Here is a 57,435-nt window from a genome sequence, read left to right as displayed (position 1 = left end):
ATTGAGTTCGAAGTCCATTGCGGCGCCTCACAATCCGAGGATCGAAGAGGCGATGATGGTGCGCTGCACCTCGCTCGATCCGCTGTAGATGGATACCTTTCGGTAGTTCAGGTAGGTCGGGGCGGCGTGCTGCGCCCAGGACGGCGAATCGATGTCGGCCGCACCGAACGGCAGCGAATCCGGGCCCGCGACGTCCATCAGGATCTCGGTGGAGGCCTGCTGCAGCTCCGAGCCGCGGAGCTTGAGCAACGACGACGCCGGGTTGGGCTTGCCGTCCGCCGAGCCTGCGACCACCCGCAGCTGGGTCAGCTCGAGCGCCAGCAGCTCGTTCTCCAGCTCCGCGAGGCGCGCCGCGAACAGCGGGTCCTGCAGCAGCGTGCCATCGCCGACCTTGGTCTGGGCCGCCAGTTCCTTGGCCTGTGCCAGGCGCACCTTGGAGGTGCCGACCCGGGTGACGCCGGTGCGCTCGTTGCCGAGCAGGAACTTCGCGTATCCCCAGCCCGCGTTCTCCTCACCCACGAGGTTCTCGGCCGGGACACGGACGTCCTCGAACCACACCTCGTTGACCTCGTAGCTGCCGTCGATCAGCTTGATCGGGCGGACGGTGACGCCGGGGGTCTTCATGTCGATGAGCAGGAACGAGATGCCCGCCTGCCGCTTCGGGGCGTTCGGGTCGGTCCGGACCAGGCAGAAGATCCAGTCCGCGTGCTGCGCCAGCGTGGTCCAGGTCTTCTGGCCGTTGACGATGTAGTCGTCGCCGTCGCGGACGGCGCGGGTCTTGAGCGAGGCCAGGTCGGAGCCCGCCTCCGGCTCGGAGAAGCCCTGGCACCACCAGATGTCGAGGTTCGCGGTCGCGGGCAGGAACCGTTCCTTCTGCTCCTGCGAACCGAAGGCCGCGATGACCGGCCCGACCATGTCGGCGTTGAACGCCAGCGGGTCCGGCACGGAGGCCAGCTGCATCTCGTCCAGCCACAGGTGACGCTGCACCGGCGTCCAGTCGCGGCCGCCCCACTCGACCGGCCAGTTCGGCACGGCGAGCCCGTTGGCGTTGAGGATCGCCTGGGTGGTCTTGAAATCCTCGGCGGTCAGCTCACCGCCGCGCGCGGCGCGCTCACGGATATCGGCCGGGACCTGGGTGGTGAAGAACGTGCGCATCTCGTCGCGAAAGGCGAGTTCCTCGTCGGTGAGTTTCAGGTTCATTGTGTGCTTTCTGTGTCAGATCGCCGAACCCCGGCCGGTCGAACCGGACGGGGCGAGCCGAGAGCGCGCACCGCAGAACTAAGCGCACGCTCATTTCCTAAGCGCATGCTTATACTTGTCCCGTTGGCGGGTGTTGTCAAGGTGCAGAACGTGAAGGGGAGGCGAAGGGTGAGCGAATCGGTGGCGGCGGAGACACCCGGCGTGGTGAGCAGCTCCAAGGCCGCCGCGCGGATCCGGGCCGCGGCCGTGGAGGCGTTCGCCGAGAACGGCTATGGGGGGACCACCACCCGCGACATCGCCGCTCGCCTCGGCCTGAGCCCCGCCGCGATGTACCCGCACTACAAGTCCAAGGAAGAGCTGCTCTACGCGATCAGCTACGAGGGCCACCAGCGGTGCGTCGAGCTGCTCACCGACGCCGATCCCGTCGACTCGCCGCCCACCGAGAGGCTGCGCGCGGTCGTCGGCGCCTTCACCCGCTGGCATGCGACCCACCACGCCCGCGGACGGGTGGTGCAGTACGAGCTGACCGCGCTCTCACCCGAGCACTACCGCACGATCATCGGGCTCCGCCGCGACGTGAACCGGATCGTCAAGCGGATCGTCAAGGCGGGCGCCGCGGACGGCTCGTTCGTCGTGCCGGACGTCGAGGGTGTGACCCTCGCGATCACCTCGCTCTGCGTCGACGTGTGCCGATGGTTCCCCGGTGGCGGCTTCACCGAACCGGATCGGGTCGCGGAGCTGTATTCCGAACTGGCCCTTCGCCTCGTCGCGGCCACCGCCTGACCGTCAGTCCCGCCCGCGGCCCGGTTCCGCGCGCGACGTGAGCGCCAGGATGTCCCGGTACAGGACGCTCTGATAGGTCCCCATCAGCTCCTCGACCCCGCCGAACTGGTCGCCGACGTGGTGGGTGTTCTCCGCCGAGAGCTCCCGGTTGCCCGAGCGCGCGATGAGGTCGTCGATCCTCGAATCGAGGCTCATCGTCCGCTGCACCGCGGCGACCGCCTGGAGCTGTTCCTCCGCCTGGGAGAGCAGGTCTCCGATGCGGGCCAGCGCCGCGACCCGGTCGACCAGCTGATGCCACACCGGCGCCAGCGCCGTCTGCCGCGCCGTGATCTGGGTGCGGGCACCCTCGCCCCGCGTGGACCGCATGGCCGCGCCGAGCTCGGCGGTGATCCCCCGCAGCGCCACCGTGTCGGCCGCGATCTGGATCAGCTCGTCCGCCAGGTCCAGCTGGGCACGCTGGATGAGGAAGTGCTCCGAATGCCAGGCCGAGGACCCGTCGATCCGGTCGTACAGCGTGCCCGCCAGGTAGAGCAGGGTGTCGTAGCGGTCCGCGAACCGCTCACCCTCGGGCGCGGCGCCCTGGGCGAGGGCCTCGGCGGCCCGGCGACCGACGCCTGCCAGCGGGGTGCTCTCGGTGAGCGCGGCCACCCGCTCCGCGGCGGCGCCGAGGGTCGCGTTCCGCACCTGGTCGACGGGGCGATCGCCCGAGGTGACGGGCACCGGGGTCCGCTGCAGCGCGGCGAACAACGCCTCCCGCTGGTCGGGTTCGAGGTGCACCCCGTCGCGGCGCTCCCGCCGGATCGCGCGTACCCCGCTCGCGTAATGCGTGCCGGACAGCACCATGGCCGACCGCAGGTGATCGAGCCGCTTGGCGACCTCGGCCGCCCGGAAGGTGAACACCGCCTGCACGGGCCCCGGCCGCAGCTCCGCCGCCCGACCCGCGAGCCGGGCCTGCTCGTCGGTGAGCCGCCGGAGCGCACCGAAGCCCCCGATCGACGGGATGGTCCGACCCGTCCGCCGCCGTTCGGCCAAGATCTCGCGCGTGGTGACGTCGACGTGTCCGGCCGCGATCAGCACGGCCGCCTCGTCGGACAGCACCGGCAGCCGGGCCTCGACCCACGCCCCCTCGCTCCACCGTCGCACCTGCAGCGAGATCCGCTCGCGGCGCTGTGCCGCGGTCTCGTAATCGCCCGGGACCTGCGGGTCATCCGACATCGAGCCTCCTCGAGTTCCAGGACTCCACTGTCCCAGAAATCCGGGGAACGCGCCGCGACCCGGTCCGCACAGCCCCAGGTGACGGCGCCTTTCGGCGACCGACCGTTGCGAGCACACTGAAACGGGATCTGAATGTGACTGCGGGTGCCTATTGACTGCGGTGTGACTCTGGTCTCATACTCTGACTGATCGATTAGTCAGTAAGGAGACTCCGTGGATCTGAAGGAAGCCGTCCGGCAGAACATTGGGCGAGCCGAGCAGTCCGCCGTCGACCTCAGCCACCGCATCCACGCCCACCCCGAGGTCGGCTTCGAGGAGTACCGCGCCGCCCAGTGGGTGGGTGACGCCCTCAGCGAGGCGGGCTTCGCCGTCAACACCGGCGTCGCCGACCTGCCGACCGCGTTGCTCGCCACCGCCGGCGACGGGCCTCTCGTGGTCGGGATCTGCGCCGAGTACGACGCCCTGCCCGGCCTCGGGCACGCGTGCGGACACAACGTCATCGCCGGATCGGCCGTGGCCGCCGCTCGGGCGCTCGCCCCGCTGGCCTCCGACCTCGGCATCACGGTGAAGGTGTTCGGCACCCCCGCCGAGGAGAACGGCGGCGGCAAGATCCTCATGCTCGACGCCGGTGTCTTCGACGGCACGCACGCCGCGATGATGGTGCACCCCGCAACCTTCGAGCAGGCATACACCAGTGTCCTCGCGAACGGCGACCTGCTCGTCGACTTCACCGGCAAGAACGCCCACGCCTCGGCCGCCCCCTACGAGGGGGTCAATGCCGGCGACGCGGTCACCCTCGCCCAGGTGGCGATCGGGCTGCTGCGCCAACAGCTTCATCCCGGTGATCAGATCCACGGAATCGTCACCAACGGCGGCGAGGCACCGAACATCATCCCGGCGAAAGCCGGTGCGCACTACTATATTCGGGCATCCGACCTCGAATCACTCAAGGTGCTCGAGCAGCGCGTCCAGCGATGCTTCGAGGCGGCGGCATTGGCGACCGGCTGTGAGATGACGAGCGCCCCCACCGGGCCCGACTACTCCGAGTTCCGCAACAACACCGCGCTCGCCGACCTCTACGAGACGAACGCCCGGCAGCTCGGCCGCAGGTTCGCCCCGGTCGGGGAGACGTCATCCGCACTCGGATCGACCGACATGGGAAACGTCTCCCGCGCGATCCCCGCCATCCATCCGACCCTCGCCCTTGACTGCGGCACCTCGGTCAACCACCAGCCCGAGTTCGCGGCCCACTGTGCGGGCGCCTCCGCGGACCGCGCGCTCATCGACGGCGCCACCGCGATGGCCTGGACCATCGTCGACCTCGCCACCGACCCCACCCTCCGTGCCCGATTCATCGCGGGCAACTAACCCCTACCCATCAGGCGGTGCACATGCGTAAGTACTGGATAGTCGGCTCCATCCCCTTCATCTTGATATTCCTGGTGACCTGGATACCCCAGATCAACGGCCCGCACGTGTGGCTCGGCGCCCCCGCCATCTTCATCTGGGTCACCCTGGTCAGCAGCATCCTCGTGTCCGGCGTCCTCACCTACTTCGAGCGCACCCGCACCGATCTCGACGCGGAAGGCAACGAAGCGTGAACGTCACCCTGGCAATCGGCGTCCTCGGCATGCTGGTCATCGCCGCCATCGGCTTCTATGGGCGGCGACAGCCCGTCAAGGACATGGACGAATGGGCGGTCGCCGGCCGCAAGTTCGGCGTGATGACCACCTGGGTCCTGCAGGCAGGCGAGACCTTCACGACGTTCACATTCCTCGGCACCGTCGGGCTGGTCGTCTCCCTCGGCGCCTCCGCCTTCTACTGCATTCCGTACATCCCACTCGCCTACCTGGTGATGTACTGGATTGCCCCAAAGCTGTGGCGCCGGGCGAAGGCGGCCGGGTATGTCACCCAATCCGACTTCCTCCGCGGCAGCTACAACAGCCCCACGCTCGGCTTCCTCTCCGCGGTCTTCGGCATCATCTTCCTGCTGCCCTACCTGCAGCTGCAGATCACCGGACTGGGCCTGATCGTCCGCGCCGCGACAGGTGGTGCCGCCGACGGCACGATCAGCAGCATCGTCGCGTTCGTACTCGTGATCGCGTTCGTGCTGTGGTCCGGACTGCACGGCGTGGCGCGGACGTCGTACTTCAAGGACGTGCTGATGATCCTGGTGATGCTGGTGATCAGCATCGCGATCCCGATGCACTTCAACGGCGGGCTCGACTTCGGACTGAGCACCATCGCCCGTGAGATGCCCGAGATGCTGTACGTCCAGACCGGCACCTACGGCATCTGGTGGTTCATCACGAGCATGGCGATCAGCATGATCGGGGTGATGTTCTACGCGCTGCCCCACAACTGGCCGGCCGTACTGGCCAGCCGCAGCGAGAAGGCGGTCCGCCAGAACCTGATCTACCTGCCGATCTACAGCGCCCTGGCCAGCATCCCGATGCTGCTCGGCTATACGGCGATCGTCGCATTCGGCACCGACCAGGACGGCGACTCCGCGATGCTCAAGATGGCGTCCGAGGCCCTGCCGCCGTGGGCCATGGGTGTCGTGCTCACCGCCGCCGCGGCAACCGCCATGGTGCCCTCCGCTGCCTTGCTCATCGCCATCGCGCCGCTCGCCGTCAACAACGTGTTCCAGGTCAAGGACGAGAAGCGCAAGTTCGTCGTGAACCAGGCGGTGGTGGTGGTCTTCGGGCTTGCAGCACTGGTCCTCGCACTGTCGATGCCGAACCTGCTCGGCAACATGCTGCTGCTGACCTTCAGCGGGTCGACGCAGGTGGTCCCCGCGATTGCGGGAGCACTGCTGCTCAAACGACGACTCGACAAGGCCTCGGTCATCGCCGGCCTGTGCGCCGGTGTGTTCACGGTCATCCTGCTCACCTTCGCGCCGTTCGACGGGCCCGACATCAACACCGGCATCAGCGGCCTGATCGTCAACATCGCGGTGATCGCCGTGATCGAACTCGTCATCCGGGTGCGGCGGTCCGTAGCAACACCGCATGACCCGATCGAGATCGCGTCGGAGGCCGCTGCGAGGGCTTGATCGCTCACGAAACCCCAAGTACGCGTGCGCTATCGCCGCATACACCCGGAGCCGTCACCGTGCATTCGCTCGAACGAGAGCAGCGCGGTGGCGGCTCGGCGCATTCGCACGACGGTGCAGTAGCTTGACAGTGTGGCAAAGCAGACAAAACAGCGTAAAGAGACCAAGGATCGGCGCAACGAGATCCTCTCCACCACGCTGGACCTGGTAACCGAGAACGGTATCGATCGACTGCGTGCCGCCGACATCGCGGAGGCGCTCGGCGTCAGCACCGCGCTGATCTTCTACCACTTCAAGACCCTCGAGAACGTCATCGTCAGCGCCTTCGAACTGGCCGCCGAGAACGACCTGGCCAACCTCGACACGGTGCTCGAGAGCACCGATGGCACGATCGAGGACCGCCTGCGTGCAGTCCTGAACGAATACGGACCGACCGGCCGCGCCGTGGGCTGGAGACTGTGGATCGAGACCTGGTCGGCGTGCCTGCGCGAGCCCGCGCTGCGCGATGTCACCCATCGCCTCGACATGCGCTGGCGCGAGGTGGTCACCGACCTGATCCGCGCGGGCGTCGACAACGGCGAGTTCCGCACGGACGACCCGCAGGGCACCACCTGGCGGCTGACCGCCATGCTCGACGGGCTCGCGGTCCAACTCGTCGCACTGGACGGCGCGGTGTCGAAGGACGACGTCGCCACCTGGATGGACCGGGCGATCCGCTCCGAGCTACAGCTCTGACGCGCTGCCGCCGGGGCTCCCCCGGCGGCTCCTCCACCGGTGATCGCCCTGCGGCGCCGGAAAATTCAAACGCCATCCCCTTGACGTGGCACGCATCACTCTCGCATACTGACTGAGCAATCAGTTAGTAGATGACAGAGAGCGTAGGAGCCCCCATGTCCTTGACCCTTCCGAACGCGATCGGATCGACCGACGCCACCCGCACCGACGACCCGTTCTTCGAGGCGACCTGGCGCGACACCGAAAGCGACGCAACGGGATACCTGGTCATCGACCGCCTCGTCCGCGGCATCTCCAGCGGCGGCCTCCGGATGCGCGCCGGCTGCACGCTCAACGAGGTCAGGGGGCTGGCCCGAGGGATGACCCTCAAGGAGGCCATCCATTTCGAGGCAGGCGCCCGATACGTCCCCCTGGGCGGCGCCAAGGGCGGCATCGACTTCGACCCGTACCACGCCGACGCCGACGGGGTGCTGAGGCGCTACCTCCAGGCCATGGCGCCGCTCATCGAGCAGCGCTGGACCATGGGCGAGGACTTCGGTGTCCGCCAGGACGCGGTGGACGCGGCCCTGAGCGACATCGGGCTCGAGAGCTCGGTGCAGGCCGCACACCGCGTCATCGACGACCGGGCCGAGTCCGCGACCCGGATGAAGACGGCGTTCACCGCGATCGTCGACGGGGTCAAGCTCGACGAGCTCGTCGGCGGATACGGTGTCGCCGAGGCGGCCCTCGCCGCTATGGACCGAAAGGGCATGGACCCGAGGCAGACCCGGGCCGTGGTGCAGGGCTTCGGATCGATGGGCGGGGCCACCGCCCGTTACCTCGCCCAGGCCGGTGTGCGCATCGTCGGCATCGCCGACGTGCACGGCGTCGTCGCCAACCCGGACGGTCTCGACGTGGAGACGCTGCTCCTGTCCCGCGACGCGACCGGCGGGGTCGACCGCAGCCGGCTCGCGGCCGGCGACGTGCAGCTGCCGTCCGCAGAGTGGCTGTCCGTCGAGGCCGAGGTGCTGATCCCGGCGGCGACGTCGTACTGCATCGACGACTCCAACCAGGACCAGGTCCGGGCCGCACTCGTCGTCGAGGCCGCCAACATGCCGATCACCCCCAGCGCCGAGGAGGCGCTGGTCGCCCGGGGTGTCGTGGTGTCGCCGGACTTCCTCGCCAACTCCGCGACCAACGCCTGGTGGTGGTGGGTGTTCTTCGGTGACATCGACGGCAGCGCGGAGCAGTCCTTCGACAAGATCCGCACCCGCATGTGGACGTTGAGCGGCCAGATGTTCGACCACGCCGACGAGCACGGTGTCAGCACGCGTGCCGCCGCGTTCGCTCTGGCCTCGGACAAGCTCGCCGATCTGTCCGCGCAGTTCCCGACCTACTGACGCCCCGGCCCCACCACGACCAGGAGTTCTTGACATGGCACCCATCCCTGCGCCGACGACCGACACCGACCTACGGGTCTTCACCGACCCCTCCTCGGTGGCGGTGGTCGGCGCCACCGCCGACCCAGCGAAGTGGGGCTACTGGCTGGCGACAGGCGCGCTGTCCGGACGCCACCGCCGTCGCGTCTACCTGGTGAACCGGTCCGGGGCCGAGATCCACGGCGAGTCCAGTCACGCCGGACTGCATGAGCTGCCGGACGCTCCCGAACTGGTCGCGTTGTGCGTGCCGCCGCACCACGTCGGCGCGGTGGTGGACGAGGCGCTCGCGCTCGGTGCCCGCGGATTCCTCGGCATCACCGCGGGCGTCCCCGACGAGCGCGCCATCGCGGAACGCATCCGGGCGGCCGGGGCCCGGCTGGTGGGGATGAACAGCCTCGGCATCTACGACAGCACCACGGAGCTGCGTCTGGCCTGGGGGCAGTTCACCCCCGGACCGATCGCGGTGATCTCGCAGAGCGGCCAGGTCGGCTCGGAGATCGCGTTGCTGGCGGCGCGCGCCGAACTGGGTGTCTCCCGGTTCATCTCGATCGGGAACCAGACGGACCTGGGCGCCGCCGAGTTGCTCGACGAGCTGGTCGGCGACGATTCGACCCGCGTGGTCGCGCTCTACCTCGAGTCGTTCGCCGGCGGCCCGGACATCGTGGATGCGCTCAGCCGACTCCGACAGGCCGGAAAGCACACGATCGTGCTCACCGTCGGCGCGAGCGAGGCCAGCTCCCGGTTGGCCCGATCGCACACCGGATCGCTCACCTCGAGCATGGACGTCGTCGATGCCGCGCTGCGCGTCGCGGGCGCGGTCCGGGTCGCCACCCCTACCGAGCTCGTGGACCTCGCTCGCCTGCTGCTCGCGACCGGCCTGCCCGGCGGCCGCCGGGTGGCCGTCGTGGGTGACAGCGGAGGACAGACCGGCATCGCGGCCGACGTCGTCGCCAAGGCCGGGCTCCGGGTCCCGGAATTCTCGGCGGGACTGAAATCCGCTCTGGAAAAGCAACTCCCGAGCGGCGCCGCCTGCAGCAACCCCGTCGACCTGGCCGGTGCCGGTGAGCGGGACCTGGGCTCGTACTCGAGCGTGGTCTCGCTCCTGTTGGAGTCGGACGAGGTGGACTCCGTCGTCCTGACCGGATATTTCGGCACCTATGGGGCGGACACCCCGTCCCTTTCCGGTCGCGAGATCGAGGTCGCCCGGTCGATGGGCGACTCGGTCTCCGCGAACGGCAAGCCGCTGATCGCGCACACCATGGTCGAGGGCAACCCGACCACGGAAGCCTTGCACGCCAACGCGATCCCCACCTACAGTGCGATCGACTCCGCAGTCCGGTCCCTCTCGCACGCGAGCCGGCTGCAGTCGGCCGGACGCGAGTGCCGTCCGTCGGCTCCCAGGACCGAGCTGATCGGCGCTGGGTACCTCCCAGCCCAGAAGCTGTTGTCCGAAGCTGGGATCCGGTTCCCGCGCAGCCTCACCGTGCACAACCGGACCGAGCTCACGGCGGCGGTCGAGCGGCTGACCGCACCCTACGTACTCAAGGCGAGCTGGCTCGAGCACAAGAGCGAGGTCGGCGGCGTACGCGTCGGCATCGCCGACCACGCCGAACTCGTCGCGGCCTTCGACACGATGTACGCCGCCCTCGGCGTCGGCGACTACGTGGTCGAGGAACTCGACACCCGCCCGGACACCGTGGAGATCCTGCTCGGCGCCCGCCGCGACCCCGATCTCGGTGCGGTGATCGTCGTCGGGGCCGGTGGCACCGAGGCCGAGGTGTACCGGGACGTGGCGGTGGAACTGGCGCCGATCGACCAGGCCACCGCTCTCCAGATGATCGAGCGACTGACCTGTCTGCCGCTGCTGCGCGGATGGCGGGGCAAGCCGGGCGTCGACATCGACGGCCTGGCTGCCGCGGCCGCGGCAGTCTCCGAACTGGCGGCGGCACACCCGCACGTCGACGAGATCGAGGTCAACCCGCTGCGGGTCGGCCCCGACGGCATCCTCGCCGTCGACGCGCTCGTCATCGAACAGCACCCCTGACCAATCCCCTCGTACCCAAGGAACGACTCATGACTGCACCAGACATCAGGGCCGAGTTCGCCGACCGCGTAGCGGTCGTGACCGGCGGCGGATCCGGGATCGGCCGGGCGATCGCGACCCGATGGGCCGCCGCCGGCGGCACCGTCGCCGTGCTCGGTCGACGCGAGGAGGCGTTGGCCGAGACGGTCGCGCTGGCCGAACGGGCCGGCGGCACGGGCATCGCGGTGTCCTGCGATGTCCGTGACCCCTCTGCGGTCGACACCGCGATCGACTCGGTGGTCGAGCGGACCGGACGCCTCGACGCACTGGTCAACAACGCCGCCGGGAACTTCGTCGTGCCCGGCGAGAACCTCTCCCCGAACGGCTGGAAGGCCGTCATCGACATCGTGCTCAACGGCACCTTCTACTGCACCAGGGCGGCGTCACGGCACATGCTCGCGGCCGGGTCCGGCTCGATCCTCAATGTGATCGCCACCTACGCGTGGCACGGCCATCCCGGCACCGTGCACAGCGCGGCCGCCAAGGCGGGTGTGGTCGCGATGACCCGCACCCTCGCGGTGGAGTGGGCCGCGCGCGGAGTGCGACTGAACTGCATCGCACCGGGGCCCACCGAGACGGAGGGCGCAGGCGCCGCGCTGTGGCCGACCGCCCAGGCGCGTACCCAGGTGCTCTCGAGCGTGCCCGCAGGCCGCTTCACCACGCCGGAGGAGGTCTCCGAGTCGGCGGCCTACCTGCTCTCCGACCGCGCCTCCTACGTCACCGGTGACGTCCACGTCGTCGACGGCGGCCAGTGGCTGGGCAAGGCAATCTACACCGATCCGACCAAGGGGGCATGACCATGAACAACACAGTCCGCACCGGCGGCCAGGCGCTCGTCGACGCCCTGTCCGCGCACGAGGTCACGGCAGTCTTCGGCATCCCGGGGACGCACAACCTCCCGATCTACGCGGCGCTTGCCGATTCCGGCATCACGCATGTCTCCCCGCGTCACGAGCAGGGCGGGGGCTACGCGGCCGACGGTTTCGCCCGCGTCAGCGGCAGGCCCGGGGTGTGCATCACCACCACCGGACCCGCCATTCTCAACGCGGCGGCCGCTGCGGCACAGGCCTATTCGGATTCGGTGCCGGTCCTCTTCATCGCTCCGGGGCTGCCGCTCGCACATCCGAGCAACGGCAACGGATACCTCCACGAGGTCAAGAGTCAGTTCCGCGCGATGGACTCCGTCGTCGGCCACGCCCAGCGCGTCACCAGTGTCGCGGAGATCCCGCTCGCGGTGGCGCAGTGCTTTGCCGCGATGACCTCGGGAAGGCCGCGCCCGGCCTACCTCGAGATCCCGCTCGACCTGCTCGACGCCTCGGACGAGGTGAGCCCGGTCGCGCCCATCTCCCGGTCGGTGTCGATTCCCGACTCCGCTGCCCTCGGCGCCGCGCACGAGTTGCTCTCGGGCGCCCGGAGCCCGCTGTTGATCGCGGGTGGCGGAGCCGCCGGCGCAGCGGCGGAACTGCGCGAACTGGCCGAGGCCCTCGGCGCCCCGGTCGTCACGAGCGCCAACGGCAAGGGAGTGCTGTCGGAGGACCATCCGCTCTCGCTCGGCGCTGGCCTCCAACATCCCTCCGTCGCCGGGGTGGTCGCCGACAGCGATGTGGTGATCGCGGTGGGAACCGAACTCGCCCCATCGGATTGGTGGTGGGGTCCGATCGCAGCTGACACGACCCTCATCCGGATCGACATCGACCCGACCTCCATCTCGACCAACGCCCGCCCCGCGGTCGCGCTCGTCGGTGACGCCGCGGAGACCCTCGCCAGCCTCCTCCAGGCCCTGCCAGGGCCGAAGGCCGACGGGAGCGCCCGCGCACAGCATTGGCGGGACCGGATCCGCGACGATGCCCGCCGGGAAGGCGCTCGTTACGTGCGCCTGTGCGAGGTGCTCGACGACGTCCTCGACGACAGCGCCGTACTGGCCGCGGACAGCGCGATGGCCTGCTACTACGGCGCGCTGTCGAACCTCCCCCTGCACCGCCCCCGGTCGTTCCTGTACCCCACCGGGCTGGGCACGCTGGGATACGGACTGCCCGCCGCCATCGGGGCGAAGGTCGCGGCGCCGGACCGCCAGGTCGTGGCGATGCTCGGCGACGGCGGTGTCATGTTCACGATCGCCGAATTGGCGGCCGCTGCCGAGGCGAAGCTGGCGATCCCCGTCGTCATCGTCGACAACGGCGGCTACGGCGAGATCCGCAACGAGATGGCGGACCGCAACGAGGCGGTGCACGCCGTCGACCTCGGCGCTCCCGACTTCCCGGCGCTCGCCCGAGCCCTCGGCTGCCACGGAGTGGCGCTCGAGTCCACCGACCAGGTAGGCGCGGCGGTGGCCGCTGCCCTGGCCGCCGACCGGCCGACCCTGATCCATGTGCGCGAGGACGAGGTGCCGCTGTGACGAACTGGATGCGCAATACCGTCCTGATCGACGGCACCTGGCAGGAGCGTGCGAGCACCTCTGCGGTGTACAACCCCGCTACCGAGGAGGTCGTCGGCAGCGCGGCGTCCGCATCGGTCGAGGACGTCGATGCCGCGGTGCGATCCGCGCGACGGGCCGGCATCGACTGGGGCCGAACGGATCACGCGACCCGCGCGGACATGCTGGACGAAGTGCATGCCCGGCTGCTCGCCGACCGCCGCCTGCTCGTCGACGCCATCGTCGCCGAGGTGGGCGCCCCGGTGGCGGTGGCCGAGGAAGCGCACGTCGACCTGGCAATCGAGCTCATCGCCTCGTTCGCGCGGATCGCCCGCGACGAACCGATGCACACCACCATCGGCAATTCGACGGTGCTGCGCCGGCCAGCGGGCGTGGTCGGCTGCATCACCCCGTGGAACTACCCGCTCTACCAGCTCGCGGCGAAGGTCGGCGCGGCGCTGGCAGCCGGATGCACCACTGTGGTCAAGCCCGCCGAACTGACCCCACTGTCGACCTACCTGTTCTGCGACGCATTGCTCGCAGCGGGCCTGCCGCCCGGCGTGGTCAACCTCGTGCCCGGGCAGGGTTCGGTGGTCGGCTCGGCCCTCGTCGCGCACCCGGGCGTCGACGTCGTCTCCTTCACCGGATCCACCACGGTCGGCCGCGAGGTCGGGCGGGTGTCGGGCGAACAGCTCAAGCGCGCGTGTCTGGAACTCGGTGGCAAGTCGGCCAGCGTCGTCCTCGACGACGCCGATCTCACCGCCGCCGTCACCGGCTCAGTGGAGGCGGCAATGCTCAACAGCGGGCAGACCTGCAGCGCATGGACCAGGCTGCTGGTTCCGCGCACGCGGTACACCGAGGCCGTCGAGCTCGCGGCCGCGCACGCCGATGCGATGGTCGTCGGCGACCCGCTCGACCCGGCAACCACGCTCGGTCCGGTGATCTCCGGCCGGCAGCGCGCGTCGATCGCCGCGGCTGTCGACGGTGCGGTGGCACGGGGCGCGCGGCTGGCGGCGGGTGGCACCGACGCCATCGCCGAACGCGGGCATTTCCTGAAGCCCACCGTCCTGGCGGACGTAGACCGGCACGACCCGGTCGCACGAGACGAGATCTTCGGCCCGGTCCTGGTCGTGCTCCCGCACGACGGGGACGAGGACGCGATCGCGGCCGCGAACGACAGCGAGTACGGCCTCGCGGGCGCCGTCTGGTCTGCCGACCGAGAACGCGCCCTGTCGGTCGCGGGTCGCATGGACACGGGCCAGGTCGACGTCAACGGCGCGGCCTTCAACCCACTCGCACCCTTCGGCGGGTGGAAGAACTCGGGGCTGGGCCGCGAGCTCGGCCGCGTCGGCATCGAGGAGTTCACCGAGATGACCTCAGTCCAAATGTGATCGGGCCGACCCGATTTCCCTCCCCTAACCCCCGGTACCCATACCCAGAAAGGCCCACCATGACCGCTACCCAGTTCGAAGCCTGGCCGCTCACCACCGAGCAGCGCGAGATCGTCAAGCTCTGCCGTGACTTCGCTGAGAAGGAGATCCGCCCGCGCGGCCGTGAGGTCGACGAGGCCGACGTGGTCACGCCCGTCGACATCTTCGCCAAGGCCGCCCAGGTCGGCATCACCGACTTCATGATCGCCGAGGAGTTCGGCGGCGGCGGCATGACCGATGTGTTCACCCAGTGCCTGGTGCAGGAGGAGCTCTGCTGGGGCGACCCGGGCATCGGAAACCTGGTGTGCTCCAACGGCTTCTTCTCCGACCCGCTGATGGCCCTCGGCACCCCCGAGCAGAAGGAGAAGTGGCTGCGGCCGCTCACCGGCACCGCTCCCCTGATGACCGCGCTCGCGACCACCGAACCCGGCTCCGGCTCGGACGCCGCGTCGATCATCACCACCGCCACCCGCGTGGACGGCGGCTACCGGATCAACGGTCAGAAGGCATGGATCTCCAATGCCGGCGCCGCAGACCAGTACGTGGTGTTCGCCAAGACCGATCGCAACGAACGTTCCAAAGGCGTCACCGCGTTCATGCTGACCAAGGACACACCCGGCCTCACCTGGGGTGAGCCGATGAAGAAGATGGGACAGCGTGCGATCGTCTGCCGCGAGCTGTTCTTCGACGACGTGTTCGTCCCCGAGGAGAACCGGCTCGGCGACGAGGGACAGGGCTTCTACGGCCTGATGGAGACCTTCGACATCTCGCGGATCGTGCTCGGTGCGGCCGCCGTGGGAGCGGCGCGGGCCGCCTACGAGTACGCGCTCGACTACGCCCGTACCCGCAAGCAGTTCGGCAAGCCGATCATCGAGCACCAGGCCGTGGCGTTCCGCCTGGCGGACATGGCAACCCGGATCGAGGCGTCCCGGCTGCTGGTCCACCACGCCGCGCGGTCGATCGACGCGGGCGTGAACACGACCGGGCTGGCCGCCATGGCCAAGTTGACGGCCTCCGAGACCGCGATGTTCGTGACCCACGCCGCCGTCCAGACCCTCGGCGGCTGGGGCTACTCGCGCGAGTACCCGGTGGAGCAGTGGATGCGCGACGTCAAGCTGGAGGAGATCGAGGAGGGCACCTCGGACATCATGCGGCTGGTCATCTCCCGGAACCTCTGATGACCCGAGGCCCAGGCACCGGCGGGCCGGCGCGTTCCGGCGAGCGACACTTCGCCGGTGCCTGGGCGGGCGGGATCGCGTCCGCGGCCGCCTACGGGGTGACCCCGGTGGCGGCGGTGCTCGCGTACGGCGACGGGGTGTCCCCGTCGGTGATGGTGACGCTGCGCAGCCTGTGCGGCGGCGCGCTCATCCTGCTGGTTGCCGGTCTCACCGGCCGACTTCGGGGGCTTCCGCTCCCCGCGACCCTCGGCTTGACACTGCTGTGCGGACCGATCTTCGGTCTGCAGATTCTCGCGTACTTCGCCGCGGTCCGGTCCACGGGCGCCCAGGTGGCGGTCGTGCTGGTGCACATCTACCCCGTGTTGGTCCTGCTCCTGGTCTGGCTGATTCACCGCCGGCGTATCGGCGCACCGGTCCTCGCCCTGTGTGCCGCGATGACGGTTGGGATCGCCCTCGTCGCCGGATCAGGTGCGAGCGCAGTCACCGCAACCGGCGCGATGATGTCCATGCTCAGCGCCGCCGGCTACGCGGTGTACCTCGTGCTCGGAGAGGGTTGGGTGCGCCAGGTCGGCGCCGTCACGGCCGCCGGGCTGGTGACGGTCGGCACCACCGTGACGATCGGCGTCGGCGCGATCGCCACCGATCAGGACTTCGGGCTCACCGCGGACGGTTGGCGATCGGTCATCCTGCAGGGGTTCTTCCTCGTTCCGGTCGGTCTCGGCGGCGCCTTCTATGCGGTGCGGCGGCTCGGATCCGTCCCCATGAGTCTGATCGGACTCCTCGAACCTGTGGTCGGGGTGTTGGTCGCCGCAATCGTGCTCTCCGAACGGCTCGGCCCAGCTCAATGGCTCGGCGTGGCCGTGATCCTCACCTCCTGTTCGCTCCTGCCATTTGCCACCCGCAGGAGGCGGACGGCCGAGCAGCCCGCCCCGACACCGAACCGGAACACAGCGACCCCGACGGCCGTGGATTCCTGAGCGGACCGGTCCCGACATGGGACACTGCAGGGGTGAGACGACGCGGCGGTCAGGCCAAACACTCGACCCGATCACGGGTGCCACGCGCGGCGGCCCTCGTCACGCTTGGCCTGCTCTGGCCGGTACCCGTCGCCGCGGCACAGGCACCGCCGAGCCAGCCCGCCGCCTGCGTGCCGTTCGGGACCGCGCAGCTGCCGCCGGGAGTCCCGTCCGGCGGTGGCAGGCTCGGATTGACGAACCTGCCGGTGTTCACCGGACAGTCCGCCCCGGCCAGCGTCGAACTACGCACGCCGACCACGCAGTTCAACCGGTTCTCCGATTTCGCACTGGTCGGGCACGACCTGCTCACCCGTCCCCGAACGGCAGGCGGCGCCAACGCCGAACCGTGGCGCTACGTCCCGATGCCCGAGTGCCTGCGGGGCCGCCTGATCGGGATCTCCGTGGACGACGACGAGTTGGCCGCCGTCGACGACAACGGCTGGATCTACACGATGGACAACGCCTCGCAGGACCCGATCCTCTGGAACTGGACGTCCGCGTGGGGCTCGCCACTGTGGTTCGCTCCGGGACAACAACTTCCGGGCGAGAACGGGAACGGCTGGGCACTGAGCGTCTCCTCCCCGTGGGACAACCAGACCTTCACGGACATCGCGGGGCGAATCCACTACGTGGGGCTGGGGAAGATGACGATGCTGCCCGCACTGACCGGCGACGGCAGCCGCATCACCTTCGCGGACCCGTGGCTGCCGAACGACGACAGCTACGAGATCGGCGGGCCGGTCGGAGGCCGGTTCCAGTCGATCTCGCTGTCCGCGGCCGGGTCGACGACCTTCGTGATGAACCGGTACGGCGACATGTACACCCGCAGTTTCGATTTCGACTCGTCGGGCTCGGACTCGGTCTTCTTCCGGTACAGCTGGGACAGCCAGGTCGGTAAGCCAACCGCCCCCAACATCTTCGCCGAGCTGCTCGATCGCAGCACCGCCGCCATCCAACTGCCCGCGCCCGACTGGGTCCATCAGCCCAAGGTCCCCGGCGAGATCACCTCGGCGATCAGCGTCAATTCGACCGGACCGGGCCCGGGCCAGCGCGAACTGCGGGTCGAGGGCCGCCGCGACGGCGCCACCGGGTTCTGGCACAAGGCCCCGACCGCGCCCGAATGGGAATTCACCCGCACTGACGCGGCGCGCCTTGGCGTCCCTGTGGACAACCCGTCGGCGGACCGGTCGAAGGACACCCTGGCCCCGCCCGCACCCTGGCACCTGTCCGGGAACCTGCCCGCGCGCGACGGCAGCATCGACGGGCAGACCCTGATCGACATCGGCCTCCCGTACTCGGTGGTCGACCCACGGCTGCTCGACGCGGTCGGATCGCACGCCGCGCCATCGGGTTACCGCATCTCGGTGTCGCACTTCGACCCGGCGGCCACCAGCAGGGCGGCGACGGTGACCGCGCCGGACGGCGCCGAGATCCCGGTGATCCTGCACACCGCGGACGGACTGCGCCTCGGCCCCCGCGCCCCCGGGCTCGACGGGGAGCCGCGCCATCTCGTCGGCGCCGTCGAGGTCCCCCGCGAGGCCTTCGACACGCGCGGCGACGATCCCGCGCTCGACAGCTTCGTCAGGGACTGGATGCGGGGCAAGCAGATCGCCGCCATCACCCTCAGCGCCACCGACCACGATCTGGTGGTGAGGTAGCCCCGTCAATCCATCGAATGACAACCGAGGGAAATCAGGTGCCGCGATGCACAAGTCCACCGTTCGATCCATCGCACTGACCGCGGGCGCCATCGCGGCCCTCGCGGCATGCGCGGACCCGATCTCCGGAGTCGCGCAGGATGATCCGCCGTCGCAGGAACAGGTCGCCGCGTTGTTCGACACCTGGAACGAGACCCTGGCGACCGGCGACCCCGAGGCCGTCGCGGACCTGTACGCCCCGGACGCAGTGCTCCTCCCGACGGTGTCCAATACGGTGCGCACCGACCGCGCGGGCATCGTCGACTACTTCACCGGCTTCCTGCCAAGCAAGCCGAGCGCGGTGATCGAGCAGTCGGTCGTCAACGTGCTCGACGCGGACAACGCGATCGACACCGGTGTCTACCGATTCACCATGAACAAGCCCGAGGGCACGGAGATCGTCGATGCCCGCTACACGTTCGTATACGAGAAGAGGGACGGCGAATGGCTGATCGTGAACCACCACTCCTCCGAGATGCCGGAATCATGAACCGCCCGAACACGCCCCACACCCGTCTCGCCGCGCTCTGTGGCGTGCTGACGGTGGGCGGGGTGCTCGCGCTGACCGGCTGCGGCGACGGCGGCGACGGCCTCGCGACCACCTCGGGGTCGGTCACCGCGGCGCCGGTGGACTCCCCCACCTCCGAGTCGGGCGCCACGCTCATGTCGACCACCCCGAACACTGCCTGGAGCACCGACTCCCAGCGGGCCGACGCGTCCGACGACGCGCACCTGACGGTCACCGGTCTGCGCGTCGGCGGCCACGACGGCTACGACCGCGTGGTCTACGAACTGGGCGGTACCGGCGTTCCCGGCTGGTCGGTCCGCTACGCCGACCTCGCCGTGCAGGAGGGCAGCGGGGAGGTGATCCCGATGGCAGGCAACGCGATCCTCGAGGTCCTCATCACCGGCAGCGGCTACCCGTTCGAGACGGGCGTCGCCGAGTACGACGGACCGAACCCGTTGCCGGGCGAGGGTTCCGAATTGGTCACCGAGACCCGGATCTCCGGGGTGTTCGAGGGGACCACCCAGTCGTTCATCGGTCTCGAGTCCGGCGGGCATCCGTTCACGGTCTCCACCCTGAGCGACCCGACCCGGCTGGTCGTCGACATCGAGCACTGATGTCGACGACCAGCCCGGCGGCACAGGCGATCACACCCCGGCGATCGCCTCCAGCGGCTTGGTGCGCGCGGCCCGCGCGGCGGGCCACAGTGCGGCCAGCACGCCTACCACCGCGGAGCCGAGCAGCATGGCGACCACCTGCCCCCACGGCACCGCGATCACGTCGAGGCCCTCATCCGCCAGCGTGCTGACGAAGCCCCAGCCGAACGCGACTCCGAGCAGCACACCGACCGCCGCACCGAAGACCGCGATGAGCACCGACTCGAGGTAGATGGTGCGGCGGACCTGCGGCCGTTGCATGCCGACGGCCCTGAGCATTCCGATCTCGCGGCGCCGCTCCACCACCGACAAAGCGAGGGTGTTGATGATGCCGAGGATCGCGATGACGATGGCCAACGCGAGCAGCCCGTAGAGCACCGCCAGCAGGGTGTCGATCTGCTTGCCCTGACTGCCCTTGAACTCCTCCCGGTCCTTGACCTGCACGACCAGGAACTTGTCCGTCGCCGCCGCCAGATCGCCGCGCATCGCCGCCAGGTCGGCGCCGGGCTGGGCCTCGATCAGCACCGCCCAGACCGCCCTGACTGCGGCCGGGGTCACCTGCTCGTACACCGATTCGGGCACCATCCATTTGCCGAGGAGCTGGGAGTCGGCGTAGATGCCGGTGACATTGGTGGTCACCTGCTCGCCGTCGCGGTCGGTCAGGACGACCGGCGTACCGATCCGCCATCCCTTCTCTGTTGCGGTCGTCCGGGAGACCAGCATGTTGGTGCCTGCCAGCTCGGCCGACCCCTCCTCGAGGGTGTAGTCGAGGACACCGTCGAGCTGTCCGCTGAGGGCGGTGCCGAACTGTTCCTCGTCGTCGATCTTGACCGCAACGCCGTGCAGTTCGACCGCATCCGCCACGCCTGGCACCTCCTCGACCGCGGCCGCCGCGCCGAGGGGAACACCCATCGAATCCGGGCCCGCGAGGATGTAGTCGGCGCGAACACCGTTGTCCACCAGGGAGTTCACGCTCTCCTTCGCGGAAGCCCCGAACACCCCGATCACCGACACCAGCATCAGCCCGAGGGTCAACGCGAACGCGGTCGCCGCGGTGCGGCGGGGGTTGCGCACGGCATTGGTGCGGGCCAGCCGGCCCACAGGACCGAACGGCTTGGCGAACACCGCGCCCAGCGCACCCACCACCGGGCGCGAGAGCGCGGGCGCCGCGAGCAGGACCGCGACGATCAAAGCGGCCGCACCGAGGCCGACCGTCGTGGCCGCCCCGCCGCCGGTGCCGCGCGAGCCGACCAGCAGCAGTGCGCCGCCGACCACGGCGGCGATCGCGCCGACCAGCGTCCGCACCCGCAGCGAGTCACCGGTGGAGGAGAACTCCTCCCGCATCGCCGCCACCGGCGGCACCTTGGCCGCCCGGCGCGCGGGCGCGTAGGCACTGACCACCGTGACGAGCACGCCGACGAGGAGCGCGACGATGACGGTGCGCGGCTCCAGCTGCAACGGCCCGGACGGCAACCCGACATCGAAGCCGTTGAGCATCGCGCGCAGCCCGTAGGCGAGGCCGACGCCCGCGGCGATGCCGAGCGCGCTGCCGAGCAGGCCGACGATGAGCGCCTCGAGCACCACCGAACGCCCCACCTGCTTGCGGCTGGCGCCGATCGCCCGCAGCAGCGCGAGCTCGCGCAGCCGCTGGGCCACGATCATCGAGAAGGTGTTGTAGATGATGAACGTCCCGACCAACAGCGCGATCGCGCCGAACGCGAGCAGGAAGTAGTTCATGAAGCTGAGCGCCGAGTTCACCTCCGCCTTCACGTCCTCGCGGACCTGATCGCCGGTGTCCACCTTGAGGTCTGGGAGGGCGGCCGCGACCCGGTCGCGCAGCTCGGACTGCGAGACCCCGGTGCCCGCGACGTCGACGTAGTCCACGTGGCTGCCATCGGTGAAGAGCTCGCGCGCCTGCGCGCCGTCGAACTGCGCGCCGACGAATCCGCCGGAGTCGGACGGTGTTTGGTAGATCCCACTGACGGTGACGTCGATGACGCCGCTCGTGGGCACCAGCACCTGGGTGCGGTCCCCCACCGCGAGACCGGCCTTGCGTGCCGCGCCCTCGTTGAGCGCGATCTGGCCAGGAGCGGCGGGCGGCGCCCCCGCGACCATCACGTCGGGATCGCCGAGCGCCTGCTCCGGCGGGGTGTACGACAGCCCGATGCTGGGGGCGCCACCGGACTGCAGCGGCTTCTTGTCGGCGCCGAGCAGCACGATCGGGCCGTCGACGGCAGGCACGACCGCGCGCACCCCGTCGACCGCCTCGAGCTTCGGGAGCTCGCTCAGCGGCACCCCGCTCGACCCCTTCTCCAGCCCGCTGGCCCGGACGTCGACGCCCTTCGCCGCGTCCGCGAACAGCCCGTCGAAGGTCTTCTGCAGCGTGTCGGTGAACACGAACGACCCGGCCACGAAGGCGGTGCCGAGGACGACGGAGAGCACGGTCAGCGCGAGCCGGACCTTGTGCGCCGCGAGGTTTCGCAGCGAAACCTTGCGCATGGGTGAGGACATGTCTCAGCCCTGTCCGTCGACGGAGACGGTGTCGACGGTGTCGAGCCGCTTCATCCGGTCCAGGACGGTCTCGGCGGTCGGGTCACGCAACTCGTCGACGATGTGGCCGTCGGCGAGGAACACCACCCGGTCCGCGTAGCTCGCGGCCCGCGGATCGTGGGTGACGATGACGACGGTCTGGCCGAACTCGTCGACCGCGGCCCGCAGGATGGCGAGCACCTCGCCGGAGGAGCGCGAGTCCAGGTTTCCGGTGGGCTCGTCGCCGAAGATGATCTCCGGCTGACCGGCCAGCGCCCGCGCGCAGGCGACGCGCTGCTGCTGCCCGCCGGACAGCTCGCTCGGCCGATGGTCGAGCCGGTCCTTGAGCCCGAGCCGGGTGAGCACGTTGTCGAGCCAGGACGGGTCGGCCTTGCGGCCCGCGATGTCGAGCGGGAGGGTGATGTTCTCCAGCGCCGTGAGCGTCGGAACCAGGTTGAACGCCTGGAAGACGAACCCGATCCGGTCGCGCCGCAGCTGCGTCATCTGCTTGTCAGACAGGGTCGTCAGCTCGGTCTCCCCGATCATGACCGATCCCGAGGTGGCGGAGTCCAGCCCGGCCAGGCAGTGCATCAGCGTCGACTTACCGGACCCCGAGGGCCCCATGATCGCGGTGAACTCCCCGCGCGCGAAGTCGGCCGACACCCCGTCCAGCGCGCGGACCTGGGTGTCCCCGGAGCCGTACGTCTTGTTCAGGTTCTGCGCGCGAGCGGCGACGGGGGTGGGGGCCGGCGTTTCGGTTGACACCGCGACGGCGCCGAGGGCATGCGAGCTCATGACTGCCTTTCGTCCTGGGGCTGGGCTGACACTGCGACCGCATCAGTCTTGTCGGAGCCGATATGCGAGCGCCATCAGGGACCACCCTGATCTTTTGCTCGGGGTGCGGCGGGATGCGGCGGGATGCGTGAAGTCAGCTGCCGAGGCTCCCTGTCGTGACTGCCGGGGGCACCGGGGGCACCAGGGGCCGAGGCCCGTTCTCTTCGGTGGCGCCGGCCGGACCCACCGTGACTTCCGACAGCTCCTGACAGGTCTTGGACTTCCAGCTGTTCGTGTAGTTTCCCTGCCCCTCATCGGTGCTGGGGATTCCGAACAGCATCTTGGAGTATTTGGCATCCGCGCACACGGTATTCGGGTTGTTCCAGTCGTAGTACTCCGTCCAGGAGATGAAGGAGTTCTTCTCCAGTGTGGCGGTTCCCGCGAGTGTGATCGTTCCCAGAACCGTCGATGCGCCGGTCGTGCGGTCGTTGACAGTGAATGTCCAGCCCGTGCCGCTCGGGTCACGGGCAACCGTCAGCTCGTACACATGCCCGAGCTGCGGGCGCGCATCCCACCGACAGGTCTTGCCGGTACCGTCCTCGGCGAAGGGTTTGCAGTATGTTCCCGTCGATCCGGCGGTACCGGAAACCCCATTCCACACCGAGGCCAGGAACATTCCGCCGCCGTCGCGATGGGTCTGGAAGCCGAAGTAGCCGGACGCGTCCACTCCGGCGAACTTGAACTGAGTAGACCAGTAGGCGTTGTAGTCACCCGGATCGACTTGCAGCGTCATCGGGATCGTGAACGATGTCGGGTTCGCCGGCGCGGACCAGGCTGCATAGTTTCCTGGAGTCTTCCCCCATTCGGCGTGGGCGATCCCGGGAATCAGCACAGCGACTGAAGCAGCGGCTGCAGCGGAGAAGGCGAGCCTTCCGGCCTTGGCGAACATGCAAATCTCCTACGTGAGGTGGGTGATGCCGTGATTGACGACCGTGAGGTCATCCAGTTTCTACAGGGCTTTCGCGGGAGATCCGTCCATCTGATCCGAAAACAGGTATGTCCCGGGCCATCCTGCCCGTACTGATCTTCGCTACCTCGACGAAGCACGAGGCAGGTTCTCGAAGTCGTCTGTCCGACCCAGGCCCTACCCTGGTAACCATGCGCATCGGAGCACACGTACGCGAGGACGACGATCCCATCGGGGCAGGTGAGCGGCTCGGCGCGGAGGTGGTGCAGCTGTTCCTCACCGATCCGCAGAAGTGGAACAAGCTGACCCCGCACCCGAGGGCCGAGCAGATCCGCGACAGCGCGATCGACGTCGTGGTCCACTCGTCGTACGTCATCAACGTGGCGAGCCTGAACAACCGGATCCGGATCCCCTCCCGCAAGTCGGTGGCCGAGCAGGCGAAGGCCGCGGCTGACCTCGGCGCGATCGGCCTGGTGGTGCACGGCGGGCACGTCCGCGACGGCGAGGACCCCGCCGCGGGGTTCGACAACTGGCGCAAGCTGTTCGAGCGGCAGGCCGACAAGGGCGGCTTCGAGGTGCCGATCCTGATCGAGAACACCGCGGGCGGGGAATCGTCGATGGCCCGGCGGTTCGACGACATCGCGCGGTTGTGGGACCAGGTCGGCGAGTTCGGCGCCGGCTTCTGCCTCGACACCTGCCACGCCTGGGCCGGTGGCGAGGAACTGGTCGGCGTGGTGGAGCGGATCAAGGCGATCACCGGGCGCATCGACCTGGTGCACCTGAACAATTCCCGCGACGAGTTCAACTCCGCGCGGGACCGGCACGCGAACCTGACCGACGGCACCATCGACCCGGAGGTGCTGGCGGCCGTCGTGCTCGCCGCGCAGGCCCCGGTCATCCTGGAGACCCCGGCGGACGGCGTTGCCGACGACCTCGCCTACCTGCGCGAGGCCGTCGGCAACGCCTGAGCCGGTATCGCCTACAGCGCCTCGGCGATCCGCTTGATCTCGTCGAGCCGCGCATCCCAGTGCGCGCCGATCGCCTCGAGCCTGCGCCCGACCGCGCTGAGGGTGGCGCCGATCGCGCGGTATCGCACCTCCCGGCCCGCCGGGACACGTTCGACGAGACCCGCGGCCTCCAGGGCCGCCAGGTGCTTGGCGATCGCCTGCCTGCTGACGGGCAGGCGATCGGCGAGCGCGGACGCCGACAGGTCCGCCTCGCCGAGCAGCACGAGGATGTCCCAGCGGGTGTCGTCGGCGAGCGCGGCGAACACGCGGGTCGGCGCCGGGACGCCTCCGGTCATGCCGCCTTCGCCTCGAGGTAGGCCACGAGCTCGTCCAGTTCGGCGTTCCAGCCCTGCCGGTTGCCCTCGAGCGCGTCGCGGCGCTCGGACTCCACGTCGCTGACCCGGTCGAATCCGGTCTCGACGACGGTGAGCTCGGTCGATCCGCCGAGCTCGCGGAGCGTGAATCGCACGTCCGTGCCGCGGGCCAGGTCGGGTTCGCCGAGGTGGCCCCAGCGATACCCGAAGCGGTCGGGCTCGTCGACCTCGATGATCTCGAGCGGCATGTCGCCGTGCTCGTCCCAGCTGAAGACGCCCCTGGCCCCGACGGTGAGCGAGTCGATGACCGCGCGCTGGCCGAACCATTTCGCGATGTGCTCCGGATCGGTCAGCGCCTGCCACACCCGATCGCGCGTCGCGTTGATGACCACGGTGCGGCTGACGGTGTAGCGCCCCTCGTCCACGGTTGCCTGACCTGTCGACGTCATCTCGATCTCCTCCTGTGGGTTACCCGCGATAGATGCAACTCAATGGTTGCACTATTCCACCGGAGGTGCAACCCTCCGGTTGCATTAAGCAGATGCGTGTCGTCGCCCGTCGCTACCGGGAATTCGGGTCGCCGATTGTTAGGATCGGCAAGTGAACTCGCTGGTCGAGGCCCTCAGCTCCGATACCGCACCCTGGTGGGCGGTGCCGCTGTCGATGATCCTCGGGATCCTGCTCGGCGTGTTCGCCGTCCGGCGCGGCAGATCGGCATCGACACCGGAACCGGTCCGCACCACCACGTCCGACCCGCAGGCCCGCTCCACCTACGTGCGCTTCCTCGCCGCGGCCGACCGGGCACACAACAGCATCGTCGAGGTCGACCATGCCCTGCTCGCCGAGGCGGACCTCGAGGAGTCGCTCGAGTCCGACGACCCGCAACTGAAGGCCCTGGCCCGGTCCATCGTCGAGATGGACTCGATCGCAAACGAACTCCGGATCTGCGCCCCCGGCCCGGTGGTCGACGCGACCGTCGCCCTCTTCGGATTCGTCACAGACTCCACCATCGACGGCGTCACCGACCAGGACGCGTTCCGGATCCGGTACAACGACAAGAAGTCCGCACTGATCGGTGCGATCCGGGAGTCACTCGGGGAGCAGCCCCTCACACCTGCACGCTGAACGGGTCGTGGTCGGCGGTTGGGCCGGGTGCCCCGACACCGGGCAGCCAGCCCCTGAAATCATCTCTCGCCGGGTGCACGGTTATCCGGTACCTTCTCCTCGGAGCAGCACACGACACGAGGAGCATTGAGTGAACGGCAAGAACCTGGCACGTCGCACCACCGCCGCATTCGCCATCGGCGCGACCGCCACCCTCGTGTTCGCGGGCACCGCAGGCGCCGACCCCCAGTCGGACGGCATCCAGGATCTCCGCAAGGCCGCAGCCAACTCCGAGGCGAACAGCGCCGCCGTCGACGTCCTGGTTGGCTCTCCCCTGGTCACCACGAACATCGCGAGCTCCTTCGGCCTGTTCGCGTTCACCTCGCCGACGCTCGGCTGCGGCCCCGGCGTCCCGATCACGCTCACCGGGGCGTCCGCCAGCAGCGGCGGCGACCTCAAGCCCGGCCAGATCCGGTTCCAGGCCTCGCCCCGCGTCTCCGGCGTGGCGAAGGGCTCCGGCCTGACCGCCGTATGGGTCAACACCAGCACCGGCGCCAGCGGCATCGCACCCATCGACGGCGTCACCGAGTTCGGCACCCCGTCGCTGTCGAAGGTCGTCGACTCGGGCCCCGGCAACGTCGCAGCCGCATTGTTCGGCACGGTCACCTACGCGGACGCGACCTGCGTGGTGCTGCCGACCGTCGGTATGTTCACCGTCGCCGCCCCCTCGGACGCTCCCGCGAAGTAGCCCCGCGTCACGTCGCTGGGACGACCTCGATCGTCTGCCCCGCGACGAGATGGGCGTATTCGCCACCCGCGCTGACGAGCTCCTCGTGTCTACCGCGCTCCACGATCCGGCCGCCTTCGAGCACCAGGATCACGTCGGCCTCCCGCACAGTGCTCAGGCGGTGCGCGATGACGATACGGGTCTGACGCAACGTGGACAGGTTCCGCGCGACTGCAGCCTCCGTACTCGTGTCCAGTGCACTGGTCGCCTCGTCCAGCAGCAGGATGCGCGGGTCCGCCAACACCGCGCGGGCCAACGCCAATCGCTGGCGCTGACCACCGGAGAGTCCGACCCCCTCACGCAGCAGGGTGTCGTAGCCCATCGGCATCGCGGCGATCTCGTCGTGAATGCACGCCACCCGAGCGGCCTCGGCGACCTCGTCGAGGCCGGCGCCGGGACGGCACAGCGCAATGTTCTCCGCGATGCTGCCGGTGAACAGGACACTGTCCTGCGTGACGACGCCGAACTGCGCGCGAAGCGAACTCAGATCCATCCGCGCAGAGTCGGCGCCGTCGTAACGCACCGATCCCTCGGTCGGTGGGAAGAGCCCAAGCAACAGTCGCGCGAGGGTGCTCTTGCCGGAACCTGAGCGCCCGACCAGGGCCACCGTCGCCCCAGACGGAACCTCGAGGTCGAGGTCGCGCAGCACCCAATTGGAACGCGGGTCATAGCGAAAACCAACTCCCCGCAACGAGATCGACCCGCGCAGCTCCGGCGCATCCGAGACCTCTACACCCTGCTGTTCAGTCGACGCCTCGAGGATGTCACCCAGCCGACGCAAGTGCGCGCCCGCCAACTGGACGCGCTGCAGAGTACCGACCAATGAGCCGATCGGAGCCAGTGCGGCCAGCGCAATCCCGTTCAGCGCGACTATCTGCCCAAGCGACTGCTGCCCCGACATCACCTGCGTCGCACCGACAGTGATGAGAACGGCGGGTGCAGCCACCCTCAGCGCCGCGAACGCCGCGTCCACCGCCCCCTGCAGCCGGCCGCTGCGCGCGGCATCCTCCATCGACGTCGCGAACAGCCGTGACCAGTGCCCGATCACCGCGGACTCCGCACCCGAGGCCTTCACCGTCTCGATCCCCCCGATTGCCTCGATCAGCTGCCCCTCCGCAGCGGCCTGACCGACGAGCTCTCGCTGCCCGAGGTCGACCATTCGGCGGCTGCTGACCCCGATCAGGGCCACCTGCACCGCAGCGAATCCGGCCAGCCACAGCCCGACAACCGGCGACCACCAGAACACCGCGACAAAATAGCCAAGCGCCAGCGGTCCGTCGAGGGCTGCCGCGACCACCGGGCCGGTCACCAGCTCCCGGACGGCCCGCACCGATGAGATACGTTGCACCACATCGCCGGTCCCGCGGCCCATGAAGTAGCTGAACGGCAGCTGCAGCAGCCGCTCTACCATCGTCATGGTGACCTTCGAGTCGACCTGGCTACGGATCCGGACCAATAACGCGCTGCGCACCAGCCCGACACCGAAGTACCCGAGCGCGGCCACGCCGACGATCGTCACCACACCGAGTAGCAGGCTGTAGTCGACATCGGGGATGACCCGGTCCACCAGGAATGCCGACGACATCGGCAGCGCCATACCAACCGCCTGCAGCATCAGCGAGGCGAGAAGGATCTGGCCGATCAGGCCGCGGCGTCCGCGCAGCGCCAGGGCCAACAACTCCCGGCGCCACAGCGCCCGCGAACGTTCGGACCGATGGCGGGGTGCGAGCGCACCGCGATCGAACTCCAGCAACACTCCCGAGTACCCCTCGTCGAACTCGGTGTGACTGAGCCGCCGGCGGCCACGGGCAGGGTCGACGACGTGCACCCAGGTCGGCCCGACACGCTCGACCACTACGAAATGGGCTCCGTGCCAATGCGCCACGGCGGGCAGGCTCGCCTCGCCGCGCAGCACGGTTGAGGCATGGAACCCGAGGGCGCGCACCTGGAGTCCGTATCCGCGCGCTGCCTGTACCAAGGCCAGCGCGGTCACCCCGTCCCGCCCGACGCCCAGCTCGTCGGCCACCTCGGACACGGTGTGGTGAGACCCGAAGTGTCGCATGATCATCGTCAGGCACGCCGCGCCGCAGTCCGACATGCCGTTCTGGATAACGGGAACGATCCGGGAGCTCACGGCCTTCGCTCCTGCATCCCGGTCGGGGTCTTGTCGGCTTCCCCCCAGAACCATTCGATCCGGGCGGCCTCACGCCTTTCGTCCAACCACTGCGCGAACACCGCGTCCGCCACCATCCGGTCGGTGTGCATATCGTGCACCGCGGGGAACCGCGTCAGCACCTGCACAACCAGCCAACCAGCCTCGTCACGCATCGGCCCCAGCACCGCCGAGGGTTCGGCCCGAAAGACGGACTCCGCAAGGGATTCGGGTAGCTCACACCTGGCCACCTCGGTCAACTCGGCGCCCGTCAGCGCGGCCGACACCGCGAACGCCCCGGCGGCCGCGCCCGCGAACGCACACACCGTGTCCGCGGGGCACCCCGCCATCCGGGCGCGCACCAGGTCCAGGAAGTGATCGGCGTCCTCACGGTCCGCGAACCGCACGGTGGCGATCCGGGCACGCTCGAGGCCACGGGCGTGCAAGGACAGCCATTGTGATCCGCGGTCCTCGGCGACCCGCCGCTTCAGCTCGGCGATGGCGGCCTCCCGTTCCACCAGTTCCTCGAGCGCCGCATGATTGAGCAACCGCGCGCGCATCCAGCCCTCGGTCGCATCCACCGTGAGCAGCCCGCGGGCACGCCGGAACGCGTCCATCGCCTCCTGCAGCGCGGCCGGGTCGAACCGCACCGGGTTCTCGGCGAGTTCCTGCTTGATCAGGCACACCGAGATCAGCCGGTCGAGCAGCTCGGTCTTCTCCCACATCACGTCGAAGTAGGCCATGGCCTCCTCGATCGCGAGCGCTTCCCCGTTCACCCGCAGCAGCATCGACTCGGCGGTGCGCTGGGTTCCGCGCAGCGACCACGGAATACCGCGCTCGGGGGCCCACGACAGCGTGGCCGTGCCCACCCCCGTCTCGGTGAGCAACAATCCGTAGTGGACCGAGTCGTCCACTGATTCGCGGTGCCGGAGCAGGCGCATTCGCGTAAGTGGATGCCGGGCGCGCAGCGGGCCGAGAGCGTCGTGTCCGTCCGGCCGCGAATCGGTCGTGCTGAGCTGCACCAGCAGGCTCAGCGCGTCGGCGAGCAGAGCCGGAGTCGGTGCGGTCATGTGGGGGCTCCGAAGGTTCGTTGGGGCAGGTGACGGTCCGCCGCGGACAGCAGCAGGGACGCCAGGGCGGACGAGATGGGCAGCCCGGTCGCGTGCTCGATCCAGAGCCACTGGCCGGACGGGTTGATCTCCAGGAACACGTACCGGCCGTCAGGGGTCACGATCAGATCGATGGCGCCGTACCGCAGTCCGAGTTCTGCCACGAGCAGCACGCACCGGCGGGCGACGTCGGCCGGAAGTGTGTGCACGGCGTATCGGGTCGCGGAGGGGTCGTAGCACCGCCAGTCGAGGCGAGTGTGGTTGCTTTGCTGGCTGTGGATTTCGGCGGCGAACACCACGGTGCCGACCACCGTCACCCGCAGTTCCACCCGCTTCGGCACATAGCCCTGCACGATCAGCGGACACAGCCGCATCGATTCGGCAGCAGCCACGTCGACGGTGGTCGCGAGTTCGGCCATCCGGGCGTAGCTTTCGTCGCCGCGCCGCAGCCACGGCCTCTGCAGGGGTTTCGTGATGACCCGGCCCTCGTTCTCGTCCCAGAAGTCGAGAAACTCGTCCGGTTCGGTGGTGATGATCGTCGGCGGGAGCTCGAATCCGAGCCGGCCGGCCAGTGCCAGCTGGCTGGGCTTTCGCGCCGCGAGCCGGATGGCGGACCGCGTCCCTGGCACGGCGAGCGCGTCCAGGTCGTCCCAGACGCCGGCGGCGAACGCGTCGCATTCCTGCTCGACGTACTCGCGAACGGCGGGATCGGTGATGCCGGCGTGCGCGCGGGGATCCTGCGGGCGACGAAACCAGACGGCGTCGACGGAATCCAGGTCCACCAGCTCACCGTCGCGGCAGAGGCCGCGGCGCAGCCGGCCTGCCGCCGTGTACCGCAGCGACAGCGTCGTGGTGGACGGGAACTCGGCGGGATCGAACACGGTGACGGTTGCGCCACGGGAGTCGAGCAGGTCCACCACGGCTTCGGCGTGGGGGTCGCCGGGTTGGGTCAGGACCAGGATGTGGGCGGCAGACTCTGCCATGGCGGTTCTCCTCGGTGCAGTCCGATACGTCGCCGCAGTCCGACGACGCAGGGGACGCGGTTCGCACCGCGCCCCCTGACTCCCCTCCGGGAGACCGATCAGAAGTCGGCGTCGGTGGTGCAGTAGCCCCCGGCCACGTCGTAGACCGCGCTGGAGGTGCTGGCACGACCGCCGGAGACCGCCGCGAGCTGCGCCTCGTTGAGCTCGGCGCCTGCCGCGGGGATCTCGTTGATGGTGGTGTCGCGCATGTCGTTCTCCTGTCGTAACGAGCGTCGGTGTGTCCGACCGGAACCACGGTGCCGGGACACGGTTGCAATCGGCTGGCAGCGCGAACCGTCACGCTGGTAAGCCACTGGTAGGACGCGGCCCTATGCTCACCGTCATGCCTGATGCGCCCGCTTCGCCCCTGCCCCGGGTGTCCGTACACGTTCTCGGTCCCGTGCAGGTGCGAATCGACGGCTCGGAGTCGTCAGTCGGCGGGCCGGTGCCGCGGGCGCTGCTGTCCCGGTTGATCATCGCGGCGGGCGAGACCGTCTCCGACGACACGCTCATCGACGACCTGTGGGGGCCGACCCCGCCACCGAGCGCGAGGACGACGCTGCAGGGTTACGTGGCCCGGCTTCGACGAATACTCGAGCCCGACCGCAGCGGGGCACCGCCACGGGTGCTGGTGCGCCGGGGGCGGGGCTATGCGCTCGAGGTCGGCGAGGTGGACTGCGAACAGTTCGTCATGCTGAGCAGGAGGGGCAAGGCACTGCTGGCCGCGGGCGACGCCGGGGCCGCAGCCGAGACCCTCGATGCCGCCTTCGCACTGTGGCGCGGGTCGGCCCACGCCGACGTCGCGGATCTGGACTTCGCCGCCGCCGAGGCGGGCCGGCTCGAGGATCTGAGGGCGGCCGCGTTCGAGGATCGAATGGCGGCGGCGCTCGTGCTCGGCGAGCATGCTCCGGCCGCCGCGCAGTTGACGGCCTTCACGGTGAAACACCCACTACGGGAACGCTCCTGGGAGCTCCTCGCGGTCGCGCTGTACCGCTCGGGCCGGCAGGGCGACGCGCTCGAGGCGCTCCGCCGGGCCCGCGAAGTGCTGGCCGAGGAACTCGGGGCGGACCCCCGACCGAGCCTGCTCGCAGTCCAGTCCGCAATCCTCGCCCACGACGACGCAGCGCTGGGCGCCCACAGCCCGATGTCCGAGGCACCGGACGCTCCGGAAAGGGACAGCTCGGCGCCAGATCCCTTGACGCACAACATCCCTCTGCCGCTCTCCCCATTGGTGGGCAGGTCCGGGCAGCTCGCCGAGATCGACGCCCTGCTGCGTGCGCACCGGCTGGTCACCTTGACCGGGACCGGGGGCATGGGCAAGACCCGGCTGGCGTTGGAATCGGCGCGGATCCGCGAGGATGCCGACGGGCCGTGGCTGGTGGAACTGGCTGGTGCACAAGATATCTCACAGGTCACCGGTGCCGTGGCGACGGCGCTGGGACTGACCAGCCCCGGCGGCGCCACCGCACTCGGCGCGGTGCTCCGCGAGCGCGAGCTGCTGCTCATCCTCGACAACTGCGAGCAAGTCCTGGACCCAGTGGCCGAAGTCGTCAGCACGCTGCTCTCGCGCTGCCCGATGCTGCGGATCCTCACCACCAGCCGCGAGGCGCTCGGCGCCCCAGGCGAACTGGTCCACGAGATCCCTCCACTGTCCGACGGCAGGGCAGGCGAAGCCGTGACACTCTTCGTCCAACGCGCGGCTGCCCAGCTCGGCGGATTCGAGCCGGACGACACCGAGCTCGAGCTGTTGGCCATTCTGTGCACCGAACTCGACGGGATGCCGTTGGCGATCGAGCTCGCCGCCGCGCAGTGCCGCACCCTGTCCGTACAACAGCTGATCGCGAACATCGATGACCGGTTCGCGGTGCTGCGCGGTGGCCCCCGCACCAACGCCCGGCATCGCACGATGCTCGCCGCCGTCGACTGGTCGTACCAGACGCTTTCCCCCTCCGAGGCGCTGCTGTTCCAGTCGCTGGCGATCTTCGACGGCGGGTTCGACCTGGACGCAGCGGGGGCGATCGCGGACACCCCTGACCTGCTCGTCGACCTCGGTTCCCTTGTCGACAAGTCGCTGGTCATGGTGGTCGGGGGCGACCCGCGTCGGTACCGGATGCTCGAGACGCTCCGTGGCTACGCCGCCCGGATCCGTGAGCCGGAGTACACGGCGCAGGTGCGGGCACGGCACACCCGCTGGGTGTGTGAACTGGCCGATGCCGCGTACCACGGCCTGCGCGAAGCGCGGAGCGTCGACTGGATGCGGCGGTTGGAACTGGAGAACGCCAACGTGCGCGCCGCGCTCGACGCAAATGTTCACGACGACGAGACCTACCTGCGCATTGCCGGCGGCGTCTACTGGTACTGGTTCCGCGCCGGGCACGTGGCGGAGGCGCTGACCCACCTGAAACCAGCTCTGCTGCACTACGACTGTGTGGACCGTCCTACCGTCTCGGTCCCCGTCCAGGGACGGGCGACCGCCGGTCTGATGGTGATCCGCTACCTTGCCGGGGACCTTGCCGGGCTCATGGAAGCGTTCGGGCGGCTCACCGACCTCGCCGACACCGCCCAGGATCCCGCGGCCCACGCCGACGCGGCGGTGATGCTGGCCTTCTTCGAGGCCGGCTCCGGACTGACCGATCAGGCGCGGGCGCACGCCGAGTCGGCATTGGATTTCGCCGTCCGGACCGAAAGTCGCAGCACGGCCGCCGAAGCGCTGATGTGCCTCGGAACGGCAGACTTCCGTGCGGGCGACTTCGAGGCCGCGGGCCGAAATCTGGGGCAGGCCGCTCAGGTCGCGGCGGAATGCCGCTATGGGTGGTGCGAGGCATCAGCCCTATGGATCGACGCGAAAACCGACCTCGCCCAGGAGCGGTGGGGCGGGCCTGCGGAACACAAGCTCGCGCGGATGCTGCACATCTGCGAGTCGAATGCAGACGTCACATCTCGGCTGGTGGCCCTGGCCACCCTGGCGTACGCGCTGTTTCGTCGCGGGGACCACGATGCCGCCGCCCAACTCACCGGTCTGGTCGACCAGCAGGGTGCGCTCATCGGATACAAACCTCAGGCCATGGACCCCATCGACCTGGCCCGTTACGACGACGAACTTCGAGCGGGGATACCCGAAGAACGTCTCGAGGCCGGCGCCACACGAGGCCGGACGCTCACGCGTGCGCAGGTCTGGGGCCTGGCCGTCGGGTCGCTGCGCTAGTAGCGGTCCCGCTTGGGCTTGCGGTCGAACTTGCCCTTGCCGCCGTCGCGCGGGAGGCGTTGCCCTGGCGGGCCCTGGTCCGGGGTCAGCTGGATGAGCACCCCGGAGATCCGGGTCCGCCGCAGCGCCTCGAGGGTCTCGCTCGCGAGGTCCGCAGGCAGCTCCACCAGGCTGTGATCGGGCCGAATGCTGATGTGGCCGAAGTCGCTTCGCCGGAGGCCGCCCTCGTTGGCGATCGCGCCGACGATCGCGCCGGGCGCCACGCGGTGCCGCTTGCCGACCGCGATCCGGTAGGTGGCGAGCTCCTGCCCCTCCCGACCGAACTTGGGTGTGTCGTCGAACTTGCGGGGCGGGCGCTCCGCGCGCGGCTCACGCTCGCGGCGCGGCGGCGCAGGCGGCTCGGGCGGCATCAAGAAGGTCTCGCCGTCGCGCGAGAGCACGGCAAGGGCCGCCGCGATGTCGGCGAGCGGCACGTCGTGCTCGCGCTCGTAATCCTCGATCAGGGTCCGGAACAGCGCCAGGTTGTCGGAGCTCAGGCTCTCGGTGATCGAGTCGCCGAACTTGGCGACGCGCTGCGCGTTGACGTCCTCGACGGTCGGCAGCTGCATCTCCGTCAACGGCTGACGGGTGGCCTTCTCGATGGCCTTGAGCAGGTGCCGTTCCCGCGGCGCCACGAACAGCAGCGCCTCGCCGGAGCGCCCGGCGCGGCCGGTACGGCCGATGCGGTGGACATAGGACTCGGTGTCGTGCGGGATGTCGTAGTTGACGACGTGCGAAATGCGCTCGACGTCGAGGCCACGGGCCGCGACGTCAGTGGCGACGAGGATGTCGAGCGCGCCGCTCTTGAGCTGGCCGATGGTGCGCTCACGCTGCGCCTGCACGATGTCGCCGTTGATCGCGGCGGCCGAGAACCCCCGCGCCCGCAGCCTTTCGGCGAGGTCCTCGGTGGCCTGCTTGGTGCGGACGAAGATGATCATCGCCTCGAAGGTCTCGACCTCGAGGACCCGGGTCAGCGCGTCCAGCTTCCGCTGGTGCGCGACCTGCACGTACCGCTGCGTGATGTTCGGCGCGGTCGACGTCTTGGTCTTGACCGTGATCTCGACCGGGTCGTGCAGGTACTGCTTGGAGATCTTGCGGATCGCAGGAGGCATGGTCGCCGAGAACAGCGCCACCTGCTTGTACTCCGGGGTGTCGGCGAGGATCCGCTCGACGTCGTCCTGGAAGCCCATCTTGAGCATCTCGTCGGCCTCGTCGAGCACCAGGTAGTCCAGGTGCGAGAGGTCGAGGGTGCCCTTCTCCAGGTGATCGATCACCCGGCCCGGCGTGCCGACGATGATCTGGGCGCCGCGGCGCAGCCCGGACAGCTGCACGCCGTAGGCCTGGCCACCGTAGATGGGCAGCACCTGCAGCCCCGGGATGTGCGCCGAGTACTTGCCGAACGCCTCGGCAACCTGCAGGGCGAGCTCGCGGGTCGGCGCCAGCACCAGCGCCTGCGGCCGCTTCTGCTCGGTGTCGATGCGGGAGAGGATCGGAACGGCGAACGCCGCGGTCTTGCCGGTGCCGGTCTGCGCGAGCCCGACGACGTCGCTTCCGGACATCAGCGGCGGGATGGTCGCGGCCTGGATCGGGGACGGCGACTCGTAGCCGACGTCCGAGAGTGCCCGCAGCACCCGTTCATCGATGCCGAGATCGGCAAAGGTGGTGGTGTCGGTTTCCGGCTCGGGGTTGTGCTCGGTGTCGCTCATCTCACCAGGAGTTTAGTACGTCGCCGCCGGGAGTCCCGCTCACGCCCTCGTCGCGCCCGTCGCCGACGCCTGCCGGACGGGCTGACGGAGCACCGTCCGTAGCTTCTCGGGCGCGGACTTCCTGGGGTCCCCGAGATAGATCTCGTGGTGCTTGCCATTGAATTCGAGACCGCGACCGGGAATGAACTCCGTGTGCAGCCGCTCGAGGGTCGGCGCCTCGTCGTCGTACGAGCCGACGTGCATGATCTGCGCCGACAGGCCCTCGTCGTGCCATTCGTGCCGCAACTCCCCCACGACGGGCAGCTTCTTCTTGGACTCCGTCTCGGCCAGGATGGCCGCGACCTCCTCGGCGGTCATCCAGTCCGGCTGTCGGATCTGCATGGTCCAGTTCCACTCCGACTTGCTGCGGTCGACGAAGACCGTGGGGTCCTGCGCCCACCACCGGCCCTCCAGCGGCCCGACCACGTAGTCGGCCTCGTGCCCCTTCTTGCTCGCGAACTTCACCGCGTACGAAGCGGCGTACAGCGCCTCCACCCCCAGCCGATAGTCCTCGGAGACGTTCGGATCGCCGTGTCCGTCGATCATGAGGAACCACATCGGCGGAACCTCCACCAATGCGAAGTCGTCGGCCGCAGGCGAGTAGAGCTCCTTCTGCTTCTTGAAGTCCAGCTTGCTCATCGTTTCCTCTCAAAGGATGTCAGGGTCCGGGCGACCCAGCTCAGTTCCGCGTCGAGCATCACGACCGAGTACTCGAAGACGGCGTCGACGAAATCCGGTAGCGGTTGTTGGGCGTCGCGCGCGGCGAGCACCTCGGCCTTCTTGCGCAACAAGGCGTCCGAGCGTCGCCGAAGTGCAGCGATCGACTCGGCGGGCGGGATGAGCGGCCAGTTGGCCATCCCGACCAGTACCGGTGCGGTGGTCGCGGACGGCTCGGCGAGCAACTGAGCGGTCCGCTCCGCGGCGGCCGCGCGGCCGGCCGCGGTGATCGCGTAGACCCGGCGGGGGCGGCCGGGTCCACCGGCTTCCACCGCCACCTCCTCGATGAGACCGCGCTTGTCGAGCTTGCCGAGGAGGTAATAGATGGAGGAGAACCCGATCTGGGTCCACTGCCGCATGCCGCGCTCGTCGATCACCTTCTCGAGGTCGAAGCCGTGGCGCGGACGCTCGGCGATCAGGCCGAGGACGGTCACCTCGGATTCGGTCAGCTCTGCGGGCACGGGTTATATCCTAGCACTAGGATATAACCCGTGTGAGCCGCACCACCCCCTGGTCGCGGCGCCGCGGCGGCCGCTGATCACAATGTGCCCGTCCCATTCGTCCGAATACCAACCAGGAGCGCCCGTGTCCGAGCCGACGCCGATCCCAACCCACTGGTACAACATCGCGGCTGACCTGCCGGTGCCGCCGCCCCCACACCTGCACCCGGGTACCAGGGAGCCGGTCACCCCCGCCGACCTCGAGGCACTGTTCCCCAGCGCACTGATCGCGCAGGAGGCCGCCACCGAGCAGTACATCGAGATTCCCGAACCGATCCGCGAGGTCTACAAGACGTGGCGGCCCGCGCCGCTGATCCGGGCGCGTGAATTCGAGAAGGCGCTGGGCACCCCGGCCCGCATCTACGTCAAGTACGAGGGCGTCAGTCCGGTGGGGAGTCATAAGACCAACACCGCGGTGGCGCAGGCGTATTACAACGCCCAGGACGGGGTCAAGAAGATCACCACCGAGACCGGCGCCGGGCAGTGGGGCAGCGCGCTGTCGTTCGCGTGCGCGAAGTTCGGCATCGAGCTCGAGGTGTGGCAGGTGCGTGCGTCCTACGCGTCCAAGCCGTACCGCAGGCACCTGATCGAGACCTACGGCGCCACCGTGCACCCGAGCCCCTCCGACCTCACCGAGTCGGGCCGCAAGATGCTCGCCGACTTCCCCGACACCCCCGGCAGCCTCGGCATGGCGGTCACCGAGGCGGTCGAGGTCGCGGCCGGCGACCCCGACACCCGCTACGCGCTCGGCAGCGTGCTCAACCACGTGGTGCTGCACCAGACCGTGATCGGCCTGGAGGCGGTCGAGCAGCTGCGCGCCGCGGGTGAGGCGAACGCGGACGTGGTGTTCGGCTGCGCGGGCGGCGGCTCGAACCTGGCCGGTCTGGCTTTCCCGTTCATCCGCGAGGTGCTGCACGACCGGGCCACGACGCGCATCGTCGCCGCCGAGCCAGCCGCCTGCCCCTCGATCACCAAGGGTGAGTACCGATACGACCACGGCGATGTCGCGGGCCTGACGCCGCTACTGAAGATGCACACCCTCGGTCAGGACTTCGTCCCGGACCCGATCCACGCCGGCGGCCTGCGCTACCACGGCATGGCACCACTGCTCAGCCACACAGTCGAGCTGGGCTACGTGCAGGGTCAGGCCGTCGACCAGACCGACTCGTTCGCCGCGGGCGTGCTGTTCGCGCGCGCCGAGGGCATCGTGCCCGCACCCGAGTCCGCGCACGCGATCGCGGCCTGCGCCGAATACGCGCGCAGCCTGACTGAGCCGGAGGTCCTGGTCATCGGCCTGTCCGGGCACGGCATGCTGGATCTGCCCGCGTACCAGGCCTACCTGGACGGCGATCTCACCTCCACGGCGTAGGACGCACCGGTGGGCGCGCCCGCGGCGCGCCCACCGGCTGGGCCATACTCGTGCCATGGTCGAGATCGCCGTTGCCCAGTTCTCCGCCGGACAGGACAAGCGGGAGAACCACCTAACGCTGCGAAACCTGGTCGGCGAGGCGGCCTCGCGCGGCGCGCAGTTGGTGGTGGCACCCGAGTACGCCATGTTCACCGCGCCACCGACGGACGAACGCATACTGTCCTCCGCCGAGCCTCTCGACGGCCCATTTGTCGGCGGGATGCTCGAGATCGCCGGACAGTTCGGCGTGCACGTGGTTGCCGGCATCAACGAGGCACTCGACGGCGACGAGCGGGTCTCCAACACCCTGGTCGCGGCGGCTCCTGACGGCCGGGTCGCCGCCGTCTACAGAAAGCTGCACCTCTACGACGCCTTCGGTTACCGCGAATCCGAGTTCTTCCGCGCCGGGGCGATCGACGATCCGGCGACCTTCGAGGTCGACGGGCTAACCTTCGGCATGCAGACCTGCTACGACCTGCGATTCCCCGAGGTCACCCGGCGGATCGTTGACGCGGGCGCGGACGTGCTGCTGCTGCCGGCGCAGTGGGTGCCCGGCCCCCTGAAAGAGGACCACTGGACCACCCTGGTGCGGGCGCGGGCGATCGAGAACACCATCTATGTCGCCGCCGCCGACCAGAGCGCCAGGACCGGGGCGGGCAACTCGATGATCGTCGACCCGATGGGCGTGGTGCTCGCGTCGCTGGGCGATCAGGTCGGAACCGCGCGCGCCGAGGCCACCGCCGCGCGGATCGCCCAGGTCCGGGCGACCAACCCGGCGTTGGCGCTGCGCCGGTTCGGCATCACCGAGCGCTAGTCCCTCGCACGGGAGCCGAGGGCGCTCGAGCGGCGTAGCGTCAGAGACAGGATGCTGTACGAGACTCGCGCGAAAGCCGGTCGCGCGTTGGCCGAGTCGCTCGGCCACCTGCGCGACGCGGATCCGCTCGTGCTCGGACTGCCAAGGGGCGGGGTGCCGGTGGCGACCGAGGTCGCGCACGAACTCGGCGGCGAACTCGACGTGATCCTGGTCCGTAAGCTCGGCGTGCCGTGGCAGCCGGAGCTGGCGATGGGCGCGCTCGGCGAGGGGGGCATCCGGGTGCTCAACGACGACGTCCTCGCGCAGACCGGAATGAGTCCGCTCGGGCTGGCCACCGTCGAATCGCGAGAACGCCGCGAACTCGAGCGGCGCGCGCGGGTGCTGCGCGGCGATCGGGGGCGGATCCCGCTGCGAGACCGAACCGTGGTGATCGTCGACGACGGCATGGCCACCGGGGCGACGGCGGCGGTCGCGTGCCGGGTGGCCAGGGCCGACGGGGCCGCCCGCGTGGTGGTCGCGGTGCCGGTCTCCTCCGAGGAGGCGGTCGCCCGGCTGACCAAGGAGGCGGACGAGGTGATCTGCCCGCTCGTCCCGCGCTGGCTCGGCGGTGTCGGCGGTGCCTACCGGGATTTCCACCAGCTCACGGACCAGGAGGTGACCGACCTGCTCGCCACGTGATCTTCGCCTCAACCAGACGAAAAACCCGCAGATCACGAGACTTGGGGTTACACGTAAATCTCCGTAGCGAGGCTAACCCTCGCAATTCGGACAAGCTTGAGAGTGCATACCGACCACGGATGTGATCCAATGCACACTCCACACGTCAGTAGTACCTGGAGGGGTCACAGTGCGAGAGTTCGAAGTTCCGGCGTCGTTTTCCATCCCGGAAGACATCTCGATGGCCGATACGGTGTTCCGCCTCGAAAAGGAGAGCCCCCAGCACGTTCCCTTCAAGCGACTGGTCAACGGCTCCTGGGTCGACGTCACCGCGGCCGAATTCGCCACGCAGGTCAAGGGCGTCGCCAAGGGCCTGATGGCCTCCGGCATCGCGCTCGGCGATCGCGTCGCCATCCTGTCCGCCACCCGCTACGAGTGGGTCGTGTTGGACTACGCCATCTGGACCGCAGGCGGCTGCACTGTCGCCATCTACGAGACCTCCTCCGCCGACCAGGCGCAGTGGATCCTCGAGGACTCCGCCACCTCCGTGCTCGTCGTCGAGACCGCGAAGCACGCCGCCACGGTCAAGGACGTCGCCGAGGCCGCCCCCGCGCTGCGGGAGATGCTGCAGATCGAGGCGGGAGCCCTCGACGAGCTGACCGCCCGCGGGTCCGCCATCACCGACGAGGAACTGCACGAGCGTCGCGGGCAGGTGAACGCCTCCTCCCCCGCCACCCTCATCTACACCTCCGGCACCACCGGCCGCCCCAAGGGCGTCCAGCTGACCCACTCGAACTTCTACGCCGAGTCCAAGGCCGTGAAGATCGCGCTGGACGACGCGATGTACGAGGGCCAGAGCACCCTGATGTTCCTGCCGCTGGCGCACGTGTTCGCCCGCGCCATCTCCTTCGGCGCCTTCGACAACAAGGTGACCGTCGGCCACACCGCCGACATCAGCACCCTGCTCGAGCAGTTCGCGGCGTTCAAGCCGAACTTCATCCTCTCGGTGCCGCGCGTGTTCGAGAAGGTGTACAACTCGGCCAAGCAGAAGGCCGAGGACGGCGGCAAGGGCAAGATCTTCGCGAAGGCCGCCGACACCGCCATCGCATGGAGCGAGGCCAAGGACACCGGCGGCGCGGGCCTCGGGCTCAAGCTCAAGCACGCCCTGTTCGACAAGCTGGTCTACGGCAAGCTGCGGGCCGCACTCGGCGGCGAGTGCGACCGCGCGGTGTCCGGCGGCGCGGCGCTCGGCGCGCGTCTCGGACACTTCTTCCGTGGCATCGGCCTCCCGATCTATGAGGGTTACGGCCTCACCGAGACCAGCGCCGCGATCACCGTGAACACCACGAACGCCCAGAAGGTCGGCTCTGTCGGCAAGCCGATCAACGGGCACGCGGCGAAGATCGCTGAGGATGGCGAGCTGCTGGTCAAGGGACCGGTCGTGTTCAACGGCTACTGGCACAACGACGCGGCCACCGCGGATTCCATCCGCGACGGCTGGTTCCACACCGGCGACCTCGGCTCGATCGACTCGGAGGGCTTCGTCTCGATCACGGGTCGCAAGAAGGAGATCATCGTGACCGCAGGCGGCAAGAACGTCGCCCCGGCCGTGCTCGAGGACGCGCTGCGCGCCCACGCCCTGATCAGCCAGTGCCTGGTCGTCGGCGACGCGAAGCCGTTCATCGGCGCGCTGATCACCATCGACCCCGAGGCCCTGCCGGGTTGGCTCGAGCGCAACGGCATCGCCGCGGACATCGCGATCTCGGAGATCGTCAAGCACCCGGACCTGGTCGCCGAGATCGACGCCGCGGTCGCCGAGGGGAACAAGAAGGTCTCCAACCCGGAGCAGATCAAGAAGTACCGCATCCTCGATGTGGACTTCACCGTCGAGACAGGCGAGCTGACCCCCACCCTCAAGCTCAAGCGCAACATCATCCATCAGGAATTCGCGACGGCGATCGAGGCCATTTACACCTGAGCGATCCCCGGCCATGAGTGAATGGGTCGTCCCTCCGATCGGGGGGACGACCCATTCGTTTTCAAGGAGGACTGCCAGATGCTCAACCCGCAGGACGTACTCGTGTACGACCCGGTGACGACCTTCTTCAACAACCTCGCGCTCGCGTTCGGCTCGGCCGACGCGGTCATCATGACCTGATCCGACTCAGTAGGTCGCCGGCAGATCCGCGCGCAACTCCGCGGTGAAGTCGGCGACCGAGAGCGGCCGAATCTCGACCTCGGACTCGGTCCGCACCAGGTAGCGACCGTCACCGCTCACGTCGATCCAGCTGAATGCCCGGCTCGCCGACGACGCGGGCTGGTCGACTCCGGTGGTCACGGTCACCTGTCCCACCCCGTTGCGCGGCAGGTCGAGCAACGCTCGGATCCGGGCCGCCGTGGTCGCCGAGCGCACCGGTACCAGGAGTGAGGACCGACGTCCGCCGCGGACCTCGGACACCGGAGCCCTCATCGCCCGCCTGCCACCCGCCTCGGCCCCCGGCAGCATGTCCATGATGCGCGGGGCCAGCGTGTCCACCCCGCCGAGACACATCGCCAGGTCCCCGCCGGTGTCCGCCGTGGGTCCGGGGCGCTGCGCGACGACCACGGAGGTGCGCTCGCTCGCGCACCCCAGCACTCGGACCACGGCTGCGGGTCGCCCATCCCATTCGGCGGCGAGCCGCCCGTCGCTGACCGCGGCAGGCCGGCCATCGCTGACGGCGGCTCCGCCCTCGACCCCGAATATCTCCACGCGCACAGACGGTTTGGCGAGAATCCCCAAGGCGACGTCGAGCTCCGCGGAGCGGTAGCCCTCGTACCAATCGGACAGCGCTCGCGCGTGGGCGGCACAGTCCTCGACGGTGCGATGCACCTCCAGCGGGTACGGGAACCGGTCGGGTCCGGCCTCGCGCCAGGCGTGGTCGAACTCATCCGGGCTGAGATTCCATCGCATCCTGATCAACCGTCCGTCCCCGACTACGTGCCCCTGTTCCGGTTGGACGCACACGCGTCCGACGCGGTTCCACCTCCGCGCTCGCTCGGCTAGATCCGGGCCGCGTCCACCAGCCGCTGCGCCACCGTGACATCGCCGAACACCTCGAGCGCCGCGAGCGGTCGTCGCCGCCACATCGTAAGCAGCAGCTCCTGCGCGGTGCCGCGGACCGCGACATCGCCCTTGGCGTGCCCGGCTTCGACGGTGACCCCCTCGGGTCCGAACCGCAGCAGCCATTCCGCATCCGCGGTGTCGGTGCCGTGCAGGTGCACGGTCCTGCCGTGCAGCTCCGGTGGGATCCGGTCGGCAGGCAGGGCGCGGACCAGCATCAGGCGGGCCCACTCGTCGACGCCGTCCGCGGCCGACTCCGCGGAGATGTCCTCCGGCGGGGGGCCACCCGCGGCGTGCAGCGCGTCGGCCGCGTCCACCCGGTGCACCGCCACCTCGTGGGCCTGCCTGCGCGCCCAGAACCCCACGGTGCCGGGACCCGCGAACGTCGGTGCGCCGCGGTCGAAATCGTGGGCGGAGATCTCGGCCAGGAGTTGCTCGAGGGATTCCCGGTACGCGGGCAGGCAGTCCGGGCCGCGGGGCAGCGACTCCGGCTGCGCGGCCCCGTCCAATTCGGCTCCCGGCCCCGCCGCGAGCGTCGTCCGCACCCATCGGTGTACCCGCCCGGTGTGCCGCACGACCCGTTCCAGGGTCCACCCCGGCACCGTGGGGACATGGGCGTCGAGCGCCACCGCGGGCATCGCGGCGAGCCTCAGCCCCTCGGTTCGCAGCGTCTCGAGGTGTTGGTCCGGTGTCATTCCTGAACGGTACCCAGCACGAAGGCCGCGACGTCGGAAGTCACCACCCGCTGGACCGGTTCGTGCAGCAGATCGTGACCGGCGTCCGGGTATTCGCGCAACGCGGCGGACGGCAGTGCCGCCGCCCACGACCGGACCGGATCGATCGGCGCCATCCTGTCGTCGACGCCGTGCAGGGTCAGGATCGGCAGCCGAATGGCGATCGGCGGCCGCGAGGAGATGACCCGAGGGAGTGCACTGAGCACGGCCGCGTGAAACCTCGTCGGCTCCGCCTCGATCGCGGCGAGCGCCGCGGCCGCGCCGAGCGAGTGCCCCATCACGATCACCGGCAGATCCGGATGCTGTTCCTCGGCGATCGCGGCCAACCGCAGGGCATTGTCGCCCAGTCCGGGCAGCGGACCGATCACCCCGAGGTCGCCCTCCGACAGTCCATGGCCGATGTGGTCGAGGGCCCACACCTCGATGTGCTGGGCCGACATGGCCCGTCCGAACCGGTGATAGTTACCGCTGTGCTGGCCCAACCCGTGCAGGAACACCATGACGACGACCGGATCTGGCACCGGCCAATGTCGATAGTGAACCTGCCCGCTGACCCCCGAGAAGAATGGCATCGGGACATTGTGCCGTCAGCACGCCGCGCAGCGGCACGAAATCATCTGAGATAGTCGACCGATGCCGCGACGCTTCCTCGCATGTGCCCCCGCCCTCCTCCGCGTCCTTGGTGCAGTCGCGATCGGCACGGCGGTCAGCGGATGCGGCGGCGCGGGTATCGAGGGGACTGCGGTCGCCGCCGAGGACTGGGGCCTCCCCACCACCTCCGGGGTGCCGACACCGCCGCGCCCACCGAATCCGGGTGCCGCCACCGACACCGCCCGGATCGGCGCCGGGTCCCCGGTCGACCCCGAGACCTACCACGACGCGAAGGAGACCGACTCCTCCCCCGCTGCGCCCACCATCGGCTTCCACTTCACGACACCGAGCGGCAACATCCGCTGCTCGACGCCGAAGGAGCCGACCGTGCTGCTGTGCGAGGTCACCGACCACGCCTATCCGCCCGCGGCCAAGCCCGCGGACGCGAAGGAACCGTGCCAGTGGTTCCCCGACTACGCGATGCTCACCGACGAGGGCGTCGCCGCAGGCGTGTGTCTGCCCAGACCGCTGGTCACCCGGGGCAGCAGGGTGCTGCCCTACGGCAGCAGCATCCGGATGGGTGACTTCGGCTGCCTGAGCACCGAGGGCGGATTGCTCTGCGCCAACGAGGTTTCCGGACACGGTTATCAGCTCAGTCGTGAGGCGCTGCGGACCTTCTAGGACGACGCCGCCGGCTCAGCCCCCGGCCGGAGCACAGGCCGCCACCAGCGCCGGCAGCGCCTTGGCCGCTGTTGCCCGCCAGCAATGGGTTGCCACGGCGGTCAATTCGGTCGGCTCCGGGTTGATCTCGAGCACGGTCGCACCCGACGCGGCCGCCCGCGCCGGCAGTTCTGCCGCCGGGTACACCATCCCCGAGGTGCCGACGACCACCATCAGGTCGCACCCCTCGACGGCGTCCTCCGCGGCGTCCCACGCAGCCCGCGGCAACGGCTCGCCGAACCACACCACGCCCGGCCGGACCGCCTCGCCGCACGCCGCGCACTCTGGTGGCGAAAGACGTTCCACCGGCACTCGATCCGGCATGACGTCGACGTGCGCCGCCGTTCCGCACGCACTGCACCGCGGCGCGAAGAGGCTGCCGTGCAGGTGCGAGGCGACGTCCGAGCCGGCCCGCTCGTGCAGGTCGTCGACGTTCTGGGTGACCACGGCCAGCTCGGCGAACCGCGCCCAGTCCGCCACGGCACGGTGACCGGCGTTCGGCTGGACCCGCCGCACCAGCGCGCTACGCCACTGGTACCAGGCCCACACCAGTTCGCGATCGCGTTCCCACGCCTGCGGGGTGGCCAGCTCGGTCGGGTCGAACCGCTGCCACAGCCCGGTGAGCGCGTCGCGGAACGTGGGCACGCCGGACTCGGCGGACATGCCCGCCCCGGAGAACACCACAACTCGGTCCGCGGTTCGGGCCGCGTCGAGCAGCACCGGATCGGGTTCAATGGGGCTCATGTCGACGATTGTGCCCGGATACGGCGACACCCTGCCCAAGCTGCTGATCGTGGACCCGGCACCGGACCCGGCCGCGGAGGACCGGATCGCCGGGTCGCTGCACCGCATCGGTGTCGCCTCCCGGCCCACCGGGCTGCGCGCGCCGGGCCAGCACCTGTTCGGGACCCGGATCGTCTCCGCGGTCGGCGACGCGTCGTGGCTGGATCGGGAGTACGCCGAGGTCGGCCGCTGGGTGCGGGTGATCGTCGCGCTCGGCCCGACCGGCTGGGACGCGACGCTGCGCGCGCTGGCCGCGGCGGGCGTCGTACCACCCGAGCCCGCTCCCGGGTTCGCAACCGGCGTCCGACTGACGCTGACCCCGGCCGGCGGCCGCCCGGTGACGGTGCTCGGCATCGACCACCCCGCCGACCCGGACCTGTTGGCGGACGCGGCGCTCGACGCCGAGTTGGCAGCGGCCCAGACGCTGGCCGGGGTCTCCGCGGCCTGCGGCGGGCGCGGCTGACGACCGACCGCACCCGGATCCGGGTGGCGTTCGCCCGGCTCGGTCGGTGCCGTCTGCGATAGTCGTCCCGTGTTCCTCCTCGACGACGTGTTGATCTTCAGCGCCAGCGACTTGTCCCAGGCCGCGGAGTGTGAGTACGCGCTGCTGCGCAGGCTCGACGCGAAGCTGGGGCGGATCGAACCGGCAGGCGCCGACCGGGCGGACCCGATGCTGGCCCGGACGTCCGAACTCGGCGACGCGCACGAACAGCGTCAGCTCGACCGGTACGTCGAGCGCTTCGGGGACGGCGTGGTGCGGATCGACCGACCGCGCCTGGACTGGGAGGAGCTGACCCGGGCGAACAAGGCGACGGTGGCAGCGGCCCGGTCCGGCGCGGACGTGATCTACCAGGGCACCTTCTTCGACGGACGCTTCCTCGGCTTCTGCGACTTCCTGGTGCGTGAGGGCGACCGATACGTGGTGGTCGACACCAAGCTCTCGCGCCACGCCAAGGTCACCGCCCTGCTGCAGTTGGCGGCCTACGCGGACGCACTGACTGCGGACGGCGTCCCCGCCGCGCCGCACGTCACGCTGGTCCTCGGCGATCACAGCACCGCGGACTTCGCACTGGGCGACATCGCGCCGGTGTTCCGACAGCGTCGCGACGAGCTGGTCCGGATCCTCGACCGGCACCACCGCGAGCAGACGCCGGTGGCCTGGGCCGATCCGCGCTACCGCGGTTGCGGCCGGTGCGAGCATTGCTCGCCGGAGATCGTGCGGACCCGGGACCTGCTGCTGGTGGCCGGGATGCGATTCTCGCAGCGGGAGAAACTGATCCGCGGTGGCGTCGCGGACCTCGACGCCCTCGCCGACCGCACCGAGCCGGTCGAGGGCATGAGCGCACGCACCTTCGGCGGACTGCAGGCCCAGGCGGCCGCACAGGTCCGGCAGGAGCGCTCGCACTCCCCCGTGTACGAGGTGATCGACGGTGCGAGCGCGCTCGCCGCCGTCCCGGAGCCCGACCCGGGCGACATCTTCTTCGACTTCGAGGGCGACCCGCTGTGGGCGGAGGACGGCTCCACCGACTGGGGCCTCGAGTACCTGTTCGGCGTGACGGAGACCGACGGGACCTTCCGCCCGTTCTGGGCGCACGATCGCGCCCAGGAACGCCGCGCCCTGCTCGACTTCCTCGACTACGTCGCCGAGCGCCGCACCCGTTTCCCTGGCATGCACGTCTACCACTACGCGGCCTACGAGAAGACCGCGCTGCTGCGGCTGGCCGGCCGCTACGGCGTCGGCGAGGAATCGGTTGACACGCTGTTGCGGGAGAACGTGCTGGTCGACCTGTACCCGGTGGTCCGCGGCGCGGTCCGGGTCGGCGCCTCGTCGTACTCGATCAAGAAGCTCGAACCCCTGTACATGGGCGAGCAGCTGCGCGACGGCGACGTGACCAACGCCGCCGCCTCGATCGTCGCCTACGCGGACTACTGCGCGCTGCGCGACGCGGGGCGCGAGCGCGAGGCACAGGACCTCCTGAAGGAGATCGCCGACTACAACGAGTACGACTGCGTCTCCACGCTGCGGCTGCGGGACTGGCTGCGGGCCGTCGCGGCCGAGCACGGAGTGCAGCCGCACCCGGCGCAGCAGGTGCTCTCGGCGCCCGTCGAGGAAGCGAGCGCGGCCGAGACCGCGCTCCGCGACCATGTCGGCGACGCCCTGCCAGGAGAGCGGACTGACGACCAGCGGGCCGCGGCCCTGATGGCCGCCGCGGTCGGCTACCACCGACGCGAGCGCAAGCCGTTCTGGTGGGCGCACTTCGACCGGCTCGTCCAGCCCGAGGACGAGTGGGCGGAGTCCGCCGACGTGCTGGTGGCCGAGCGGGCCGAGGTGCCGGTGGAGTGGCACAAGAGCACCCCGCGGCAACGCAAGCAGCGCAGGCACGTTCGCCTCGCCGGGCACTGGGGCGCGGGCACCACGGTGCGCGTCGGTGACCAGGTGTACGCCCTCTACGAGCAGGGCACCGGGATCGGCTCCGACGACCCGCGTGCCCGCGGCGCCGTCCCCGTCACGGTCCTCGCGCTCGAGGAGGAGGTCGGGCCCGACGGCGAGCCGCGCGAGGTGGCGGTCGTGGAGGAACTCGAGCCGACCGGCACCGGCCCGCACGCCGTCCTACCGATGGCCCTTGCCCCCGGCCAGCCGGTCCGGACGGTGGCCATCGAAGCCGCGATCGCCGAGCAGGCCGCCGCGATGGCCGCGGCCCTGCCGTCGATGCCCGCCTCGGCCGCCGTCGACGTACTGCGCCGGGTGCCGCCCCGCACGCGCTCCGGCAATCCGCTCCCCGTCGCCGACCCGGAGCACAAGGCCGCCGCGATCGTCGCGGCACTGCGCGACCTCGACGACTCCTACCTCGCGGTGCAGGGGCCACCCGGCACCGGCAAGACCCACACCGGCGCCGCGGTGGTCGCCGAGCTGGTGAACCGGCACGGCTGGCGAATCGGCGTTGTCGCCCAATCGCATTCGGTGGTCGAGAACATGCTCGACGGGATCGTGCGCGCCGGGGTCCCCGGCGAGCGGGTCGCGAAGAAGCCCGGTTCCGGCCTGGGCGAGCATCCGGCGTGGACGAAGGTCGAGTCCAGCGGACTCGCGGCCTTCCTCACCGAGCACGAGTCGACCGGCTGCGTGATCGGCGGGACCGCATGGGATCTCGCGCACACCGCCCGGGTTCCGGCAGGCAGCCTGGACCTACTGGTTGTCGACGAAGCCGGTCAGTTCTCGCTCGCCAACACCGTCGCGGTGGGGATCTCGGCACGCAACCTGCTACTGCTGGGTGACCCTCAGCAGTTGCCGCAGGTCAGCCAGGGCACACATCCGGAGCCGGTGGACACCTCGGCCCTTGGCTGGTTGGCGGAGGGTCACGGCGCACTGCCGCCGGAGCTCGGCTACTTCCTGGACCGGACCTGGCGGATGCACCCCGCGGTGTGCGCGGCGGTCTCGGACCTGTCCTACGACGGACGGCTGCACTCGCAGGAGCCGGCCACCACCGCCCGCACCCTCGCAGGCGTGGAACCCGGAGTTGTGGCCATGTACGTCGAGCACCACGGCAACTCGACGGAGTCCGTCGAGGAAGCCGCGGCCATCGCGGCTGAGGCGCGGGCGTTGCTCGGCACCCCGTGGACACCCGGTGCCGGCGAGGACACCCGCCCGCTCGCGCAGTCGGACATCCTCGTCGTCGCCCCCTTCAATGCCCAGGTGAGCCTGCTCCGCCGGACCCTCGCCGATGCGGGACTCGACGAGGTCCTCGTCGGCACCGTCGACAAGTTCCAGGGCCGGGAGGCCGCGGTGGTGCTGATGTCGATGACGGCGTCCTCGGCCGACGAGGTTCCCCGAGGCATGGGGTTCCTGCTGTCCAGGAACCGACTCAACGTGGCCATCTCCCGCGGCAAGTGGCGCGCGGTGATCGTCCGCTCCCCGGCACTGACCGACTACCTACCGACCACTCCCGCCGGACTGACCGAGCTCGGCGCGTTCATCCGGACACACCTCTAGCCGAAGCACTGCCCCTCGCCACGAAAGGTCGGCACCGTGGTGCGGGCGCCGTCGGCCTCGACGAGGTGCAGCTCGTTGAACCGCTCGCAGAGCTCGCCTGCCTTGGCGTGCCGGAACCAGACGCGGTCCCCGATCCGAAGGGCCGCTGCCGGATCGCCGGTCACCGGGGTCTGGACCTCGCCCGCGCCCTCGTTCCTGGTGAGCTTGAGGCCCGCGGGCCAGACCGGGGTCGGCACCCGCGTGGGGCCCGCGGGGCCGGACGCGATGTAGCCGCCGCCGAACAGGGTGGCGATACGGGGCGTCGGCTTGCGGACCGCGGACAGCGCGAAGTACACCGACGGGCGCGGGGTGAACGCGTTGTACCGGTCGAAGAGCGTCGGCACGTACAACCCGGAACCGGCAGTCACCTCGGTGACCGAACTGTCGGCGGAGCTGACCTCGAGCGAGCCGGTGCCGCCGCTGTTGACGATCTGCAGCTCGCCGACGGTGGCGGTGACCGCATCCACGACCGCCGTGCGCCTGGTCGCGAGCTCGGCAGCGGAGGCGCGCTTGACCAGCCGAACCGGCGCACTCGTGTCCGGCAGGCCGGCGATCTGGGCCTCGTAGAACATCACGCCCACCACGACGAACCCGCGGCGCTTGGCCTCGCGGGCGACGACCACGGCCTCATCGGGGGTCCGCAGCGGCGACCGCCGTACTCCGAGATGGAGCGGGCCGACCCGCAGCGAGGCGTCGATGTCGAGGCACACCCGGGCAGGCACCGATGTGCTGCCCGCCGCGTCGTGCAGCACATCGAGCTGGCCCGAGTTGTCGACCATCAGCGTGATCGACTCGAGCAGCAGTGGGTCGGAGGCGAGCTCGGCGAGCGCACCCCGGTCGACGGTCGGGTATCCCATGAGCACATCGCGCGCGCCGAGCCGGACCAGCCAGATCGCCTCGCGCAGCGAGTAGGACATGATGCCCCGGAATCCACCCTGCGCGGTGAGCCCGGAGCCCAGCGTCTCCTCGAGCACTGCCCGGCAGCGAACCGACTTGCTTGCCACCCGGACCGGGGTGCCACCGGCGCGCCGGACGAGGTCCGCGGCATTGGTGCGCAGCGTGCCGAGATCCACCGCGGCCAGCGGCGGATCGAGTTCACGGGTTGCGGCGTCCAGCCGTTCGCGGGTGGAGGTCATGGCGTAGGAGTCCAGCCGTTCGCGGGTCGAGGTCATGGCCTGAGTCAACCATCCAACTGGACGAGTGTCCAGGTTTTAGGCCTGCTCCGCGTCCGCCTCGACCGCCTTCATGGCGATCATCTGCACCGCGTCGTCGAGCTGGGCGATCACTGCCTCGCCGTCGCGGTCGACGAGCCACCGCAGCACGATGCCGTCGATCACCGCGAGACAGAAGCGGGCGATGTGCTCGACCGGTTCGGTCCAGGTGGTCCCCGTGTACCGGGCCGTCTCCTCGAGGAAGGCGGTCGCCTCGATGTCCATCGTCCGGTACTGCAGCGAGGCGATGGACCCGGCCAGCTCGGCGCCCGCGGCCTGCTGCCTGAGCCCGTACGCGGTGATCTCGTAGGTGAGCAGCTGCCGGTTCGGCGTCATCTCGATGAGCGGCCACATATTGGACAGGCCGCTGTGCAGCACCTCGCGCAGGCCACGCAGGCCGCTTTGGTCACCCTCACCCTGCGCCGTGCCGAATGCGTACCGCAGCGCAGCGCTGAGCTGGAGAACGAGGGCCTCGCCCATGGCGGCGACCAGCGCCTCCTTGTTCTCGAAGCAGTAATGGACCACCCCGAGCGAGACCCCCGCCTCCTCGGCGACGGCACGAATGGTGACGGAGTTGATCCCGGTGCGTTCCGCGATACCCATCGCGGACTCGACGAGTTGGGCGCGACGTTCGTCCGCAGGAAGCCGATTCAGCATCTGCCGATCCTAGAACGCCGGAGCCAGTTCCGTATCAGGTGTTGACCTGGACGATCGTCCAGTAGATTATGAGTGAATGGAATCACATTTCTGGCAGAACTGGGCCGGCTGCGCCAGCGCACGGCCCACTCGCCTCGCTGCACCCGCGACTGTCGCGGAGCTGAGTGACGAGATCACCCGCGCCGCAGCGGAAGGCTTGCACGTCAAGTGCGTTGGTGCCGGACATTCCTTCACACCCGTCGCGGTCACCGACGGCGTGCAGATCAGCCTGGACAACCTTACGGGGATCCAGTCCGTGATCCCGGTGGAACCGTCGGGCGCCCTCGTCACCGTCCTCGCGGGCACTCGCCTGAACGAACTCAATCCCACATTGTGGTCTCTGGGTCTCGCGATGACGAACCTCGGCGACATCGACGTGCAGTCCATCGCGGGCGCGATCTCGACCGGCACCCACGGCACGGGCGCCCGTTTCGGGGGTCTGGCCACCCAGGTCCGCGGGCTGCAGATCGTGCTGGCGGACGGCTCGGTGGTGAACTGTTCCGCCGAGGAGAACGCGGAACTGTTCAACGCCGCGCGGCTCGGTCTGGGCGCGCTCGGCGTCATCGCGTCGATGACGCTGCTGTGCGAGCCCGCCTACGCCATGCGTGCGGTCGAGGCCCCCGCGCGGCTGAGCGAGACCATGGAACGGATCGACGAGCACGCCCACGGCGTCGACCACTTCGAGTTCTACTGGTTCCCGCACACCGACCGGGTGCTGACCAAGCACAACACCCGCCTGCCAGGGGACACACCGCTCACCCCCGTCAACAAGGTCCGCGGCTACATCGACGACGAACTGCTCTCCAACACCCTGTTCGAGGGCGTCAACCGCGTCGCCGCCCGGTTCCCGGCCGCGATCCCGCGGATCAACAACCTCTCCTCGCGGGCGCTCTCGGCGCGCGAGTTCACCGATCGCAACTACGCGGTCTTCGCCTCCCCGCGCCGGGTGCGGTTCCGCGAGATGGAGTACGCGATCCCCGCCGAGGCGCTCCCCGAGACGCTGCGCGAGATCGACGGCTGGCTACAGAAGTCCGACTTCCGGGTCGCGTTCCCCGTCGAGGTCCGGTTCGCCGCGGCCGACGATGTCTGGATGTCGACCGCGAACGGCCGCGACACCGCCTACATCGCCGTGCACCAGTACCACCGCCGCGATCACAGCGAGTACTTCAACGCCGTGGAGTCGATCGCCCGCGCCGTCGACGGACGGCCGCACTGGGGCAAGCTGCACTCGCGCACCGCGGCGGATCTGCAGCCGACCTACGCGCACTTCGACGAGTTCCGGTCCGTGCGGGACAAGTACGACCCGGCCCGGGTCTTCGACAACGCCTACCTGCGCCAGGTGCTGGGATAACGGCGCTCCGCGCCCCGTGAGTGATTTGCACCCCGCTTGGGGTGCAAATCACTCACAGCTCAGCCGAGCAGCGCCGCCTTCCGCTCGGGCGAGGCGAACGAGGCCCGGATGGAGTTGCGGGCCAGGGTTTCCCGTTCCTGCTCGGTGAGCCCGAGCTCCGCCTGCAGGCGGGCGAAGTTGTCGTCGACGTACCCGCCGAAATAGGCGGGGTCGTCGGAGTTCACCGTGACCAGCAGTCCCGCTTCGAGCATGCGGCGCAGCGGATGCTCGGCAAGGGTGTCGACCACCTTCAGCCGCACGTTCGACAGCGGGCAGACGGTCAGGGGGATCTGCTCGTCCACGAGCCGAGCGATCAGCGCCTCGTCCTCCAGGCACCGCACGCCGTGGTCGATCCGCTCCACCTCGAGCAGATCCAGCGCCTGCCAGATGTAGTCGGGCGGGCCCTCCTCCCCCGCGTGTGCCACGGTGTGCAGCCCGTTCGCCCGCGCCCGCGCGAACACGTCCACGAACAGCGACGGCGGATAGCCGACCTCGGCGGAGTCCAGGCCGAGACCGAGGACCGGGACGTCCAGCCTGAGCACCTCGTCCAGCATCGCCTCGGCCTCGGGCACCGGCCGGTCCCGCAGCACGGCCGCGATCAGGTCGCTGGACACCCCGAACTCGGCCTCGCTGGCGCGGACGGCATCGGCCAGCCCGTCGAGGACCGCGCGCAGCGGCACCCCGCGGGCCGTGTGCGCCTGCGGGTTGAAGAAGATCTCCGCGTGCTGGACGCCGCCCGCCGCCGCGCGCGCGAAATAGGCGCGGGCCAGGTCGGCGAAGTCCTGCTCGGTCCGCAACACCGCCATGTTCGCGAAGTAGAGGTCCAGGAAGGACTGCAGGTCGCTGAACTCGTAGCGGCCGCGCAGGTCATCGAGGTCCCGGTAGGGCAACTCCACCTTGTTGCGCTCGGCAAGCGCAAAGATCAGCTCCGGCTCGAGGGATCCCTCGATGTGCATGTGCAGCTCGGCGAGCGGGGTCGACACGGTGTCCTCCTGAGGTCGTCAGGCGTCCAGTATCCCGCGTCAGCTCGCCGGTTCCGGCGCCGGCGGCGTCCACGACTGGTCGGTCGGCAGGTAGGAGCGCAGCATGAGGACGAACTCGCCGGGCGGGGCGGGCAACCAGTTCGAGGGGCCGGACGCGGGCGGCTGGGCCCCGATCCAGAGGTCGAGCGAGCCGTCGGCGCCCCGCACCAGTCCGGGGGTGCGGTCACCGATCGCATAGCGGCCCAACGGGTTCGCCACGAAGAACATGTCCGGTCCGTACAGGGTGACGGACCAGAAGCCGCGCTCGTCGATGGGCGGCAGCCCGCCTGCCGGGAAGTGCAGCCGATAGCCGCCACCGTCTCCGCGCAACGCGGCGCCGCCCGAGTCGGTCCTGGCGACGTAGTACATCGACTCCTCGGGCACGTTCGCCCCGAGCCCGATCTTCGCGACCCCGGCGCGGTGCAGGTAGTCGGTGCCGTACCGGCCCGCGTCCTGCAGCGAGCTCCACGGCCCGTCGCCACCGAACGAGGTGTTCGCGAGCCCGACGATCTGCTTGTCGCCCCGGACAACCCCCGCCGCCATGGCCGCGACGTCGTCCGGCTCGCCGCCGCTGGGGGTCGCGCCTGGCGTCACCCCGAGGGTGGCGAGGTGCTCGAGCATCGGTGCGTCCGCCGCGGGCGGCGGGTTGGCCGCGAGGATCGCGGACAGCTCGTCGAAGACCTTCGGCCCGGAACCCGCGATCGCCTGCGGCGCCGGGTTGTTGCCGCAATCGGTCGGGGGCAGCGGCGGCGGCGCGTCCGGGACCGGAGAGGTGAGCACGGTCATCTTGTACTGTTGCTGGGCGGCACGAGCCGCGGCGAGGTCGGCGTCGGACTCCACCAGGGTGCGCCCGATCATCCAGGCATCCCAGGTGGGCGACTCGATCACCGCGGCGCCCGCGGGCGTCTCGCCGTGCCACCCGGGCGGCACGATCACGTGCGAGCCCGCCGCCTGCCCGGTCTCCCTGGTGCCGATGTTGCCGAACACGTTGGTGTACATGTCGAGCAGCTGGAAATCGAAGTACCGCTCCCCCATCTCCGGATGGGTAAGCAGCACCGGGCCGGACCGCAGGTCGAGCCAGGCGATCGAGTACAGGGTGTCCGCGTTCGGGGCGACGACCACCCTGGTCTCCGGCCCCGACATGGCGGCCTGGCTGTAGAGCTGGTTGACCGGCAGCAGACAGATCATGTTGGCCCTGGTCCGGGCCAGGGCGATCGGCGCGTAGCCGTAGACGTAGCCGTCGGCCGCGACGTCTGCCGGCGCCGTCGCCGAATCCTCTTCCTGCGAGGCGCACCCGCCGAGCAGTCCGGCCACCACGACGAGTGTCGACAGCGCCGCCACCCGACGTCGGCGCACCCCTATCGGCCCTTCCAGACCGGGGCGCGCTTCTGCGCGAAGGCGATCGCCCCCTCCTGCGCGTCCTCCGAGGCGAAGACCGGTCCCATCAGCTCCAGCTGCCGCGTAAACGCCTCCTCGTCGGTCCAGCCGGACGACTTGACGATCACCTCCTTGGTGGCGGCGACCGCGAGCGGGCCGTTGGCGGTGATCCGCTCGGCCAGCTCCAGCGCGCCGTCGAGCGCCTTGCCGGGTTCGGTCAGCCGGTTGACGAAGCCGTAACCGTGCGCCTCCTCCGCGGTGAAACTGTCTCCGGTGAGCGCCAATTCGAGCGCCTTCTGGTACGGAATCCGCTTCGGCAGCCGCAGCAGGCCGCCACCCGCCGCGACCAGTCCCCGCTTGACCTCGGGGATGCCGAACCTGGCCTCCGAGGACGCGACCACCAGGTCCGTCGCCAGCACCAGCTCGGTGCCGCCCGCGAGTGCGTATCCCTCGACGGCGGAGATGATCGGCTTACGGGGCGGCGCCTCGGTGAAGCCGAGCCCCTTGCCGGGGGCGATCACATTCTCGCCCGCGACGAACGCCTTGAGATCCATGCCCGCGCAGAAGTTGCCCCCGGCGCCGGTCAGGACGGCGAGCGACAGGTCCGCATCGGCGTCGAGTTCGTCGACCGCGGCCGCGAGCCCGTTGCTGACCGCGGCGTTTATCGCGTTGCGCGCCTCCGGGCGGTTGATGGTGATGACCAGGATGCGGCCACGACGTTCGAGCAGCACTTCGTCAGACATGCCGCCCACCCTAGGCGCTGCCGCGCCCACGCGAGCCGACTCCGCGCTCAGCGCCCCGTGTAGGTGGCCTTGCCCGGTCCGACGTCGAGGAAGCTGCGGACCGCGCCCGCGAGGTCCTCGGTACCGAACAGCACGCCCGAGACCTCCGGGGTGATCGAGTCCGCGTGTGCGACACCGCCGGAACGCCAGGCCTCGATGATCTGCTTGGTGGCGTGGTGCGCACGGGTCGGACCGTCCGCGAGCCTCGCGACCAGGGCGCGGGCGGCCGCGTCGACATCCTCGTGCACCGCGTTGACGACCCCCCAGGAGGCCAACGTCGCGGCGTCGTACAGATCGCCGGTCATCACCAGTTCCCTGGCCCGGCCCGAACCGGCGCGCTCGGCGAGCCGCTGCGGCCCGCCCATCGAGGGCGTCAACCCGACCACCGTCTCGACGAGACCGAACTTGGCCTTGGGTGCGGCGAGGATGATGTCGCAGGCGAGCGCGATCTCGAACGCGGCGGTGAGCGTCAGCCCGTGCGCGGCGTACACCACCGGGCAGGGCAGGGCCTCGATCTGGTGGATGATCTCCGCGAACAGGGTCCGCCACAGCTCGGCGCCCTGCTCGGCGCTCAACCCCTCGAAGACATGCACGTCCACGCCGCCGGAGACGACCTTGCCCTCGGCGCGCAGCAGCACCGCACGCGGCGGGGCCGCGCTCAGCGAATCCACGTCGGCGGTGATCGCGTCGAACATGGCCTGGTCGAACAGGTTCAACGGTCCGTGCGCGAAGGTCAGCACGGCGATCTCGGCGCCGGCGTCCGTGGTG

52 protein-coding genes (2 of these 52 running past the window's edge) are annotated in these 57,435 nt (G+C 69.8%); 27 read left to right on the top strand and 25 right to left on the bottom strand.

The genetic code is table 11. From position 1 onward, the window contains the following. Positions 1-18 carry the 5' portion of an acyl-CoA dehydrogenase family protein gene (locus ABIC28_RS13055; protein WP_354579186.1) on the bottom strand. It extends 1,113 nt beyond the left edge of the window, so 18 of the gene's 1,131 nt are visible here — the first part of the coding sequence; the start codon lies at positions 16-18; its stop codon lies off the left edge, out of view. Between the two features lie 9 nt (positions 19-27). Beyond that, positions 28-1,200 carry an acyl-CoA dehydrogenase family protein gene (locus tag ABIC28_RS13050; protein ID WP_097212430.1) on the bottom strand — a complete coding sequence of 391 codons (1,173 nt, stop codon included), beginning with the start codon at positions 1,198-1,200 and terminating at the stop codon, positions 28-30. Positions 1,201-1,368: 168 nt separating this feature from the next. On the opposite strand from ABIC28_RS13050, the gene ABIC28_RS13045 reads away from it, so the two are divergent. Then, a complete protein-coding gene (locus tag ABIC28_RS13045; protein ID WP_354579184.1) occupies positions 1,369-1,983 on the top strand; it encodes a TetR/AcrR family transcriptional regulator in 615 nt (204 codons plus the stop codon). A gap of 3 nt (positions 1,984-1,986) precedes the next feature. Here ABIC28_RS13045 and ABIC28_RS13040 read toward each other — a convergent pair whose 3' ends face one another. Further along, positions 1,987-3,198 carry a hypothetical protein gene (locus tag ABIC28_RS13040; protein WP_354579182.1) on the bottom strand — a complete coding sequence of 404 codons (1,212 nt, stop codon included), beginning with the start codon at positions 3,196-3,198 and terminating at the stop codon, positions 1,987-1,989. Positions 3,199-3,417: 219 nt separating this feature from the next. Between ABIC28_RS13040 and ABIC28_RS13035 the strand changes: the two genes are divergently transcribed. The 14 genes from ABIC28_RS13035 (at position 3,418) to ABIC28_RS12970 (ending at position 19,345) form a co-directional block, all read left to right on the top strand. Next, positions 3,418-4,566: a M20 family metallopeptidase gene (locus ABIC28_RS13035; protein WP_269589471.1), complete on the top strand. Its 1,149-nt coding sequence runs from the start codon at positions 3,418-3,420 to the stop codon at positions 4,564-4,566. Positions 4,567-4,583: 17 nt separating this feature from the next. Then, positions 4,584-4,799: a hypothetical protein gene (locus ABIC28_RS13030; protein WP_097212433.1), complete on the top strand. Its 216-nt coding sequence runs from the start codon at positions 4,584-4,586 to the stop codon at positions 4,797-4,799. Next, a complete protein-coding gene (locus ABIC28_RS13025; protein ID WP_097212434.1) occupies positions 4,796-6,253 on the top strand; it encodes a sodium:solute symporter family protein in 1,458 nt (485 codons plus the stop codon). The genes ABIC28_RS13030 and ABIC28_RS13025 overlap by 4 nt, the downstream gene beginning before the upstream one ends. A gap of 132 nt (positions 6,254-6,385) precedes the next feature. Beyond that, a complete protein-coding gene (locus ABIC28_RS13020; RefSeq protein WP_097212435.1) occupies positions 6,386-6,988 on the top strand; it encodes a TetR/AcrR family transcriptional regulator in 603 nt (200 codons plus the stop codon). A gap of 155 nt (positions 6,989-7,143) precedes the next feature. Further along, entirely contained in the window at positions 7,144-8,367 is a 1,224-nt protein-coding gene (locus tag ABIC28_RS13015) for a Glu/Leu/Phe/Val dehydrogenase dimerization domain-containing protein (protein ID WP_209927156.1), read from the top strand. Positions 8,368-8,401: 34 nt separating this feature from the next. Next, the gene (locus ABIC28_RS13010; RefSeq protein ID WP_354579178.1) at positions 8,402-10,450 is read left to right on the top strand and encodes an acetate--CoA ligase family protein; all 2,049 of its coding nucleotides are present in this window, start codon (positions 8,402-8,404) and stop codon (positions 10,448-10,450) included. A gap of 29 nt (positions 10,451-10,479) precedes the next feature. Continuing rightward, positions 10,480-11,286, top strand: a complete 807-nt coding sequence (locus ABIC28_RS13005) for an SDR family oxidoreductase (protein WP_097212438.1) — start codon at positions 10,480-10,482, stop codon at positions 11,284-11,286. Between the two features lie 2 nt (positions 11,287-11,288). Next, a complete protein-coding gene (locus ABIC28_RS13000) occupies positions 11,289-12,884 on the top strand; it encodes a thiamine pyrophosphate-binding protein (RefSeq protein WP_354579176.1) in 1,596 nt (531 codons plus the stop codon). Further along, positions 12,881-14,293, top strand: a complete 1,413-nt coding sequence (locus tag ABIC28_RS12995) for an aldehyde dehydrogenase family protein (RefSeq protein WP_502945014.1) — start codon at positions 12,881-12,883, stop codon at positions 14,291-14,293. Before ABIC28_RS13000 ends, ABIC28_RS12995 begins: the two co-directional genes overlap by 4 nt. A gap of 59 nt (positions 14,294-14,352) precedes the next feature. Then, positions 14,353-15,510 carry an acyl-CoA dehydrogenase family protein gene (locus ABIC28_RS12990; protein ID WP_354579174.1) on the top strand — a complete coding sequence of 386 codons (1,158 nt, stop codon included), beginning with the start codon at positions 14,353-14,355 and terminating at the stop codon, positions 15,508-15,510. Further along, on the top strand, positions 15,510-16,487 hold the full coding sequence (locus ABIC28_RS12985; RefSeq protein WP_354579172.1) for a DMT family transporter: 978 nt from the start codon (positions 15,510-15,512) through the stop codon (positions 16,485-16,487). Before ABIC28_RS12990 ends, ABIC28_RS12985 begins: the two co-directional genes overlap by 1 nt. A 32-nt stretch (positions 16,488-16,519) precedes the next feature. After that, positions 16,520-18,184, top strand: coding sequence for a hypothetical protein (locus ABIC28_RS12980; RefSeq protein ID WP_502945013.1), 1,665 nt, complete (start codon positions 16,520-16,522; stop codon positions 18,182-18,184). A 46-nt stretch (positions 18,185-18,230) separates the two neighbouring features. Further along, positions 18,231-18,713, top strand: coding sequence for an SgcJ/EcaC family oxidoreductase (locus ABIC28_RS12975; protein ID WP_097212442.1), 483 nt, complete (start codon positions 18,231-18,233; stop codon positions 18,711-18,713). After that, the gene (locus ABIC28_RS12970; RefSeq protein WP_354579170.1) at positions 18,710-19,345 is read left to right on the top strand and encodes an AMIN-like domain-containing (lipo)protein; all 636 of its coding nucleotides are present in this window, start codon (positions 18,710-18,712) and stop codon (positions 19,343-19,345) included. Before ABIC28_RS12975 ends, ABIC28_RS12970 begins: the two co-directional genes overlap by 4 nt. A 30-nt stretch (positions 19,346-19,375) precedes the next feature. Here ABIC28_RS12970 and ABIC28_RS12965 read toward each other — a convergent pair whose 3' ends face one another. From ABIC28_RS12965 to ABIC28_RS12955, 3 genes are all read right to left on the bottom strand, one after another. Then, the gene (locus ABIC28_RS12965; protein ID WP_502945015.1) at positions 19,376-21,883 is read right to left on the bottom strand and encodes an ABC transporter permease; all 2,508 of its coding nucleotides are present in this window, start codon (positions 21,881-21,883) and stop codon (positions 19,376-19,378) included. Positions 21,884-21,898: 15 nt separating this feature from the next. Then, entirely contained in the window at positions 21,899-22,708 is an 810-nt protein-coding gene (locus ABIC28_RS12960; RefSeq protein WP_097212445.1) for an ABC transporter ATP-binding protein, read from the bottom strand. Positions 22,709-22,841: 133 nt separating this feature from the next. After that, positions 22,842-23,636 (bottom strand): DUF3472 domain-containing protein, encoded by a 795-nt coding sequence (locus ABIC28_RS12955; protein ID WP_108168839.1) that lies wholly within the window; start codon positions 23,634-23,636, stop codon positions 22,842-22,844. Between the two features lie 209 nt (positions 23,637-23,845). Between ABIC28_RS12955 and ABIC28_RS12950 the strand changes: the two genes are divergently transcribed. Next, positions 23,846-24,622, top strand: coding sequence for a deoxyribonuclease IV (locus ABIC28_RS12950; RefSeq protein WP_209927162.1), 777 nt, complete (start codon positions 23,846-23,848; stop codon positions 24,620-24,622). Between the two features lie 11 nt (positions 24,623-24,633). Here ABIC28_RS12950 and ABIC28_RS12945 read toward each other — a convergent pair whose 3' ends face one another. Both ABIC28_RS12945 and ABIC28_RS12940 read right to left on the bottom strand, forming a co-directional pair. Next, positions 24,634-24,957 (bottom strand): ArsR/SmtB family transcription factor, encoded by a 324-nt coding sequence (locus tag ABIC28_RS12945; protein ID WP_097212448.1) that lies wholly within the window; start codon positions 24,955-24,957, stop codon positions 24,634-24,636. Next, complete coding sequence (locus ABIC28_RS12940; RefSeq protein ID WP_097212449.1) at positions 24,954-25,424, bottom strand: SRPBCC family protein; 471 nt, start codon at positions 25,422-25,424, stop codon at positions 24,954-24,956. Before ABIC28_RS12940 ends, ABIC28_RS12945 begins: the two co-directional genes overlap by 4 nt. A gap of 151 nt (positions 25,425-25,575) precedes the next feature. Between ABIC28_RS12940 and ABIC28_RS12935 the strand changes: the two genes are divergently transcribed. Next, positions 25,576-26,100: a hypothetical protein gene (locus ABIC28_RS12935; protein ID WP_097212450.1), complete on the top strand. Its 525-nt coding sequence runs from the start codon at positions 25,576-25,578 to the stop codon at positions 26,098-26,100. A gap of 130 nt (positions 26,101-26,230) precedes the next feature. Beyond that, the gene (locus tag ABIC28_RS12930; protein WP_097212451.1) at positions 26,231-26,827 is read left to right on the top strand and encodes a hypothetical protein; all 597 of its coding nucleotides are present in this window, start codon (positions 26,231-26,233) and stop codon (positions 26,825-26,827) included. Between the two features lie 7 nt (positions 26,828-26,834). Here the strand turns inward: ABIC28_RS12930 and ABIC28_RS12925 are convergent, their stop codons facing one another. The 4 genes from ABIC28_RS12925 to ABIC28_RS12910 all read right to left on the bottom strand — a co-directional run bounded on the left by ABIC28_RS12925 (position 26,835) and on the right by ABIC28_RS12910 (position 31,358). Further along, positions 26,835-29,000 (bottom strand): peptidase domain-containing ABC transporter, encoded by a 2,166-nt coding sequence (locus ABIC28_RS12925; RefSeq protein WP_354579165.1) that lies wholly within the window; start codon positions 28,998-29,000, stop codon positions 26,835-26,837. Then, the gene (locus ABIC28_RS12920) at positions 28,997-30,088 is read right to left on the bottom strand and encodes a TIGR04500 family putative peptide maturation system protein (protein ID WP_097212453.1); all 1,092 of its coding nucleotides are present in this window, start codon (positions 30,086-30,088) and stop codon (positions 28,997-28,999) included. Before ABIC28_RS12920 ends, ABIC28_RS12925 begins: the two co-directional genes overlap by 4 nt. After that, a complete protein-coding gene (locus tag ABIC28_RS12915; RefSeq protein ID WP_097212454.1) occupies positions 30,085-31,110 on the bottom strand; it encodes an MvdC/MvdD family ATP grasp protein in 1,026 nt (341 codons plus the stop codon). The genes ABIC28_RS12920 and ABIC28_RS12915 overlap by 4 nt, the downstream gene beginning before the upstream one ends. 98 nt (positions 31,111-31,208) lie before the next feature. Beyond that, positions 31,209-31,358, bottom strand: a complete 150-nt coding sequence (locus ABIC28_RS12910; protein WP_097212455.1) for a putative ATP-grasp target RiPP — start codon at positions 31,356-31,358, stop codon at positions 31,209-31,211. Between the two features lie 134 nt (positions 31,359-31,492). Between ABIC28_RS12910 and ABIC28_RS12905 the strand changes: the two genes are divergently transcribed. Further along, positions 31,493-34,354 carry an AfsR/SARP family transcriptional regulator gene (locus tag ABIC28_RS12905; RefSeq protein ID WP_179800599.1) on the top strand — a complete coding sequence of 954 codons (2,862 nt, stop codon included), beginning with the start codon at positions 31,493-31,495 and terminating at the stop codon, positions 34,352-34,354. Here ABIC28_RS12905 and ABIC28_RS12900 read toward each other — a convergent pair. Genes ABIC28_RS12900 through ABIC28_RS12890 form a run of 3 tightly spaced genes read right to left on the bottom strand, consistent with a single transcriptional unit; the run spans position 34,351 to position 37,316 of the window. Beyond that, positions 34,351-36,099, bottom strand: coding sequence for a DEAD/DEAH box helicase (locus tag ABIC28_RS12900; RefSeq protein ID WP_097212457.1), 1,749 nt, complete (start codon positions 36,097-36,099; stop codon positions 34,351-34,353). The two genes, ABIC28_RS12905 and ABIC28_RS12900, sit on opposite strands and share 4 nt — an antisense overlap. 39 nt (positions 36,100-36,138) lie before the next feature. Further along, positions 36,139-36,777, bottom strand: a complete 639-nt coding sequence (locus ABIC28_RS12895) for a GyrI-like domain-containing protein (RefSeq protein ID WP_269589331.1) — start codon at positions 36,775-36,777, stop codon at positions 36,139-36,141. After that, positions 36,774-37,316 carry a PadR family transcriptional regulator gene (locus ABIC28_RS12890; protein WP_354579161.1) on the bottom strand — a complete coding sequence of 181 codons (543 nt, stop codon included), beginning with the start codon at positions 37,314-37,316 and terminating at the stop codon, positions 36,774-36,776. The genes ABIC28_RS12895 and ABIC28_RS12890 overlap by 4 nt, the downstream gene beginning before the upstream one ends. A gap of 124 nt (positions 37,317-37,440) precedes the next feature. Here ABIC28_RS12890 and ABIC28_RS12885 point away from each other — a divergent pair, with 124 nt between their 5' ends. From ABIC28_RS12885 to ABIC28_RS12870, 4 genes are all read left to right on the top strand, one after another. After that, positions 37,441-38,724, top strand: coding sequence for a TrpB-like pyridoxal phosphate-dependent enzyme (locus ABIC28_RS12885; protein WP_097212459.1), 1,284 nt, complete (start codon positions 37,441-37,443; stop codon positions 38,722-38,724). Positions 38,725-38,779: 55 nt separating this feature from the next. Beyond that, positions 38,780-39,577, top strand: coding sequence for a carbon-nitrogen hydrolase family protein (locus tag ABIC28_RS12880; protein ID WP_097212460.1), 798 nt, complete (start codon positions 38,780-38,782; stop codon positions 39,575-39,577). Positions 39,578-39,628: 51 nt separating this feature from the next. Continuing rightward, positions 39,629-40,255, top strand: a complete 627-nt coding sequence (locus tag ABIC28_RS12875) for a phosphoribosyltransferase (protein WP_209927168.1) — start codon at positions 39,629-39,631, stop codon at positions 40,253-40,255. Positions 40,256-40,424: 169 nt separating this feature from the next. Then, positions 40,425-42,212 carry an AMP-dependent synthetase/ligase gene (locus tag ABIC28_RS12870; RefSeq protein ID WP_097212462.1) on the top strand — a complete coding sequence of 596 codons (1,788 nt, stop codon included), beginning with the start codon at positions 40,425-40,427 and terminating at the stop codon, positions 42,210-42,212. Positions 42,213-42,398: 186 nt separating this feature from the next. On the opposite strand, the gene ABIC28_RS12865 is transcribed toward ABIC28_RS12870, so the two are convergent. The 3 genes from ABIC28_RS12865 to ABIC28_RS12855 all read right to left on the bottom strand — a co-directional run bounded on the left by ABIC28_RS12865 (position 42,399) and on the right by ABIC28_RS12855 (position 44,640). After that, positions 42,399-43,184 carry an ESX secretion-associated protein EspG gene (locus ABIC28_RS12865; protein ID WP_097212463.1) on the bottom strand — a complete coding sequence of 262 codons (786 nt, stop codon included), beginning with the start codon at positions 43,182-43,184 and terminating at the stop codon, positions 42,399-42,401. 89 nt (positions 43,185-43,273) lie between these two features. Further along, a complete protein-coding gene (locus tag ABIC28_RS12860; protein WP_354579157.1) occupies positions 43,274-44,029 on the bottom strand; it encodes a maleylpyruvate isomerase N-terminal domain-containing protein in 756 nt (251 codons plus the stop codon). Further along, positions 44,026-44,640: an alpha/beta hydrolase gene (locus ABIC28_RS12855; protein ID WP_097212465.1), complete on the bottom strand. Its 615-nt coding sequence runs from the start codon at positions 44,638-44,640 to the stop codon at positions 44,026-44,028. Before ABIC28_RS12855 ends, ABIC28_RS12860 begins: the two co-directional genes overlap by 4 nt. Positions 44,641-44,701: 61 nt before the next feature. On the opposite strand from ABIC28_RS12855, the gene ABIC28_RS12850 reads away from it, so the two are divergent. Continuing rightward, on the top strand, positions 44,702-45,340 hold the full coding sequence (locus ABIC28_RS12850) for a DUF6636 domain-containing protein (RefSeq protein WP_209927169.1): 639 nt from the start codon (positions 44,702-44,704) through the stop codon (positions 45,338-45,340). Between the two features lie 15 nt (positions 45,341-45,355). Here ABIC28_RS12850 and ABIC28_RS12845 read toward each other — a convergent pair whose 3' ends face one another. Beyond that, the gene (locus tag ABIC28_RS12845; protein ID WP_209927170.1) at positions 45,356-46,123 is read right to left on the bottom strand and encodes an SIR2 family NAD-dependent protein deacylase; all 768 of its coding nucleotides are present in this window, start codon (positions 46,121-46,123) and stop codon (positions 45,356-45,358) included. On the opposite strand from ABIC28_RS12845, the gene ABIC28_RS12840 reads away from it, so the two are divergent. Next, entirely contained in the window at positions 46,122-46,625 is a 504-nt protein-coding gene (locus ABIC28_RS12840; protein ID WP_143548479.1) for a uracil-DNA glycosylase family protein, read from the top strand. The two genes, ABIC28_RS12845 and ABIC28_RS12840, sit on opposite strands and share 2 nt — an antisense overlap. Positions 46,626-46,694: 69 nt before the next feature. Next, complete coding sequence (locus tag ABIC28_RS12835; RefSeq protein WP_354579153.1) at positions 46,695-50,150, top strand: TM0106 family RecB-like putative nuclease; 3,456 nt, start codon at positions 46,695-46,697, stop codon at positions 50,148-50,150. Here ABIC28_RS12835 and ABIC28_RS12830 read toward each other — a convergent pair. Together ABIC28_RS12830 and ABIC28_RS12825 are read right to left on the bottom strand one after the other, a co-directional pair. Then, the gene (locus ABIC28_RS12830) at positions 50,147-51,325 is read right to left on the bottom strand and encodes an amino acid deaminase/aldolase (RefSeq protein ID WP_354579218.1); all 1,179 of its coding nucleotides are present in this window, start codon (positions 51,323-51,325) and stop codon (positions 50,147-50,149) included. The genes ABIC28_RS12835 and ABIC28_RS12830 overlap by 4 nt on opposite strands. A gap of 75 nt (positions 51,326-51,400) precedes the next feature. Beyond that, positions 51,401-52,057 carry a TetR/AcrR family transcriptional regulator gene (locus ABIC28_RS12825; RefSeq protein ID WP_097212469.1) on the bottom strand — a complete coding sequence of 219 codons (657 nt, stop codon included), beginning with the start codon at positions 52,055-52,057 and terminating at the stop codon, positions 51,401-51,403. Positions 52,058-52,133: 76 nt separating this feature from the next. On the opposite strand from ABIC28_RS12825, the gene ABIC28_RS12820 reads away from it, so the two are divergent. Then, on the top strand, positions 52,134-53,447 hold the full coding sequence (locus ABIC28_RS12820; protein ID WP_097212470.1) for a D-arabinono-1,4-lactone oxidase: 1,314 nt from the start codon (positions 52,134-52,136) through the stop codon (positions 53,445-53,447). A 59-nt stretch (positions 53,448-53,506) separates the two neighbouring features. Here the strand turns inward: ABIC28_RS12820 and ABIC28_RS12815 are convergent, their stop codons facing one another. The 4 genes in view from ABIC28_RS12815 to ABIC28_RS12800 are tightly spaced (at most 47 nt apart) and all read right to left on the bottom strand, a layout consistent with a single transcriptional unit that may run on beyond the window. Continuing rightward, positions 53,507-54,469 carry an adenosine deaminase gene (locus tag ABIC28_RS12815; protein WP_097212471.1) on the bottom strand — a complete coding sequence of 321 codons (963 nt, stop codon included), beginning with the start codon at positions 54,467-54,469 and terminating at the stop codon, positions 53,507-53,509. Positions 54,470-54,508: 39 nt separating this feature from the next. Next, positions 54,509-55,864 carry a DUF1254 domain-containing protein gene (locus ABIC28_RS12810; RefSeq protein ID WP_306455736.1) on the bottom strand — a complete coding sequence of 452 codons (1,356 nt, stop codon included), beginning with the start codon at positions 55,862-55,864 and terminating at the stop codon, positions 54,509-54,511. Positions 55,865-55,866: 2 nt separating this feature from the next. Then, positions 55,867-56,628: a crotonase/enoyl-CoA hydratase family protein gene (locus ABIC28_RS12805; protein ID WP_027502924.1), complete on the bottom strand. Its 762-nt coding sequence runs from the start codon at positions 56,626-56,628 to the stop codon at positions 55,867-55,869. Between the two features lie 47 nt (positions 56,629-56,675). Continuing rightward, positions 56,676-57,435 carry the 3' portion of an enoyl-CoA hydratase/isomerase family protein gene (locus ABIC28_RS12800; protein WP_209927175.1) on the bottom strand. The gene runs 62 nt beyond the window's last position, so only the last 760 of its 822 coding nucleotides appear in the window; its start codon lies beyond the right edge, outside the window; it ends in the stop codon at positions 56,676-56,678.

It is taken from the genome of Rhodococcus sp. PvR044 (assembly GCF_040548995.1).
GTDB lineage: Bacteria > Actinomycetota > Actinomycetes > Mycobacteriales > Mycobacteriaceae > Rhodococcus_G > Rhodococcus_G oryzae.
Note: the sequence above shows the minus strand (reverse complement) of the source record. Positions and strands in the feature narration are given on the sequence as shown.

Bases quoted from the DNA above. Each gene is read 5' to 3' on its own strand.
- ABIC28_RS13050 (WP_097212430.1), bottom strand. From the start codon at position 1,200: ATGAACCTGAAACTCACCGACGAGGAACTCGCCTTTCGCGACGAGATG.
- ABIC28_RS13040 (WP_354579182.1), bottom strand. From the start codon at position 3,198: ATGTCGGATGACCCGCAGGTCCCGGGCGATTACGAGACCGCGGCACAG.
- ABIC28_RS13015 (WP_209927156.1), top strand. From the start codon at position 7,144: ATGTCCTTGACCCTTCCGAACGCGATCGGATCGACCGACGCCACCCGC.
- ABIC28_RS13010 (WP_354579178.1), top strand. From the start codon at position 8,402: ATGGCACCCATCCCTGCGCCGACGACCGACACCGACCTACGGGTCTTC.
- ABIC28_RS13005 (WP_097212438.1), top strand. From the start codon at position 10,480: ATGACTGCACCAGACATCAGGGCCGAGTTCGCCGACCGCGTAGCGGTC.
- ABIC28_RS13000 (WP_354579176.1), top strand. From the start codon at position 11,289: ATGAACAACACAGTCCGCACCGGCGGCCAGGCGCTCGTCGACGCCCTG.
- ABIC28_RS12990 (WP_354579174.1), top strand. From the start codon at position 14,353: ATGACCGCTACCCAGTTCGAAGCCTGGCCGCTCACCACCGAGCAGCGC.
- ABIC28_RS12985 (WP_354579172.1), top strand. From the start codon at position 15,510: ATGACCCGAGGCCCAGGCACCGGCGGGCCGGCGCGTTCCGGCGAGCGA.
- ABIC28_RS12975 (WP_097212442.1), top strand. From the start codon at position 18,231: ATGCACAAGTCCACCGTTCGATCCATCGCACTGACCGCGGGCGCCATC.
- ABIC28_RS12970 (WP_354579170.1), top strand. From the start codon at position 18,710: ATGAACCGCCCGAACACGCCCCACACCCGTCTCGCCGCGCTCTGTGGC.
- ABIC28_RS12965 (WP_502945015.1), bottom strand. From the start codon at position 21,883: ATGCGCAAGGTTTCGCTGCGAAACCTCGCGGCGCACAAGGTCCGGCTC.
- ABIC28_RS12960 (WP_097212445.1), bottom strand. From the start codon at position 22,708: ATGAGCTCGCATGCCCTCGGCGCCGTCGCGGTGTCAACCGAAACGCCG.
- ABIC28_RS12955 (WP_108168839.1), bottom strand. From the start codon at position 23,636: ATGTTCGCCAAGGCCGGAAGGCTCGCCTTCTCCGCTGCAGCCGCTGCT.
- ABIC28_RS12950 (WP_209927162.1), top strand. From the start codon at position 23,846: ATGCGCATCGGAGCACACGTACGCGAGGACGACGATCCCATCGGGGCA.
- ABIC28_RS12945 (WP_097212448.1), bottom strand. From the start codon at position 24,957: ATGACCGGAGGCGTCCCGGCGCCGACCCGCGTGTTCGCCGCGCTCGCC.
- ABIC28_RS12940 (WP_097212449.1), bottom strand. From the start codon at position 25,424: ATGACGTCGACAGGTCAGGCAACCGTGGACGAGGGGCGCTACACCGTC.
- ABIC28_RS12920 (WP_097212453.1), bottom strand. From the start codon at position 30,088: ATGACCGCACCGACTCCGGCTCTGCTCGCCGACGCGCTGAGCCTGCTG.
- ABIC28_RS12915 (WP_097212454.1), bottom strand. From the start codon at position 31,110: ATGGCAGAGTCTGCCGCCCACATCCTGGTCCTGACCCAACCCGGCGAC.
- ABIC28_RS12910 (WP_097212455.1), bottom strand. From the start codon at position 31,358: ATGCGCGACACCACCATCAACGAGATCCCCGCGGCAGGCGCCGAGCTC.
- ABIC28_RS12905 (WP_179800599.1), top strand. From the start codon at position 31,493: ATGCCTGATGCGCCCGCTTCGCCCCTGCCCCGGGTGTCCGTACACGTT.
- ABIC28_RS12900 (WP_097212457.1), bottom strand. From the start codon at position 36,099: ATGAGCGACACCGAGCACAACCCCGAGCCGGAAACCGACACCACCACC.
- ABIC28_RS12895 (WP_269589331.1), bottom strand. From the start codon at position 36,777: ATGAGCAAGCTGGACTTCAAGAAGCAGAAGGAGCTCTACTCGCCTGCG.
- ABIC28_RS12880 (WP_097212460.1), top strand. From the start codon at position 38,780: ATGGTCGAGATCGCCGTTGCCCAGTTCTCCGCCGGACAGGACAAGCGG.
- ABIC28_RS12875 (WP_209927168.1), top strand. From the start codon at position 39,629: ATGCTGTACGAGACTCGCGCGAAAGCCGGTCGCGCGTTGGCCGAGTCG.
- ABIC28_RS12865 (WP_097212463.1), bottom strand. From the start codon at position 43,184: ATGCGATGGAATCTCAGCCCGGATGAGTTCGACCACGCCTGGCGCGAG.
- ABIC28_RS12860 (WP_354579157.1), bottom strand. From the start codon at position 44,029: ATGACACCGGACCAACACCTCGAGACGCTGCGAACCGAGGGGCTGAGG.
- ABIC28_RS12855 (WP_097212465.1), bottom strand. From the start codon at position 44,640: ATGCCATTCTTCTCGGGGGTCAGCGGGCAGGTTCACTATCGACATTGG.
- ABIC28_RS12850 (WP_209927169.1), top strand. From the start codon at position 44,702: ATGCCGCGACGCTTCCTCGCATGTGCCCCCGCCCTCCTCCGCGTCCTT.
- ABIC28_RS12840 (WP_143548479.1), top strand. From the start codon at position 46,122: ATGTCGACGATTGTGCCCGGATACGGCGACACCCTGCCCAAGCTGCTG.
- ABIC28_RS12845 (WP_209927170.1), bottom strand. From the start codon at position 46,123: ATGAGCCCCATTGAACCCGATCCGGTGCTGCTCGACGCGGCCCGAACC.
- ABIC28_RS12830 (WP_354579218.1), bottom strand. From the start codon at position 51,325: ATGACCTCCACCCGCGAACGGCTGGACGCCGCAACCCGTGAACTCGAT.
- ABIC28_RS12825 (WP_097212469.1), bottom strand. From the start codon at position 52,057: ATGCTGAATCGGCTTCCTGCGGACGAACGTCGCGCCCAACTCGTCGAG.
- ABIC28_RS12820 (WP_097212470.1), top strand. From the start codon at position 52,134: ATGGAATCACATTTCTGGCAGAACTGGGCCGGCTGCGCCAGCGCACGG.
- ABIC28_RS12805 (WP_027502924.1), bottom strand. From the start codon at position 56,628: ATGTCTGACGAAGTGCTGCTCGAACGTCGTGGCCGCATCCTGGTCATC.